This is a genomic window from Rahnella sp. Larv3_ips, assembly GCF_003697865.1.
GTDB classification, from domain to species: domain Bacteria; phylum Pseudomonadota; class Gammaproteobacteria; order Enterobacterales; family Enterobacteriaceae; genus Rahnella; species Rahnella rivi.
The window spans coordinates 651,453-709,123 of the sequence record NZ_MJIB01000004.1 but is presented as its reverse complement, the minus strand read 5'-3'; the positions used below and the strand labels follow the sequence as shown (position 1 = coordinate 709,123).

44 protein-coding genes (2 of these 44 cut by a window edge) are annotated in these 57,671 nt (G+C 54.1%); 16 read left to right on the top strand and 28 right to left on the bottom strand.

Annotation, left to right across the window (positions count from 1 at the left end):
• From rstA to ED901_RS05625, 6 genes are all read left to right on the top strand, one after another.
• Window positions 1-95: the 3' portion of a two-component system response regulator RstA gene (rstA, locus tag ED901_RS05645; RefSeq protein WP_056770445.1), read on the top strand. The gene continues 637 nt to the left of window position 1, outside the view; only the last 95 of its 732 coding nucleotides appear in the window; its start codon lies off the left edge, out of view; the stop codon is at window positions 93-95.
• Window positions 92-1,417 carry a two-component system sensor histidine kinase RstB gene (gene rstB, locus ED901_RS05640; RefSeq protein WP_056770441.1) on the top strand — a complete coding sequence of 442 codons (1,326 nt, stop codon included), beginning with the start codon at window positions 92-94 and terminating at the stop codon, window positions 1,415-1,417. Before rstA ends, rstB begins: the two co-directional genes overlap by 4 nt.
• Before the next feature lie 2 nt (window positions 1,418-1,419).
• The gene (locus ED901_RS05635) at window positions 1,420-2,901 is read left to right on the top strand and encodes a carboxypeptidase M32 (protein WP_122095256.1); all 1,482 of its coding nucleotides are present in this window, start codon (window positions 1,420-1,422) and stop codon (window positions 2,899-2,901) included.
• Between the two features lie 284 nt (window positions 2,902-3,185).
• Window positions 3,186-3,539, top strand: a complete 354-nt coding sequence (locus ED901_RS25045) for a hypothetical protein (RefSeq protein WP_162997816.1) — start codon at window positions 3,186-3,188, stop codon at window positions 3,537-3,539.
• 305 nt (window positions 3,540-3,844) lie between these two features.
• The gene (asr, locus tag ED901_RS05630) at window positions 3,845-4,273 is read left to right on the top strand and encodes an acid resistance repetitive basic protein Asr (protein WP_056770436.1); all 429 of its coding nucleotides are present in this window, start codon (window positions 3,845-3,847) and stop codon (window positions 4,271-4,273) included.
• 345 nt (window positions 4,274-4,618) lie between these two features.
• Window positions 4,619-5,491, top strand: coding sequence for a serine protease (locus tag ED901_RS05625; RefSeq protein WP_122095255.1), 873 nt, complete (start codon window positions 4,619-4,621; stop codon window positions 5,489-5,491).
• An 80-nt stretch (window positions 5,492-5,571) separates the two neighbouring features.
• On the opposite strand, the gene hrpA is transcribed toward ED901_RS05625, so the two are convergent.
• Complete coding sequence (hrpA, locus tag ED901_RS05620; RefSeq protein ID WP_122095254.1) at window positions 5,572-9,447, bottom strand: ATP-dependent RNA helicase HrpA; 3,876 nt, start codon at window positions 9,445-9,447, stop codon at window positions 5,572-5,574.
• Between the two features lie 303 nt (window positions 9,448-9,750).
• Between hrpA and ED901_RS05615 the strand changes: the two genes are divergently transcribed.
• Window positions 9,751-10,368, top strand: a complete 618-nt coding sequence (locus tag ED901_RS05615; protein WP_122095253.1) for an FMN-dependent NADH-azoreductase — start codon at window positions 9,751-9,753, stop codon at window positions 10,366-10,368.
• Window positions 10,369-10,506: 138 nt separating this feature from the next.
• Here ED901_RS05615 and ED901_RS05610 read toward each other — a convergent pair whose 3' ends face one another.
• The 3 genes from ED901_RS05610 to ED901_RS05600 are packed head-to-tail and all read right to left on the bottom strand — an operon-like array spanning window position 10,507 to window position 13,771.
• A complete protein-coding gene (locus ED901_RS05610; RefSeq protein ID WP_240993871.1) occupies window positions 10,507-10,845 on the bottom strand; it encodes a YdbL family protein in 339 nt (112 codons plus the stop codon).
• A gap of 8 nt (window positions 10,846-10,853) precedes the next feature.
• A complete protein-coding gene (locus ED901_RS05605) occupies window positions 10,854-11,048 on the bottom strand; it encodes a YnbE family lipoprotein (protein ID WP_122095252.1) in 195 nt (64 codons plus the stop codon).
• Window positions 11,045-13,771, bottom strand: coding sequence for a YdbH family protein (locus tag ED901_RS05600; protein WP_122095251.1), 2,727 nt, complete (start codon window positions 13,769-13,771; stop codon window positions 11,045-11,047). Before ED901_RS05600 ends, ED901_RS05605 begins: the two co-directional genes overlap by 4 nt.
• A gap of 236 nt (window positions 13,772-14,007) precedes the next feature.
• Between ED901_RS05600 and ED901_RS05595 the strand changes: the two genes are divergently transcribed.
• Complete coding sequence (locus ED901_RS05595) at window positions 14,008-15,000, top strand: 2-hydroxyacid dehydrogenase (protein ID WP_056770420.1); 993 nt, start codon at window positions 14,008-14,010, stop codon at window positions 14,998-15,000.
• Between the two features lie 79 nt (window positions 15,001-15,079).
• On the opposite strand, the gene ED901_RS05590 is transcribed toward ED901_RS05595, so the two are convergent.
• The 5 genes from ED901_RS05590 to ED901_RS05570 form a co-directional block, all read right to left on the bottom strand.
• Window positions 15,080-16,009, bottom strand: coding sequence for a metallophosphoesterase (locus ED901_RS05590; protein WP_056770417.1), 930 nt, complete (start codon window positions 16,007-16,009; stop codon window positions 15,080-15,082).
• Between the two features lie 21 nt (window positions 16,010-16,030).
• The gene (locus tag ED901_RS05585; protein WP_122095627.1) at window positions 16,031-16,846 is read right to left on the bottom strand and encodes a carbohydrate ABC transporter permease; all 816 of its coding nucleotides are present in this window, start codon (window positions 16,844-16,846) and stop codon (window positions 16,031-16,033) included.
• Window positions 16,847-16,857: 11 nt separating this feature from the next.
• Window positions 16,858-17,769, bottom strand: coding sequence for a carbohydrate ABC transporter permease (locus tag ED901_RS05580; protein WP_056770412.1), 912 nt, complete (start codon window positions 17,767-17,769; stop codon window positions 16,858-16,860).
• Window positions 17,770-17,777: 8 nt separating this feature from the next.
• On the bottom strand, window positions 17,778-19,058 hold the full coding sequence (locus ED901_RS05575) for an ABC transporter substrate-binding protein (RefSeq protein ID WP_122095250.1): 1,281 nt from the start codon (window positions 19,056-19,058) through the stop codon (window positions 17,778-17,780).
• A 65-nt stretch (window positions 19,059-19,123) separates the two neighbouring features.
• A complete protein-coding gene (locus ED901_RS05570) occupies window positions 19,124-20,224 on the bottom strand; it encodes an ABC transporter ATP-binding protein (RefSeq protein WP_122095249.1) in 1,101 nt (366 codons plus the stop codon).
• A gap of 237 nt (window positions 20,225-20,461) precedes the next feature.
• Between ED901_RS05570 and hslJ the strand changes: the two genes are divergently transcribed.
• The gene (gene hslJ, locus ED901_RS05565; RefSeq protein WP_056770403.1) at window positions 20,462-20,884 is read left to right on the top strand and encodes a heat shock protein HslJ; all 423 of its coding nucleotides are present in this window, start codon (window positions 20,462-20,464) and stop codon (window positions 20,882-20,884) included.
• Between the two features lie 95 nt (window positions 20,885-20,979).
• On the opposite strand, the gene ED901_RS05560 is transcribed toward hslJ, so the two are convergent.
• Window positions 20,980-21,264, bottom strand: coding sequence for a DUF333 domain-containing protein (locus ED901_RS05560; protein WP_056770399.1), 285 nt, complete (start codon window positions 21,262-21,264; stop codon window positions 20,980-20,982).
• Between the two features lie 304 nt (window positions 21,265-21,568).
• Between ED901_RS05560 and nifJ the strand changes: the two genes are divergently transcribed.
• Entirely contained in the window at window positions 21,569-25,093 is a 3,525-nt protein-coding gene (gene nifJ / locus ED901_RS05555) for a pyruvate:ferredoxin (flavodoxin) oxidoreductase (protein WP_122095248.1), read from the top strand.
• Window positions 25,094-25,160: 67 nt separating this feature from the next.
• Here the strand turns inward: nifJ and ED901_RS05550 are convergent, their stop codons facing one another.
• From ED901_RS05550 to ED901_RS05520, 7 genes are all read right to left on the bottom strand, one after another.
• Entirely contained in the window at window positions 25,161-27,818 is a 2,658-nt protein-coding gene (locus ED901_RS05550) for a glycoside hydrolase family 78 protein (protein ID WP_240993870.1), read from the bottom strand.
• Window positions 27,819-27,860: 42 nt separating this feature from the next.
• Window positions 27,861-29,159 carry an MFS transporter gene (locus ED901_RS05545; protein ID WP_122095247.1) on the bottom strand — a complete coding sequence of 433 codons (1,299 nt, stop codon included), beginning with the start codon at window positions 29,157-29,159 and terminating at the stop codon, window positions 27,861-27,863.
• Window positions 29,160-29,244: 85 nt separating this feature from the next.
• Window positions 29,245-30,024: a helix-turn-helix domain-containing protein gene (locus ED901_RS05540; protein ID WP_240993869.1), complete on the bottom strand. Its 780-nt coding sequence runs from the start codon at window positions 30,022-30,024 to the stop codon at window positions 29,245-29,247.
• 925 nt (window positions 30,025-30,949) lie between these two features.
• Window positions 30,950-31,672 carry a FadR/GntR family transcriptional regulator gene (locus ED901_RS05535; RefSeq protein WP_122095243.1) on the bottom strand — a complete coding sequence of 241 codons (723 nt, stop codon included), beginning with the start codon at window positions 31,670-31,672 and terminating at the stop codon, window positions 30,950-30,952.
• Between the two features lie 93 nt (window positions 31,673-31,765).
• Window positions 31,766-32,542, bottom strand: a complete 777-nt coding sequence (locus tag ED901_RS05530) for an SDR family NAD(P)-dependent oxidoreductase (protein ID WP_122095241.1) — start codon at window positions 32,540-32,542, stop codon at window positions 31,766-31,768.
• A gap of 13 nt (window positions 32,543-32,555) precedes the next feature.
• Window positions 32,556-34,685, bottom strand: a complete 2,130-nt coding sequence (locus ED901_RS05525) for a heparinase II/III family protein (protein WP_122095239.1) — start codon at window positions 34,683-34,685, stop codon at window positions 32,556-32,558.
• A complete protein-coding gene (locus tag ED901_RS05520) occupies window positions 34,682-35,974 on the bottom strand; it encodes an alginate lyase family protein (RefSeq protein WP_240993895.1) in 1,293 nt (430 codons plus the stop codon). The genes ED901_RS05525 and ED901_RS05520 overlap by 4 nt, the downstream gene beginning before the upstream one ends.
• Before the next feature lie 291 nt (window positions 35,975-36,265).
• On the opposite strand from ED901_RS05520, the gene ED901_RS05515 reads away from it, so the two are divergent.
• Window positions 36,266-38,074, top strand: coding sequence for a transporter (locus ED901_RS05515; RefSeq protein WP_056770378.1), 1,809 nt, complete (start codon window positions 36,266-36,268; stop codon window positions 38,072-38,074).
• An 80-nt stretch (window positions 38,075-38,154) separates the two neighbouring features.
• Here ED901_RS05515 and ED901_RS05510 read toward each other — a convergent pair whose 3' ends face one another.
• Both ED901_RS05510 and ED901_RS05505 read right to left on the bottom strand, forming a co-directional pair.
• The gene (locus tag ED901_RS05510) at window positions 38,155-38,382 is read right to left on the bottom strand and encodes a YgdI/YgdR family lipoprotein (RefSeq protein ID WP_056770375.1); all 228 of its coding nucleotides are present in this window, start codon (window positions 38,380-38,382) and stop codon (window positions 38,155-38,157) included.
• Between the two features lie 33 nt (window positions 38,383-38,415).
• Window positions 38,416-38,649 carry a YgdI/YgdR family lipoprotein gene (locus ED901_RS05505; protein ID WP_056770372.1) on the bottom strand — a complete coding sequence of 78 codons (234 nt, stop codon included), beginning with the start codon at window positions 38,647-38,649 and terminating at the stop codon, window positions 38,416-38,418.
• A 229-nt stretch (window positions 38,650-38,878) separates the two neighbouring features.
• Between ED901_RS05505 and ttcA the strand changes: the two genes are divergently transcribed.
• Window positions 38,879-39,805 carry a tRNA 2-thiocytidine(32) synthetase TtcA gene (gene ttcA, locus ED901_RS05500; protein WP_122095625.1) on the top strand — a complete coding sequence of 309 codons (927 nt, stop codon included), beginning with the start codon at window positions 38,879-38,881 and terminating at the stop codon, window positions 39,803-39,805.
• 59 nt (window positions 39,806-39,864) lie between these two features.
• Here the strand turns inward: ttcA and ED901_RS05495 are convergent, their stop codons facing one another.
• The 3 genes from ED901_RS05495 to ED901_RS05485 form a co-directional block, all read right to left on the bottom strand.
• Window positions 39,865-40,542 (bottom strand): hypothetical protein, encoded by a 678-nt coding sequence (locus ED901_RS05495; protein WP_122095235.1) that lies wholly within the window; start codon window positions 40,540-40,542, stop codon window positions 39,865-39,867.
• A gap of 281 nt (window positions 40,543-40,823) precedes the next feature.
• Window positions 40,824-41,807, bottom strand: a complete 984-nt coding sequence (gene zntB, locus ED901_RS05490; RefSeq protein WP_056771922.1) for a zinc transporter ZntB — start codon at window positions 41,805-41,807, stop codon at window positions 40,824-40,826.
• A 95-nt stretch (window positions 41,808-41,902) separates the two neighbouring features.
• Window positions 41,903-42,835, bottom strand: a complete 933-nt coding sequence (locus tag ED901_RS05485; RefSeq protein WP_122095624.1) for a LysR family transcriptional regulator — start codon at window positions 42,833-42,835, stop codon at window positions 41,903-41,905.
• A gap of 101 nt (window positions 42,836-42,936) precedes the next feature.
• Between ED901_RS05485 and ED901_RS05480 the strand changes: the two genes are divergently transcribed.
• Window positions 42,937-44,142: an MFS transporter gene (locus tag ED901_RS05480; protein ID WP_122095233.1), complete on the top strand. Its 1,206-nt coding sequence runs from the start codon at window positions 42,937-42,939 to the stop codon at window positions 44,140-44,142.
• Between the two features lie 70 nt (window positions 44,143-44,212).
• Here ED901_RS05480 and ED901_RS05475 read toward each other — a convergent pair whose 3' ends face one another.
• The gene (locus ED901_RS05475; RefSeq protein ID WP_122095231.1) at window positions 44,213-45,847 is read right to left on the bottom strand and encodes an ABC transporter substrate-binding protein; all 1,635 of its coding nucleotides are present in this window, start codon (window positions 45,845-45,847) and stop codon (window positions 44,213-44,215) included.
• Between the two features lie 127 nt (window positions 45,848-45,974).
• Entirely contained in the window at window positions 45,975-46,952 is a 978-nt protein-coding gene (ycjG, locus tag ED901_RS05470) for an L-Ala-D/L-Glu epimerase (protein ID WP_122095229.1), read from the bottom strand.
• 137 nt (window positions 46,953-47,089) lie between these two features.
• Between ycjG and tpx the strand changes: the two genes are divergently transcribed.
• The gene (gene tpx / locus ED901_RS05465; RefSeq protein WP_122095227.1) at window positions 47,090-47,593 is read left to right on the top strand and encodes a thiol peroxidase; all 504 of its coding nucleotides are present in this window, start codon (window positions 47,090-47,092) and stop codon (window positions 47,591-47,593) included.
• Between the two features lie 117 nt (window positions 47,594-47,710).
• Here tpx and ED901_RS05460 read toward each other — a convergent pair whose 3' ends face one another.
• Both ED901_RS05460 and tyrR read right to left on the bottom strand, forming a co-directional pair.
• Entirely contained in the window at window positions 47,711-52,951 is a 5,241-nt protein-coding gene (locus tag ED901_RS05460) for an RHS repeat domain-containing protein (protein WP_122095225.1), read from the bottom strand.
• 248 nt (window positions 52,952-53,199) lie between these two features.
• Window positions 53,200-54,768, bottom strand: coding sequence for a transcriptional regulator TyrR (gene tyrR / locus ED901_RS05455; RefSeq protein ID WP_122095623.1), 1,569 nt, complete (start codon window positions 54,766-54,768; stop codon window positions 53,200-53,202).
• A 257-nt stretch (window positions 54,769-55,025) separates the two neighbouring features.
• On the opposite strand from tyrR, the gene xthA reads away from it, so the two are divergent.
• Window positions 55,026-55,835: an exodeoxyribonuclease III gene (gene xthA / locus ED901_RS05450; RefSeq protein WP_056771915.1), complete on the top strand. Its 810-nt coding sequence runs from the start codon at window positions 55,026-55,028 to the stop codon at window positions 55,833-55,835.
• The gene (locus ED901_RS05445) at window positions 55,835-56,230 is read left to right on the top strand and encodes a pyrimidine (deoxy)nucleoside triphosphate diphosphatase (protein WP_122095223.1); all 396 of its coding nucleotides are present in this window, start codon (window positions 55,835-55,837) and stop codon (window positions 56,228-56,230) included. The genes xthA and ED901_RS05445 overlap by 1 nt, the downstream gene beginning before the upstream one ends.
• 93 nt (window positions 56,231-56,323) lie before the next feature.
• On the opposite strand, the gene ED901_RS05440 is transcribed toward ED901_RS05445, so the two are convergent.
• Both ED901_RS05440 and ED901_RS05435 read right to left on the bottom strand, forming a co-directional pair.
• The gene (locus tag ED901_RS05440) at window positions 56,324-56,626 is read right to left on the bottom strand and encodes a DUF1496 domain-containing protein (RefSeq protein WP_200930274.1); all 303 of its coding nucleotides are present in this window, start codon (window positions 56,624-56,626) and stop codon (window positions 56,324-56,326) included.
• A 1-nt stretch (window position 56,627) separates the two neighbouring features.
• A protein-coding gene (locus ED901_RS05435; RefSeq protein ID WP_162997815.1) for a DNA topoisomerase III crosses the window boundary here: on the bottom strand, window positions 56,628-57,671 show its 3' portion. 906 nt of this gene lie beyond the right edge of the window; only the last 1,044 of its 1,950 coding nucleotides appear in the window; its start codon lies beyond the right edge, outside the window; its stop codon occupies window positions 56,628-56,630.

Genomic DNA, 57,671 nt, shown 5'->3' with positions numbered 1-57,671 from the left:
TGTACGACAACACGCTTGAACCTTTTCGCATTAAAACGGTGCGCAATAAAGGCTATCTGTTTGCCCCGAACGCCTGGGAGTCTCTTCAGGAATGAGAAAGCTTTTCGTCCAGTTCTTTCTGTTACTGCTGGTCTGCTTTATGGTCATGGCGATGCTGGTCGGCCTGGTGTACAAAGTCACCGCCGAACGCACAGGCCGTCAGTCCATGAATGACCTGATGAAAAGCTCGCTGTACCTGATGCGCAGCGAACTCAGGGAAATCCCCATTAAAGACTGGAACAAGACCATCAATACGCTGGATCTTAACCTGTCTTTCAAATTACATATCGAGCCGCTCGGTAAACGTAAACTCAGCCCCGAACTGGACAAACGGTTAAAAGAAGGCGAAATCATCGCACTCGACGATGAATATACCTTCATCCAGCGCGTTCCCCGCAGCCATTACGTTCTGGTGGTCGGCCCGATCCCCTATCTGTTTTACATGCACGAAATGCGACTGCTTGATCTCGCGCTGCTGATGATCATTGGTCTGTCGCTGGCGTTGCCGGTTTTCCTGTGGATGCGCCCGCACTGGCAGGATTTACTGCGTCTGGAGAACTCGGCGCTGCGCCTCGGTAACGGCCACCTGGATGAACGGGTGAATTTTGATTCAGCCTCCAGCCTGACCCGCGTTGGCGTGGCGTTCAACCAGATGGCGGATAACATCAGCACGTTGATCGCCAGTAAAAAACAGCTGATCGACGGCATCGCCCACGAACTGCGTACCCCGCTGGTGCGCCTGCGCTACCGTCTGGCGATCAGCGAAAACCTGCCAGAGTCGGAACAAAACGCCATCAATCGGGACATCGGCCAGCTCGAAGCGCTGATTGATGAACTGCTGACTTACGCCCGCCTCGACCGCCCGCAGGTCGCGCTGCATCTGGAAAAAGTGAATCTGGCCGACTGGCTGGAAGACAAAGTGGATGATTTCCGCCTGATCAACGCGCAGAGAACAGTGGCTTTTGAGGCGCCGCAAAACATCGATTTCGGCGGCGTGGATTTACGTCTGATGGAGCGCGTGCTGGATAACCTGGTTAACAACGGTTTGCGCTACTCGCAGAAAATGATCCGCATCAGCCTGTGGCTCGATGGCGAAACGGCCTGTCTGCAAGTTGAAGATGACGGCCCCGGCATACCGCCGGAAGAACGCCTGCGCGTATTCGAACCCTTTGTCCGCCTGGATCCGAGCCGCGATCGCGCCACCGGCGGCTGCGGGCTGGGGCTGGCAATTGTGCACTCCATTGCCGTCGCGTATCAGGGGCGCGTCGCCGTCGACAGCAGCACGCTCGGCGGTGCCAGTATGCGTTTCAGCTGGCCGGTAAAACCCACTTTCAATCTGGTTGTCGAACAACCAGACCAATACCATGAAGGGAGCTAATAATGACCATCGCGTATAAAAAATTGCACGACACCTTCGCCCGTTTATCCCGTTTCGGCCATTTATCTGCGATTGCCGGTTGGGATGCCGCGGCCATGATGCCGCCCCAGGGCGGGCAGGCACGTTCAGAAGCGCTGGCGGAACTGAGCGTTCTGACGCATCAGATCCTGACCGCAAAGCAGGTCGGTGAATGGCTGGAACAGGCGGGTGGCGAGCAACTCAATGACGTTGAGCAGGCTAACCTGCGCGAAATGCGTCGCCAGTATCAGCAGGCGGCCCTGCTGCCGGAAAGCCTGGTGCAGGCAAAATCACTGGCCGGTGCCCGCTGCGAGCAGGCATGGCGCATTCAGCGTAAATCCAACGACTGGGAAGGTTTCTCTGAGAACCTGAAAGAAGTGGTGAAACTGAGCCGTCAGGAAGCGCAGTTCCGTGCCGAAGCCGCCGGGATCAGCCGCTATGACGCCCTGCTCGATTTATACGAACCGGGCATGACATCGCAAAAGCTCGATACCCTGTTTGGTGATCTGAAAACATGGTTGCCGGATCTGTTGCAGACCGTGGTGGAAAAACAGAAATCAGAAAGCCGTATCACACCGCAGGGGCCGTTTGATATCGAGAAGCAGCGCCAGCTCGGCCTGAAAGTGATGGATCGTCTCGGTTTTAATTTCGACGCCGGTCGTCTTGACGTCAGCGCCCACCCGTTCTGCGGCGGCGTGCCTCAGGATGTGCGCATCACCACGCGCTATAACCAGGACGAATTCCTCAGTGCCATGATGGGCGTTATCCATGAAACCGGTCATGCGCGTTATGAGCAAAACTTGCCAAAAGAGTGGCTCGGCCAGCCGGTATCCAATGCGCGTTCGATGGGCGTTCACGAATCCCAAAGCCTGTTGTTTGAAATGCAACTCGGTTGCAGCGAACCATTCCTGAAATCCGTGTATCCGCTGGTTATCGAGCAGTTCGGCGAGCGTCCGGGTCTGGATGAACGCAACTTCATGACGCTGAACCAGCGCGTACAGCCAGGCTTTATCCGCGTGGATGCTGACGAACTGAGTTATCCGGCACACGTGATCCTGCGCTACGAGATCGAAAAAGCGCTGATGGAAGGCGACATTGAAGTCGATGATATTCCAGCCTTGTGGAACAGCAAGATGAAGGAGTATCTGGGCATCGATACCGTCGGCAATTACCGCGACGGCTGTATGCAGGACATCCACTGGACCGACGGCGGTTTCGGCTACTTCCCGACGTACACGCTGGGCGCAATGTACGCCGCGCAACTGTTCCAGACCGCCAACACCGCCATTCCGACCTTGCAGGCTGACATCGCACGCGGCGACCTGACGGCGCTGTTCCAGTGGTTGCAGCAAAATATCTGGCAGCACGGCAGCCGTTTTACCACTGACCAGCTGATGACCAATGCCACCGGCGAAACCCTGAATCCGGCATTCTTCCGGGCGCATCTGGAGAGCAGATACCTGTAAGTATTGGGTGGGGGTCCACTTTAACTTCAACTTCAACTTCAAGGTCGTGGGCGTCGGCCCACACCGACTTGGGGGGCGGCATATCGCCGCCGCCCCCCAAGACCCCCCGGGCTCTTTAACTGCGCTCTCGCAGGCAGGCTATGTTTCAGAAACTCCTCAACTTTAACCTCAACTTCAACTTCAAGGTCAAGGTCGTGGGCCCCGGCCCACACCGGGTTAAGGGGCGTAAACGCGCCCCTTAACAATCCTGCGTTTTTTTAACTGCGCGCTGTCGCTCGCGGGCTATGTTTCAGACACTCCGGCTATTGCCGCAAACGCCGCCGCTTCGCGGTACTCTCATTTCAGGTTCGAACCCGCTCGGAAAAAACCTCGCGGTTTCTCACCGTTCATTCGACGTCGTTTTGAGTGCGGCCAATGGCTTTTTTAAAGTCAAAACGATGTGTTTGATTCTGCTTTCCTCCTTCCACATCGCAGGAGCAGAAAAATATTTGTTTTACATAGCCTTTGGCCGCGCTCAAAAATCACGCTGGAGGGAGTGGTGGAAAACCGCGCGTCTGTTTGCGCGGGTTGTAACCCGAGCGGAGGGCACCGCGCAGCGGCGGGATTTTGCGGCAATAGCCGGAGCCGCTGGAATATAGCCAGCGAGCGGCAGCGCGCAGTGAAAGAGCCCGGGGGGTCTTGGGGGGCGGCGGCGATATGCCGCCCCCCAAGTCGGTGTGGGCCGACGCCCACGACCTTGAACTTGAACTTGAACTTAACCTAAAAACCCCACCCCACCGCCCTCACCACCCTAACTCCTTGATTTTATTAATCAGCCCCGTTGTACATTCCGTTACACGCCGATACCAATCACTCACGGACAACATGATCCCTTACGCCTATTATTCTTTCACCGGCCCCGCAGTGGGGTGGACACTTAAACAAAAATTCTGAGGAATTAAAGATGAAAAAAGTATTAGCTCTGGTTGTTGCCGCTGCAATGGGTCTGTCTTCTGTCGCTTTTGCTGCTGAAACTACAGCAACACCTGCACCTGCTGCTTCAACTACAACAGCAGCTCCGGCACCTGCTACCAAGCACGTTGCTAAACACAAAACTCACAAGAAAGTAGCCCAGAAAGCGCAGGCTGCTAAAAAACACAAAAAACACGCTAAGAAAGCAGCGCCAGTTGCTCAGAAAGCGCAGGCCGCTAAAAAACACGTGAAACACGCTAAGAAAGCAGCGCCAGTTGCTCAGAAAGCGCAGGCTGCTAAAAAACACGTGAAACACGCTAAAAAAGCAGCGCCGGTTGCTCAGAAAGCGCAGGCTGCTAAAAAACACGTAAAACATGCTAAGAAAGCCGCTCCTGCTGCAAAAGCAACACCAGCTGCATAAGATGTACTAAGAAGTCTTTGTGAGCGTATCCACTCACCATTATCAAGACTGAAGAGTTAACACCCGGTTCGCCGGGTGTTTTTTTCTCCGGTTTCTATCTTGAGGTACTGATGGAAGATGCTGCGCCGCTACCTGTTCGAAATCACCCTGTGCTCTCTGATCCTCTGCGGTCTGATCACCTTGTTCTTCTACTTCTGAAGTGTTTATACCCGCGAAGATGACGCTCGTTATCTGCTCAAAAGATTGAATTATCATACAAAAATAGCCACCATCAATGATAACCGTCTATAATCGTTCAATAATAACGGGTTCTTGGGTTCTCCCTGTTTTCAAGGTCAGAATGTTATGCGCATCGCGTTACCGCTGTTTTTGTGCTTTTTCTGTTTTACCGCCAGTTCCCTTGTCCATGCAGACTCCCCGGATGATGCAGACGATGACGCACCTGCTATCTCTGTTAAAGAAAAAACTGCCCTGTTCTTTGGTCATGACCAGCGCCAGCCTGTGGCTGCCTCGTCGCACTGGCCCTGGCAGGCTATCGGACAGATAGAAACCGCCAGCGGTAATTTATGTACCGCGACCCTGATTTCAAAACACCTTGTGCTGACCGCCGGCCATTGCGTTCTCGCGCCTCCGGGCAACATCGATAAAGTCGTCGCCCTGCGTTTTATTTCCCATAATCAGAAATGGCGTTATCAGATCACCGCGTTGCAAACGCTGGTGGATCCTAAACTGGGTAAGAAACTCAAAGCCGATGGCGAAGGCTGGATTGTGCCACCGAAAGCGGCACCTTTTGATTTTGCGTTGATCCGCCTGACTGACGAGAAGCTGGCGCTGCCGATCAAACCCCTGCCGTTGTGGAGTGGATCGCGCGACGATCTGACCGCCCTGCTTAAACAGGAAGGCCGGAAAGTGACGCAGGCAGGGTATCCGGAAGATCATCTGGATGATTTGTACGTCCATCAGGATTGTCAGGTCACCGGATGGGCGCAGCCAGGCGTGTTGTCGCACCGCTGTGACACGCTTCCGGGTGACAGCGGTTCGCCGTTATTGATAAAAAATGCCGACGGCTGGTCACTGGTGGCGATCCAAAGCTCGGCGCCCGCCGCGCAGGACCGCTATCTGGCCGATAACCGCGCACTGGCCGTTCCGGCCATCCGCGATGCCCTGAGCACGCTCTCTTCCGGGGTGATCAGCGCGAGCACAACGCCAGCGCAATAAGCCATACGCTCTGCAGAAATAAAAAAGCCGCCGGTTGTTCAACGGACAACCGGCGGCTTTTTATTGCGCACGAAAATGAATTACACCAGCTGCTCCATGGTCTGCAAAATCCGTTTATCTGAGATCGGATACGGTGTGCCGAGTTGCTGCGCAAAATAGCTGACGCGCAGTTCCTCTATCATCCAGCGCACTTCCTTCACGTCTTCACTCTGCTGGCGCACCGGCGGCAATTTATTCAGCCACTGCTGCCACTTTTTCTCAATACTCTCGACTTTCAGCATCTGCGCCCGGTCACGATGCGGATCCATCGCCAGTTTGTCCATCCGGCGCTCGATAGCATTGAGATAACGCAGGGTATCCGGCAGACGTTTCCAGCCGTTTTGCGTCACGAAACCACGGTAAATCAGGCCGGACATCTGCGCTTTGATATCTGAAAGCGCCAGCGCCAGGCTGATATCAATACGACCTTTCAGCCGTTTATTGATGTTGAAAACAGTCGTCAGGATCTGCTCGACCTGAATGGCAATCTGCACCACGGCTTCATTCAGGTTAGCGCGAACGTGCTCATGTAATTTGGCGAAATCCTCTTCGCGCCACACCAGCCCGCCGGACTCAGCGATCAGTTTGTCGATGCCGCAGGAAATGCAGTCGTCGATCAGATCCAGCACTTTGCCGTACGGGTTGAAATACAGCCCCAGCTTGGCTTTATTCGGCAACTTATCGTGCAGATATTTGATGGGTGAAGGAATATTCAGCAGCAGCAGGCGGCGCATGCCGCCCCACATTGCCTGTTGCTGTTCCAGTTCGCTGTCAAATAATCGGATGGCGATACTGTCTTTTTCATCAACAATCGCCGGATAGGCTTTCACCTCATACCCGCCGCGCTTCTGTTCGTAACGCTCGGGCAGCGTGCCAAAACTCCAGACATGCAAGTCACGCTGTTCGATACCGTCGTCGGCGACGGCGGAAAGTGTCTGCTGCACCTGCTCTTTCAGGCCGGCTTTCAGCGCCGTCAGGTCTTTGCTTTCACGCAGTGTTTTGTTTTTGTCATCAACAATGCGGAACGTCATTTTGAGATGATCGGGCACCTGATCCAGTTGCCAGTCTTCACGTGACAACGTCACGCCACTCATCTTACGCAGCTCTTTTTCCATCGCATCCAGCAACGGCATCTCAAAAGGTTTGATGCGCCCCATCAGGGCATCCGCGTAGTTTGGCGCGGGAACAAAGTTACGGCGTAACGGCTTCGGCAATGACTTGATCAGTGCCATGATAAGCTCCCGGCGAATGCCGGGGATCTGCCAGTCAAAGCCCTGTTCGCTGACCTGATTAAGCAGCGGCAGCGGGATATGCACCGTGACCCCGTCGGCATCGGTGCCCGGCTCAAACTGATAAGTGACGCGCAGTTTGATGTTGCCCTGATGCCAGAAGTTCGGGTAATCATGGGCGCTGATATTGCCTGCGCCCTCTTTGATCAGCATGCTTTTTTCGAAGTTGAGGCTGTCCTGCGGCTGTGTTTTCCACCAGGTATCAAAATGCCGGCCTGAAACCACTTCCATGCCAATACGCTGCTCGTAGAACAGGAACAACGTCTCTTCATCCACCAGAATATCGCGGCGGCGGGATTTGTGTTCCAGCTCTTCGACCTCAGAACGCAGACGCAGGTTGGCGCGGAAGAACGCGTGACGCGTCTGCCAGTCGCCTTCCACCAGGGCATGGCGGATAAAGAGTTCGCGCGACACCACGGGATCGATGGTGCCGTAATTGACGCTGCGCGCCGCCACAATCGGCAGGCCGTACAGCGTCACTTTCTCCGTCGCCATCACCGCGCCCTGGGCTTTCTCCCAGTGCGGTTCGCTGTAACTGCTCTTCGCCAGATGCTTCGCCAGCGGTTCGATCCATTCCGGTTCGATACGTGCAGCAATGCGCCCCCACAGGCGGCTGGTTTCCACCAGCTCGGCGACCATCACCCATTTTGGCGGCTTCTTGAACAAACCGGAGCCAGGGAACACCGCAAACCGGGCGTTGCGCGCACCGGTATACTCTTGTTTATCCACATCTTTCTGGCCGATATGCGACAGCAAACCGGTCAGCAGCGAACAGTGAATTTCGCGATACTCTGCCGGTTCGCTGTTCACCGGCAGCCCGAGCTCTTTCACCACCTGACGCAGCTGGGTGTAGATGTCCTGCCACTCGCGTACCCGCAAATAGTTCAGAAAATCGCTGCGGCACAGCTTACGGAACTGCGCCGAGGTCAGCTCTTTTTGCTGCACTTTCAGGTGATCCCACAAATTGACGAACGCCTGGAAATCAGAGTCTTTATCGGCAAAGCGGCGATGTTTCTCATCAGACGCCTGCTGTTTGTCCATCGGGCGCTCACGCGGATCCTGAATCGACAGCGCCGAGGTGATGATCATCACTTCGCGCACGCAGCCGTTTTTCTGCGCTTCAAGCACCATGCGCGCCAGACGCGGATCCACCGGCAACTGCGCCAGCTGACGACCGAGCGGGGTCAGGGTGTAACGGCCATCGACGGCATTATTGATGGCGTTCAGCTCTTCCAGCAGACGCACGCCGTCCTGAATATTGCGCTTATCCGGCGCTTCGACGAACGGGAATGCGGCGATATCGCCCAGCCCGAGCGAGGTCATTTGTAAAATAACGGACGCCAGATTGGTGCGCAGAATTTCGGGGTCGGTAAATTCAGGGCGCGACAGGAAATCCATCTCAGAATAGAGACGGATACAAATCCCTTCCGAGACACGGCCACAGCGGCCTTTACGCTGGTTGGCGGAGGCCTGTGAGACGGGTTCAATCGGCAGGCGCTGCACTTTGGTGCGGAAACTGTAGCGGCTGATACGCGCAGTGCCGGGGTCAATCACATACTTGATGCCGGGCACGGTCAGCGAGGTTTCGGCGACGTTAGTTGCCAGCACGATGCGCCGGCCCGTGTGCGACTGGAAAACGCGGTTCTGCTCGCTGTTCGACAGCCGCGCATACAGCGGCAAAATCTCGGTGTGCGGTAAATCCAGCCGGTTCAGCGCATCGGCGGTATCACGGATTTCACGCTCACCGCTCATGAAAATCAGGATGTCGCCCATGCTTTCGCGGCCAAGCTCATCGACGGCATCAAAAATCGCCTGCAGCTGATCGCGGTCCACATCGTCAGCGTCATCGACAATCGGCCGGTAACGCACGTCAACCGGATAGGTACGGCCTGACACTTCAATGATCGGCGCGTTGTTAAAATGACGTGAGAAGCGCTGCGGATCGATGGTGGCCGAGGTAATGATGACTTTCAGATCCGGGCGTTTGGGCAACAACTGACGCAGATAACCGAGAATGAAATCGATGTTCAGGCTGCGCTCATGCGCTTCATCGATGATCAGCGTGTCGTATTGCATCAGCATGCGATCCTGCTGGATTTCGGCCAGCAGAATACCGTCAGTCATCAGTTTGACCAGCGTGTTGTCACCGACCTGATCGGTAAAGCGGACTTTATAGCCGACCGTGTTGCCAAGCGTGGTGTCCAGCTCATCGGCAATACGGTTCGCCACCGTACGCGCCGCCAGACGTCGCGGCTGGGTGTGGCCGATCACGCCTTTTATCCCGCGCCCGAGCTCCATGCAGATTTTTGGGATCTGCGTGGTTTTACCGGAACCGGTTTCCCCGGCAACGATCACCACCTGATGGTCGCGAATGGCGTTAAAGATATCGTCTTTCTTCTGACTGACCGGCAGATTTTGCGGATAGCTGATTTTTGGTCGTGATGCTTCGCGGGAGCTGACTTTTTTCAGGCTCTCAGTGATCGCGTTTTGGATTTCAGCACTTAATGCCTCGAGGGCTTCAGGCTTGTTGATCTTGTTGGCACCCTGCAAACGACGTTGCAGGCGTTGCCGGTCACGTAGCATCAGCCCGTCTAACTGCGCTGATAGTGCCGCGAGCGGTGATTTCACGTTCGGAATTCCTTGTTACATGTCTGCTGACGGGGATCAGAGATGCCGTCAACTGAATCTGAATGGGTGATGAGGAAGGGCCACGCCTTACCTGCCTGGCGCTATGTTAGCACAAGGTGTTGAACATGCTGAAAATCGGGCGAGGAATGTTCGGTTTCTGATTTATTCAAAAAAACTGATGATAGATCTCTAAATATTGCGCTATCACTGCATAAGCTTTCTGAATAAAGTAAGTTCCATTCCGGGTACGTTCTGGTTATAAAAACCTGCACCCTATGTATCACACAGTTAAGGAACTCTCTAATGAGCAAAGTACTCGTCCTGAAATCAAGCATTCTGGCTAACTTCTCTCAGTCAAACCAACTGGCTGATTATCTTGTTGCACAATATCAGGCTGCGAACAGCGGTTCTACCGTGACAGTACGTGACCTGGCTGCGGACCCGATCCCGGTACTCGACGGTGAACTGGTTGGCGCGCTGCGTCCTTCCGATGCTCCGTTGTCACCACGTCAGGAAGAAGCACTGGCGCTGTCCAACACCCTGATCGACGAACTGCAGGCGCACGACGTGATCGTTATCGCTGCACCTATGTACAACTTCAACATTCCTACACAGCTGAAAACCTATTTCGACCTGGTAGCGCGTGCGGGCGTGACGTTCAAATACACCGAGAAAGGCCCTGAAGGCCTGGTGAAAGGCAAACGCGTTATCGTTCTGACCAGCCGTGGTGGCATCCATAAAGATACCCCGAGCGACCTGGTTGCCCCTTACCTGTCTCTGTTCCTGGGCTTCCTGGGCATGACCGACGTAGAATTCGTTTACGCGGAAGGCATCGCATACGGTCCTGAAGTGGCGACCAAAGCGCAGACTGATGCGAAAGCCGCCATCGACGCCGCTATTAAAGAACTGGCTGCTGCTTAATTTTCACAATCAGGGCGCGGGCTACTCTCTTTAAAATCTGTGTCTGAAAACCCGCTCTGATGTTGTTGTGAAAACCCTCTTGCGCGCTTAATAGCGCGCTTTTTTATTTCCCTGCTCCATGAATAAATACGTCTGTTTTTACTTCTGCAACCACTTCCCGTTAATGCCGCGCACCCATTCGCCCTTTCCGGCTCTGGCGACCAGTTTTTGCCCGGCCAGTTTGGCGACATCGTCGGTGGTGACCTGATTATCCTGCGCGACTTGCTGATACTGCTGTTTGCGGGCGTCGTTGATGCGCGTCGCGAAGGCGATACTTTCCTGATCTTCTCTGACCGGCGCCAGATAGCCGGAAAGCGTTTCCCCCACCAGACCTTGCTGTTTCGCTTCGCTGAGCGTTAACGCGAACGCCTGACTGCACAGCAGTAATCCGCTGGTCAGCAGCATAAGGCTGAATCTTTTGATAAATGCCCTGGGCATATCGGCTCCTAAAACAGATCGTTCTGGTTTTTAAGCAGATTTTCGACGTCTTTATCCACTTTGATGTGGATCTCATGCTCAATCTTGACGTTCATATTGATGGTGATCGGCTCTTTTGGCGCAGCCAGTTCGATGCGGGGAACGCAGCCGCTGAGCATCATAACGCCCAGCACCACGCACGGGCCGACAAGTCGCTGTTTCATTGTACCTTCCTCACTGATTGATCCTTTTTCTGCCCGCCGTCTGCGGGGCTTTTCGACAGCGCATTCGCGGGTAAGGAAACCTGCTGTTGCAGCCATTCCTGAAGATTGTCGCCAAAGCGCAAACTGCGCCACAGCTGATAGATATTTTCCTGATGGGTGTAATTGAGCACGACTTCCCGTTTCTCTTTTTCACCGCCGTGCGTCGTGTCGGTATAATTCACGCCGTCGATTTTTGCGGCCATCGTCATTTCACCGAGATTATCGAGGCTGACCTGCGCCTCTGACCGGCTGATTTCCATATATCGCAGCAGGCCAATCACCATACCATTGGCGAAGTTGCCGCTGGCCATCGCATCGGCAAATTGCTGATCGAGACGCAGGGTCAGGCCGCCGTCATTTTTTATCCAGCCGTTATGAATAATCCATTTTGGATTGTCCACATACAGCGGTAACTCTCCGTAAATCATTCCTGACATCGCCAGCTGTTTGGGTTTCAGGGCGGTGAATAACTCACTGAGACTGATTTTTTCCAGTTTGAGCACGGCCGCGTCGTGTTGCGGCATACGCAGCGCCGACAAACTCAGGTGCCCGCGCAGCGCGTCCACACCGAGATTGGAAAGCGTCAGCGGTTTGTCTTCACTCCACGGATAATGGCCCTGCAAATCCGCCGTAATATTATTCATCGTGATCAGGTTGTTGATTTCGCCGATGCGCAGCATCACCGGCTGTCTGACGCCCAGCTGCCAGACCGCATCCTGCAGGCGATACGGCAGGCTGAAATCCAGCCCGCTCAGGTCGCCGTCTTTTAGCCACATGCCGCCGTTTTTCACCACCCAGTGACCGCCCGCAATGAAACCCTGACCGCGCGCGGCGGAAAATGCCGACTGCGCGTAGAAAGATCCTTCACGTAATTTGATGTCGAGATCCGGAGTCAGCAGCGTCTGAAACGCCGTGAGCTGTTGTTTCGGCCACCAGCCTTCTCCGCGCAGACGCTCACCGTCCCAGCGCCCGGACAGGCGGATCGGGCCGATCGGTTTGGCGTCAAGCGATCCGCGCAGGGTAAAGTGCGAGGGAGTATCGCCGCTGAGTTGCAGCGTCAGGGTTGCAGGCGGCAGATAACCGCCGTTGGTAAAGGCGATTTTCTTCGCCACCAGCCTGATGTCGCCTTTAAACACCGTAGGCTGATCCGGATACTGTTTCCTGAAACGTTCAGGCACCGGACGTTGCCAGACAAACGGCTGTTCCAGCGTCAGGCGTGGTGCATCCACATCCACAATGCCGTAATGCAGCCGGGCAAAACCGGTCGACAGGCTGTTTATGCGGATCACGTTGTCATGCCACTGGCCTTTTCCAGACATATCCCAGCGGCCGCTGAGCGGCGGCAGATGCCCGTTGCCCCAGTAATTGAAATCCCACTGCCCGGCATCCGGCCAGAACGCCTGCGATTTTCCGTTCAGATGCAAATCAAACTTGCCCCAGTAGCTGTGCTGCGCTTTGAGGATCGCCTGTAAGGGTCCGCTGACGCCTTGCGCAGAGACTTTCACACCGGCCAGCGGCCAGCGGGCATCGGTAATGGTCAGTTCAGGCACAGGTTTACCCCAGGCCCGTAACAGGGAACCGCTGCGCAATAACAGCGTCGGGTTGAGCACCGAGCCGCTGAGCACGCCAGGCAGTGACGCGCTCAGCGAGGTCGCCTGCAAATTCGCCTGACCGGTCAGCCGGAAATCAAGATTGCTGTCGAGCAGCCCGATACGGCCCGGCCCCATCGTCAGCACCACGTTGGCTTTGCCATTGTGACCCTGAGTCAGCACGTTCAGGCGCGCGGTGATGTTGGTTTGATCAAAGGTCTGCGTCCAGTCGCTGAGCGTCAGGTTGATGCCGCCCGCCAGCGGTTGCAGGGCGTACGGCCAGCGCCATTGTCCCTGAGTGATGTTCAGCTCTTTGTCATTGAGCTTCCAGGGTAATCTCGCCAGTGGCGACTCGCTGCCTTTTTCGGTCAGCGTCAGTACGCCTTCGGTGGCCTGCCAGCTCAGCTGAATATCCAGCGGGTTGGGCACCTGCGCGGTGCGCATTTCAGCATGCAGTTCACCGGATTCAGGCAGCCTGTCGAAGGTGGCGGGAAGCAGCAGTTTTCCGCTCAGGGTGATGGGCTGATCGCTGCCCGGCGGTGTCAGGCTGAAGGTGTGGATCGCCAGTGTACGGTTGCCGTCGATGATTGCATCCAGCGTCAGCGATTCGCCGTTAAAGGAAAGGTGCTGCACGCCGCCGGTATTATCGAGCTGTAATTTCCCGGCATAGCGCTGCCACGGGGTGACAGAGAAATGTGCAATATTGACCCGCCCTGCGGGAATCAAACTCTGGATGTCGGCCAGCGATAAGGTGGACTGGCCGTCACTGGCGGGCAGTTTCGTCAGGCAGGCGGTGTCAACGGTGAGGGTGTCCAGATCCAGCGCCCAGCGCCCGGTCTTTTTGCTCAGGCGCGCATCTTTTGCGCTGGCAAGTACGCAATCACCGGCGGCATAGCGCAGCCCCGGCAGTTGCAGGCTGCCGCCCGACCAGTGCGGGGAACCGTTCAGCGACAGCTGTGTTCCCGCGGGCAACCAGTGGCTGGCGAGAGGCGGCAGCCAGCGCGGCACGGTTTTCCATAACACCCAAATAAGCAGGACAAGAATCACCACTATACTCAGGATCACCTGTACGCTTTTCTTAAGTCCGTTCCGCATGACTTGCCTTGTTCTTCGCTAAATGTGTAACTGCCCGCAAGATAACATAATTAGCGTAACAACTGATGGTTGAAAAACCAGTACCCTGAGCCTGAATAGCACAGGATAAATTGTCTGCCATCCCGCGCTCTGTTACTTTGGTCGTATTGCGCGAATTGTTTCCAAAACGTTTTATTCCTTAGAAAACATAAGGAAACAACATCGCCACAGATTCAAACTCACTGCGGAGAAACACCATGAAAGTGGCTGTCTACAGTACTAAAAATTATGACCGGAAATATCTGGAACTGGTGAATCAGCATTATGGCTATGAACTTGAGTTCTTCGATTTTCTGCTGACCCCGCAAACGGCGAAAACCGCTATCGGCGCAGATGCCGTGTGCATTTTCGTCAATGATGACGGATCGCGTGATGTGTTACAGGAGCTGGCGACCCTCGGGGTGAAAACGCTGGCGCTTCGCTGTGCGGGCTTTAACAATGTCGATCTGGACGCCGCCCGGGAGCTGGGCATTGACGTCGTGCGCGTTCCGGCCTACTCCCCGGAAGCCGTCGCCGAGCACGCGGTGGGCATGATGCTGTGTCTCAACCGTCACATTCACCGCGCCTATCAGCGCACCCGTGAAGCCAACTTCTCACTGGAAGGGCTGATCGGTTTTAACATGTATCAGCGTACCGCCGGGATCATCGGCACCGGTAAAATCGGCGTGGCGACCATGCGCATCCTGAAAGGGTTCGGTATGCGCATTCTGGCCTACGATCCGTTCCCAAGCCCGCTGGCACTGGAACTTGGCGCAGAATATGTCGATCTGGACACCCTGTACGCCGAGTCTGACGTAATTTCCCTGCACTGCCCGCTGACGCCGGAAAACCACCATCTGCTGAATGCGCAATCTTTCGCCAAAATGAAAGATGGCGTGATGATCGTCAATACCAGCCGAGGCGCACTGCTTGATGCCACCGCCGCCATTGATGCGCTGAAAAAGCAGAAAATCGGCGCACTGGGGATGGACGTGTACGAAAACGAACGCGATCTGTTCTTCGAGGACAACTCCAACGAAGTCATTCTGGACGACGTCTTCCGCCGCCTCTCTTCCTGCCACAACGTGCTGTTCACCGGACATCAGGCATTCCTGACCAGTGACGCGCTGACCAGCATTTCAGAAACCACGCTGATGAATATTGATCAGCTGGGGAAAGGCGTGGCCTGTCCAAATCTGCTGACGGCGTAACTGCTGCGCGAAACGGTTTGTGTTAAATCAGGCTCACTGCGGTGAGCCTTTTTTTTGGGTCATCCGGCAGAACCAGCCCTTAAAAACTCAGCACCCGGCTGACTTCAGGCCCGTAGCCGGTGATCGTCAGGACATCACCGTCCAGCGTGACACTGGCAAACGGCAAACGGTTTTCGCCATCCACCATGCCTTTCAGGGTAATGAAGTCGGTGTTTTCGATCCGGTCGTAACCCCCGCGATGATCGTGCCCGGCAAAGAAGGCGCGCACCTGATAGCGGCACAACAGTTCCACCAGCGTTTCACAATTCCACAGATTATGGCTGTTCACCGGCGTCAGCGGGTAATGCCCGAACACCAGCACCGTTTCGCCCTGCGCTTTCGCCTGTTTCAGGTGTTCTTCGATCCACGCCAGCTGTTTGCGCCCTACCGCACCGTTCCACGGCTGCGCCTGCGATTGCTGGCATTCGGTCAGTTCATCAAGCATGAATTCTGCCAGCTGATGATCGTCGCCGTTGGCGTGATTGCAGTACAGACTGACGTCGTTGCCATCGGTCACCAGAAAGCGGTAACCAGGCAACGTGAACGCGTAGTAGCTTTTCGGCAAGCCGAGCGCCGGTGTCTGCGCGCCCAGGTGTTGTGAAATCACCTGCGCATCATGGTTGCCGATCAGCGCCGCATGAGGATGGCGCAGCGCGGCGTAGGTGTTCAGCACAGGTTCGAAACTGCACCAGTCGCGATCGACCAGATCGCCCAGCGTGACCACGAAATCCAGCTTCAGATCATTAAGCTCGGTGATCGCGGTGGCCAGTTTATTCAGGCTGTTGCGGTAATAACGATCCTTTTCTGTCACGGCGTCGGCATATTGCGGGTCGGCAATCAGCCCGAAACGCAGGCGCTGACCGGAGACGCTGGCATCATGCATCTTCGGTGTCTGATAGAGCGCGCTGACCTTACCCAGCGCCTGTTCCTGCTCCGGGGACAACGACGGAGAAGTGAGAATATCGGTCATAAGAAACTCCTGTCGGGCGAATTAACGGATGCCCGCCCGCATAAAGGATTGAACAAACTGACGTTGAAACACCAGGAACAACACCAGCAGCGGCAGCACGGTCATCAGCGTCGCGGCGCTGATCAGCGCCCACTGCACGCCCTGTTCCGGCGCGGAGAAAAGCTGCAAGCCCACGGTGATTGGCCGGACCTTCACCGAATCAGTGATGACCAGCGGCCAGAGGAAGTCGTTCCAGTGAAAGCTTATCGACACCAGCGCAAACGCCACATAAATCGGCTTCGCCAGCGGAATGTAGATTTTGCGCAGAATGTAAAACCGGCTGGCGCCTTCCACAATCGCCGCCTCTTCCAGCACCAGCGGAATGCTTTTGAAGGTCTGACGCAGCATGAAAATGGCAAACGCCGAGGCGAAATACGGTAAGGCAATCCCCAGCAGGCTGTCGCGCAATCCCAGCGCGCTGATGGTTTTATAGTTATTCAGGATCAGAACGTCGGGGCTTATCATCAGCTGCAATAAAATCAGCGCAAAAATAAGTCCGCCGCCTTTCATTTTGAACCGCACCAGCGCATAGGCCGCCAGCGTGGCCAGCACCATCTGGCAGACCACGATCATCAGTACCAGTAACGTGGTATTAAGAAAGTAGCGGGCAAAGGGCGCGGCATGCCAGGCGTTGATAAAATTCTGCAACGTCAGCGGCGCAAACAGCGAGAAACTGCCCTGCTCGGACGCGGGATGAAGCGCGACCCAGATAGCCACCAGAATCGGCAAAAACCACAGTAAGGCCGCCAGCCAGGTGATCAGATTCAGGCCGTACTGGCCGAACGCGGTGTGACGCAATGCATCAGGTTTCACTGATAATGTGCCCTTTTGTCCATCAGGTTAAATTTGATCAGCGCAATGCTCGCCAGGATCACCAGCAGCACAACGGTCATCGCCGAGGCATACGGCAAATCCCAGTAACTGAAAGCGGTGCGGTAGATGTAAAACAGCAGCAAACTGGTGCTGTTGTTTGGCCCGCCGTTGGTCATGGCGATCACCTGATCGACAATACGGAACGCGTTCATCGAGGCGTTGATCAAAATAAACAGCGTGGTGGGCATCAGCAGCGGCCACTGCACGCGACGAAAATAATACCCCCGCGACGCCCCTTCGATTTCTGCCGCCTCGGCAAGACGCGGATCGATTTGCTGCAACGCAGCGAGATAAAAAATCATGAAGAATCCTGCTTCCCGCCATACCGAGACGGCCATCAGGCTGTACAGCGCGGTATCCGGCTGCCCGAGCCAGTTGACGGCGGGCAGAGAAAACAGCGCCAGCAGTTTGTTGAGCAACCCGAGCTGCGGCGTGTAGAAAAACAGCCACAAATTGGCGATCGCCACCATCGGCAGTAAAGAAGGAATGAAGAAGGCTGCGCGGGTGACGGCGTTGCCGCGCAGGCGGCGGTTAACCGCCAGCGCCATCAGCAGCGCCAGTACGACAGACAGTGGAATGGTGATCGCCGCGTACAACAGGTTGTTACGCAGCGACAACAGGAAAGTATCGTCGTCAAGCAAGGCGCGGTAGTTATCCAGCCCGACAAACTGCGCCGGATGCCCGTTACGCGCGGCGCTGAACACGCTTTCCCACAGCGTTGCCAGCATCGGGTAATGGGTAAACATCAGCAAAAAGCCCAGTGCCGGTAACAGCAGCAGGTAGCCATAAACCTGTAAAGACAACCCGCGTGTGCGGGGTGCCGGTGCGACAGCGTGCAGAGTGCTCATGCCGTTCCTTACTGGTACGGTTTCAACAGACGGTCAGCCTGTTTTTGCGCAGAGCTGAGCGCATCTGCCGGGGTTTTCGCCTGCGTCACGGCGGCTTCGATCGCATGGTTCATCAGTTCCTGGATCTGCACGCTGTTGTAGGTGGAAAGCTCAGGCTGGGAATATTTCAGCTGTTCACGGGCAACCAGCGCCTGTGGCACTTTTTTAACGTACTCCTGCATCACCGGTGTTTCCCACGCGGCAGGAGACGTCGCGACATAACCGGTCGCGATACTCCAGCGGGCAGCCTGTTCAGGCGCGGAGACCCAGCGGATAAACGCCATCGCCGCTTTCTGCTGTTCCGGCGTGGTATTTTTGAAGACGTACAGGTTACCGCCGCCGGTCGGGCTGCCGCGCCGGGTTTTCTCAGGCAGCATCGCCACGCCGAACGGGAATTTCGCGTTATCGCGCACGGTCGTCAGGTTACCGGTGGTGGTGACCATCATCGCGGTTTTACCGTCGATAAAGTCCTGCGGCGTGGTGCCCCAGGCAATCGCGCCTTTAGGCGATACCGCGTCTTTCTGTGCCAGATCGGTCAGCCACTGTAAGGCTTCGACGTTTGCCGGCGTGTCGAAGGTGACCGCCGTGCCTTTGCCGTTATCAAGATGGCTGCCGTTAGTGGCGGCGATCCCCTGGAAGTTCCAGTAGCCGTTTGGCGTGGAAGGGATCTCGATGCCCCACTGTTTGACGTCGTTACCGTCGCGGATCACCAGTTTCTTGCCGAAATCCACCACCTGCTGCCAGTTGGCCGGTGGCGTGTTGCCGTTCAGACCGGCTTTCTCAAACGCCTGCTTGTTCCAGTACAACACCACGGTCGAACGCTGGAACGGAATGCTCCACACTTTGTCCTGAATGTGGCGGATAAACGCCGGATAGAAGCCGTCGATCCACTTTTTGCCCTCAGCGTCATTGGCCAGATCGCTGACCGGCAGGATCGCGCCCGCGTCAATCAGGGAATAGGCTTCGATATCACCGATCACCGCGATTTGCGGCGCATTGCCACCGCGAAACGCGGTCAGCGCTTTGGTGACGGTGGTGGCGTAATCGCCGGTATACACCGGCTGAATGCTGATGTCCGGATGGGTTTTCTGGAAGTCTTCCACCAGGGTATCTACCGTATGGCTGATTTTGCCGCCAACGGCGATCGGGTAATACATTTGCAATTTAACCGGATCAGCCGCAAATGCGGAGGTGCCGGTGATCAACAACAATGCAGTGGCAAGGCGTGAGAAACGATGAGCAGGTGACATGATTTTCCCTTTGGCATTTAACCGTGTTGTGAAGTCAAAAAATGAATAAAAACAAAAGGTACAAATTACACAGCGACTTTATTTTCTGAGGGTAAACAGGCACGTTCAGCGAGGTAACAGCGCTTGCCGCCCGCAGTGAAGAAAAAATACTGTGCGCCGGTTGCCCATTGCAGCCCGACCGCCTGGCCTTCGGCGAAGCGGCGCATACCGGCGACTTTTACGGTCAGCGGCTCCGGGTATCCGGCCAGCGCGCACACCACCAGGGTGTCGGCACCCATGTATTCATGGCTGATGACCTGCGCGGTAAGACCGGCGTGCGCTGCGTCGGTCAGCTGAATATCTTCAGCCCGCAGCCCGAGACTGAGCGCCTCGTCCGGATGTTCCACCACCGGTACCGGCATGCTGGCGAGATAATGATGCGTACCGCGATGCACCAGCGGCAGGATATTCATCGGTGGCGCACCGATGAACTGCGCAGCGAAAATGCTGGTCGGGTTGTTATAGAGGTTGTCCGGCGTGTCGTGCTGTTCGATGCAGCCGTCATTAAGCAGAATGATTTTATCGGCCATGCTCATCGCTTCCGTCTGGTCATGGGTGACATAAACCATCGTCAGACCGAGCTTTTTCTGAATCGCGCGGATTTCGCGGCGCATGCTCTGGCGCAGTTTGGCGTCAAGATTGGACAGCGGTTCATCCATCAGGCAGAGCTTATTATTGGCGATGACCGCCCGCCCGAGCGCCACGCGCTGCTGCTGTCCGCCGGAAAGCTGCGACGGCAACCGGTCAAGCAGTTGATCCAACTCCATCAGTTTACCGACCTCAGCCAGACGGGCGGCGAAATGGCGCTTATCTTCCCCCCGTGCCCGCAGGCCAAACAGCAGATTTTCGCGCACGCTCATGTGCGGGAAAAGCGCATAGGACTGAAAGACCATCGACAGTTTGCGCTGCGACGGCGAGAGTGCGGTGACATCCTCCTGACGGAAATAAATCGTCCCGCTGTCAGCAGACTCCAGCCCGGCGATAGTGCGCAGCATGGTGGATTTACCGCAGCCAGACGGCCCCAGTAACGCAATGAAATCGCCCTCTTCCACATCAAAACTGATGTCGTTAAGTGCGACCTTGTTTCCCCATGATTTCTGGATGTGATGGAGTGATAAATAGCTCATGCCCGTAATGCATCTCTGTGACCGAGGATGGGCATAACCTAGCGGGGTAAAATGACGGTTTTATGATGTGCAGATGACAGGAGGAATACGGGCAGAACGGGCGCAGTGGCACTCACAGGCCAATCTGGCCTTTAACATCCTTATTTATTCACGCTACAATGGAGTTGAAAATTACGCATTATCCAGATGAATCTATTACATCGGAGAATGTGAATGGAATATTTCTCAGGAGAGAAGATGAAAAAGGCACTGTTTATTCTGGCGACAGCCATCACACTGAGCGCATGCAGCATGGGTCAGGACACCACCGTGAAACAACACGATTTACAGCATCACCGGTTTGAACTGCTGAGCGTTGACGGGCAGACCGTTCCGGCGGCGCAGGGGCGTATTCCGGAGATCGAGTTTGGGGAGAAAATGCACGTTTCCGGCAAAATGTGTAATAACTTCTTCGGCCAGGGCGAGTTGCAAAACAACGTGCTGACCGTGAAAGGGCTGGCCTCCACCCGTATGCTGTGCAGCGACGAGAATCTGAACAAATGGGATCAGGTGATAGGTGATGTGCTCAGTCATGGCGCAGCAGTGACCTTGCAGGATCACAAAATGATCCTGACACAGGGCAAACATACGCTGATTTATCGCCTCAAAGACCGCATGTAATCCCGTTTGGGATCAGGTCTGAGCAACAACTAACATCATGCCCCGGAAGCTCACCAAGGTCAGTGACTGGGGTAAAAAGCTTAGCCTGCGGTACATTAGCCTGCAGTACAACGGCCCTGCATCAACGCGCTTTCAGAGCACTGACGGCCATTCGCCATTGAACACATCCCGACGCGGCTGCCGTCAAGCTGAGGAGCCAGTCGCAATTGTCCGCCTGCCATAGAACAGGCAGCAAACGCAGGGCTGTCCATATTCACGGTGCGCTGGCCAACATTCACGCTGTTGCCTTTTTGTGGAACGTCAGCCGACTCTTCGTGGCTGCTGCATGCGGATAACACCAGCACGCCGGTGGCCAGTAACACGCGAAACGCAGTGATCATCTGTCCTGCTCCTGAATAGTGCGATATAGCGGGGAATTATAGAACGGTCATCATATCCGACGTTTTTCGTCTGCGTCGAGCCTTCCGGCGAAAGAACATCAACTTTTTCCTAAAAATCGGGGTTTTGTTCATAAACAGAAACACTTTCGCTTCCCGCACGGCCCATTCATTCACCTGACTAATAAAAAACCTTGCACACAATCAGGATAAATTGATTATTCCGCCCTCTGCTAAGCTTTTATCATTCTTGCCGGTAAAACCGCATGTTGACCGGCCTGTTTTGTGAGCAAGCAAAGGGTATTCCATGATCACCACTGACGGTAATAACGCAGTCGCTTCCGTGGCTTATCGCACTAACGAAGTCATTGCCATCTATCCGATCACGCCGAGTTCTACCATGGCCGAAATTGCCGGTGCCTGGTCAGGCGAAGGAAAGAAAAATTTGTGGGGCGATGTCCCGACGGTAATGGAAATGCAGTCCGAGGCCGGCGCGATTTCCACCGTCCACGGCGCGTTGCAGACCGGCGCATTATCGACCTCTTTCACCTCGTCGCAGGGTCTGTTGCTGATGATCCCGGTCCTGTACAAACTGGCCGGTCAGCTGACGCCGTTTGTATTGCACGTCGCCGCCCGTACCGTGGCGACGCACGCGCTGTCGATATTTGGCGATCACTCCGACGTTATGGCGGTACGCCAGACCGGCTGCGCCCTGCTCTCTGCCGCCAGTGTGCAGGAAGCCCAGGATTTCGCGCTGATTTCGCAGGTCGCCAGCCTCAACAGCCGCGTGCCGTTTATCCATTTCTTCGACGGTTTCCGCACCTCGCATGAAATCAATAAAATTGCCCCGCTGAGTGACGATACCCTTCAGCAGATGCTGCCGCAGGCGCAGATTGATGCCCACCGCGCCCGCGCACTTTCACCTGATCATCCGGTGATCCGTGGCACCTCCGCTAACCCGGACACTTATTTCCAGTCGCGCGAAGCCACCAATCCTTACTACAACGCCACCTGCCAGCATGTTATTGACGCAATGAATGCATTTGCCGCCCTCACCGGCCGCGAATATAAGCCGTTCGACTATGTCGGCGATCCGCAGGCCGAACGGGTGATCGTCCTGATGGGCTCCGGCATTGGCACCGCAGAAGAAGTGATCGAAACCCTGAATGCGCGTGGCGAGAAAGTCGGCGTGCTGAAAGTGCGTTTGTACCGCCCGTTCAGTGCCGGACATCTGTTGTCCGTGCTGCCGCAAACGGTGAAAAGCATTGCGGTGCTCGATCGCACCAAAGAGCCTGGCTCGCTGGCCGAGCCGTTGTACCTCGACGTGATGACCGCGCTGGCCGAAGCCTATTCGCGTGGCGAACGTGATTCGCTGCCAAAAGTGATAGGCGGTCGTTACGGATTATCCTCGAAGGAGTTCGGCCCGGACTGCGTGATGTCAGTATTTCGCGAACTGTCGCTGAGCCAGCCGCGCCCGCGCTTTACTGTCGGCATTTATGACGACGTCACCGGGTTGTCCCTGCCGGTAACAGAAGAAGAGTTGCCGGAGCGCGCCTCTCTGGAAGCGTTGTTCTACGGGCTGGGCAGCGACGGCTCGGTGTCGGCGACCAAAAACAACATCAAAATCATCGGTAACAGCACGCCGATGTACGCGCAGGGTTATTTCGTTTACGACTCCAAAAAGGCCGGTGGCCTGACGGTGTCGCACTTGCGCGTCAGCCAATCTCCGATCAAGTCTGCCTATCTGGTGACGCAGGCGCATTTCGTGGCGTGTCATCAGTGGCAGTTTATCGATCTTTACCAGATGGCAGAGCGCCTGCGTCATGGCGGTATTTTCCTGTTGAATACGCCGTTCAGCGCCGATGAAGTCTGGGCGCGGCTGCCGCTGGAAGTGCAGGCAACCCTGCATCAGCGTGAAGCCCGTTTCTACGTGATCAACGCCGCCAAAATTGCCCGCGAATGTAAACTCGGCGCACGCATTAATACCGTCATGCAGATGGCGTTCTTCCACCTGACGCAGATCCTGCCGGGTGACGAAGCGCTGAAAGAATTACAGGGGGCAATCGCCCGCAGCTACAGCAGCAAAGGCGAAGACGTGGTGACCCGCAACTGGATGGCGCTCGGGGCAACGCTGGAAGAACTGGTTGCCGTGCCGTTACAGCCCATTCCTGAAAACCCGCGCAAACGCCCGCCGATCGTCTCCGATGCCGCACCGGACTTTGTGAAAACGGTGACCGCCGCGATGCTGGCAGGTCTTGGCGATGCGCTACCGGTTTCGGCGTTCCCGCCGGACGGCACCTGGCCGACCGGCACCACGCAGTGGGAAAAACGCAACATTGCCGAAGAAGTGCCGATCTGGAAACCGGATTTGTGTACCCAGTGCAACCACTGCGTCGCCGCCTGCCCGCATTCGGCGATCCGCGCCAAAGTGGTTCAGCCTGAATATCTGGACGCTGCGCCGTCTGCCCTGCAATCGCTGGATGTGAAATCCCGCGATATGCGCGGCCAGAAATACGTGTTGCAGGTCGCACCGGAAGACTGCACCGGCTGTAATCTGTGCGTCGAAGTCTGCCCGGCGAAAGACCGTCAGGATCCGTCGATCAAAGCCATTAACATGGCGGATCGCATTGAGCACCTCGAGGAAGAACGCGAAAACTACGACTTCTTCCTCAAACTGCCGGAGATTGATCAAAGCACGCTGGAACGCATCGACATCCGCACGTCGCAGCTGATCACGCCGCTGTTTGAGTATTCCGGTGCCTGCTCCGGCTGTGGCGAAACGCCGTACATCAAACTGATTACCCAGCTGTATGGCGACCGCTTGCTAATCGCCAACGCCACCGGTTGTTCCTCGATTTACGGCGGTAACCTGCCGTCCACGCCTTACACCACCAACGCCGAAGGCCGTGGCCCGGCCTGGGCGAACTCGCTGTTTGAAGATAACGCCGAGTTCGGTCTGGGCTTCCGGCTGACGGTTGATCAACACCGCCGCCGCGTGCTGCGCTTAGTTGCCTCGCTGGAAGAACATATTCCGGCGGAGGTCTTAGGCGGCCTGCGCGATGACACTTCCACGCCGGAAGTGAAACGCGAACATGTCATGGCGCTGCGTAAAATTCTGGCAGACATCGACACGCCGGACGCACGGCAGCTGGCAACGGACGCCGATTATCTGGTGGATAAATCCATCTGGCTGATTGGCGGCGACGGCTGGGCGTATGACATCGGTTTCGGCGGGCTGGATCACGTGTTAAGCCTGACGGAAAACGTCAACGTGCTGGTGCTCGATACCCAATGTTATTCCAACACCGGCGGACAGCAGTCGAAAGCCACCCCGCTCGGCGCGGTGACGAAATTCGCCGAACAGGGCAAACGCAAATCGCGCAAAGATCTGGGTGTCAGCATGATGATGTACGGCCATGTTTATGTCGCGCAGATTTCCCTCGGTGCGCAGCTCAACCAGACCGTCAAAGCCATTCAGGAAGCCGAAGCCTATCCGGGGCCGTCGCTGATTATCGCGTACAGCCCGTGCGAGGAACACGGCTATGATCTGGCACTCAGCCACGATCAGATGAAACAGCTGACCACCACCGGTTTCTGGCCGCTGTACCGCTTCGACCCGCGTCGTGTGGAAGAAGGGAAACCGGCGCTGGCGCTCGACTCAAGGCCACCATCCAGCGGGCTGACTGACACGCTCAATAACGAGCAGCGTTTCAGAAGGCTGAATGCACAGCAGCCGGAAGTCGCGGAAATGTTGTATGCCGCAGCGGAGAAAGAGTTGCAGCAGAAATATGATTTTCTGGCGATGCTGGCAGGGAAGAAAACGGAGTCTTAAGTCTCGCGGTAATAACCGGAGCCGCTGGTGGAATATAGCCCGCCAGCGGCAGCGCACGACCTGAAACTCAGACTAACGCATATTTCACCCGATATTCCCCCGACCCCACTTCCGCCGTATACCCTTGCACGCAGGGCACAAAATCAATGCCATCGGTTTCATGCAATGTTTTGCCGTCCGTCAGGAGGAGCGTCGCGCAGGTGTTGGCCGGAATGCTGACCCGAAGATCCACTGTCTGACCATTCACTTCCCAGCGCACGCCTATCGCGCCGTAAATCGACTGATAACGGGCATCGAGCCAGTCAAGGCCGCCGCCGGGCCGCGGCTGAATGATCACATGTTTGAATCCGGGCTGATCTTCGTCAGCTTCAATGCCAGCCGCTACGCGGTATAACCATTCACCCACCGCGCCGTAGGCATAATGATTGAATGAATTCATGTCCGCGCTCCACATTGAGCCGTCGGGTTTGATGCCATCCCAGTGCTCCCAGATTGTCGTCGCACCGGCTTTGACCTGATACAGCCATGACGGAAAATCGTCTTTCAGCAATAACTGCCAGGCCTCCTTCAGCCGGCCATTCTGGCTGAGGGCATGACAGAAATAAGGTGTGCCGACGAAGCCGGTCACCAGATGGCCGTCGTGTTCGTTTAACAGTTCGACCAGCGTCTCTGTTGTTCTCTGGCGGAAGGCCTCCGGAACCAGATTAAAATAGAGCGCCAGAATATGTGCCGTCTGGGTTCTGGCCGCCAGCCTGCCGGCGGGAGTGAAGAACTCCTGCTGGAAACGGTGGACGATTTTTTCATGCAGATCGGCGTATTTCCGGTGATCCTCGGTACGGTTTAATACGCTGGCGGCCTTAGAAAACAGCAGCGTGGAATAAGCAAAGTAGGCCGTGCAGGTCAGATCGTTGGGCGTTGCCCCGAAATAGCTGCCCTCTTTTGCGTCCAGCGCCACCCAGTCGCCAAACTGGAGTTTATAGCGCCAGAGGTGATGCTCTGAATGCGCCTCCATGAAATCAATCCAGCCTTTCATGCTGTCGTACTGATCTTCAAGCACCCGCGTATCGCCGTACATCAGATACATCGTCCAGGGGTTGATCACCGCCGCATCGGCCCAGGCAGAAGCCGAATGGGTGCCGCCATCGGCCAGCAACCGATCTTTGCCGCAATGGTTGGTCAGAATGTCCGGGACAACATGCGGCACGCCGCCTTCAGGCGTCTGGTCATAACGCAGGTCGGTCAGCCATTTGGCGAAGAAATTTCGCGTCTGCATCAGATAACTGGCGGTGCGGCAGAAAATCTGTGCATCCCCCGTCCAGCCGAGCCGCTCATCGCGCTGCGGGCAGTCCGTTGGCACATCGATAAAGTTGCCTTTCAGTCCCCACAGAATATTGTGATGCAACTGATTGAGTTCCGCACTGGAACAGGAGAATTCGCCGGTTTGTTCCATCGCAGAGTGCAGGACAATGGCGGTGAAATTATTCAGATCCACGTCACCCGGATACTCCTCGACTTTTACGTAACGGAACCCCTGCCAGGTAAAGTGCGGATGCCAGCACTCTTCCCCTTCCCCCCTGAGCACATATTCGGTGCGCTGCTTCGCGGAGCGCAGATTATCGAGATAGACATTTCCCGCGGCGTCCAGCACTTCGAAATGGCGCAATATCACTTTCTGCCCCGCGCGACCTTTAACGCAAAATTCCACCCAGCCGCTGAGGTTTTGACCGAAGTCGATCACGCGGTCGCCCTGCGGCGTGGTAATCATCGCGACCGGTTTCAGCCTTTGTGTCTGCTTAACCGTGCCGCTTGCCTGCGCTTTAAGCACCGTTTTATCGCCTGCCATCACCCTGACCGGCCGCCAGACACGCGGGGTGAATTTCTGCGAGCTCCAGCCGGTTTGTTCCTGCCGGGCGTCGTAAATTTCGCCGTCATAAATTTCCGCAAACAGAATGGGAGAATCGTCCCCTTCCCAGCTTTCGTCAGTGTTAATGATGTCTTGTGAGCCGTCGGTATAGGTAATGACAACCTGACAAATAAGCGCGGTATTTTCGCCATAATAATTACGGTCGCGGGTGAACCCCATATCGCCCTTATACCAGCCGGCACCTAACATCGCGCCGATAACATTTAGCCCGCCGCAAAGGATATCCGTGAGATCATACGTCTGATAAAGCAGATGATGAGCGTAACTGGTCCATCCCGGCGTCAGCTCATCCGTGCCGACTTTATTCCCGTTCACATACAACTGATAAATACCCCACGCACTGACATGCGCGAACGCGGAAGAAATGGATTTATGACCGTCGGCTTCGAAGATTTTTCTTACCAGCGTGGCTTTTGAATTATCTTTGTCTTCTGGTTTCTCCGCCGAAATAAACTCTGCGCGCCAACCGCTATCAAGCAGACCGGTAATAAACCCGGCGGGTTCGCTCCAGGCGCTGGTTTCAGCATAATTATCCTGTACACGTACGCGGACAAAATAGCGGGCAGAAGGTATTAATGCGACATTCGCTAAAACAATATTGTTCGACTGTTCACTGTGCTGGACGCCGCTGTCGAAAACGATCTGGTTAAAACATATATCCTGACTGATTTGCAGCTGATACGAGGTTTGTCTGACATTGCGATGACGGCTTTCGATTTTCCATCCCATCACGGGTAACCGTTCCACGCCCGATAAAGCCGGTTCGTGATCTAACGTCAGTTTGCTCACTGATAACATCATTTCGCATTCCTTATATAAGGGGATCCTTTCACGGTGAAAGAATTAAATTTTTGCTGCGGGCGTATCAATATGAAATACCGGTGAATCCTCAAAGAAAGGTTCAGCCTCACTTTTAAATTCATTACGGGGTTTACCGTGGAAACACAGCCAACCAATCAATAATCCGAGTGCCACGACCGTGGATAAAATCGAGTACAGCGCAATCGGCCCGGCATCGAGTAATAACGGGGTGACAAAGGCCAGCAAACCGCAGGATAAACGGGAGATGGCCACAATAATGCCCTGCGCCGTTGAGCGGAGCATGGTCGGGAATGATTCCTGCGACCAGACTTTCATAATGCCTTCAAACGCCAGCCCGCTGCCCAGTGCGGTAAAGAATAAACAGCTGAACCAGGAGATGGGAGAGAAATTAAATATTACCGGCAGGAAAAATCCCCCGGCAAAACAGAAGGCGCCGAGAATAAAGGTCGGCATCCGTTTTTTCGTATCGACAAACCGCATAAACATAATTCCCGCCACCACGCCTACCGGCATGGTCATCAGGTTCCACAGAGAATTTTTCTCCACGCTGATGCCTACCACATTCACCGCAATATAAGTCCCAAACTGCCCGCCTGTATTCGCAGCAAGATTGGTGAAGCTGTAAAAAATACACAGCGCGACGAAGGGCCAGAGATATTTTCCCCGGATCAGATCCTTAAATGCTGTTTTTTGGGCACGAACGCTGGATATGCCTTTTTCACGATCTTGTTTAGCACTCAGCCATAATCCCGATTCCGGTATTGTGCAGCGTAATAACAGTAATATTGCCGCGACCACGCAAACATGAAGGTACATAATTTGCGCCCCAGCCTGGCCCCAGCCGCCCACCATGGCGGAAATCGCCATCGTCATCACGATGCCCAGGAACCATAGAAGATTTGAAAGCCCGATAATTTTGCCCCGGTTTTTATCGGTAGCCGCTTCGGCAATGGTGGCTAATGAAACCGGCAGATCGGCCCCCGTTCCCAGCCCGACAAAAAGAGTGCCGATAAGCAGCATCTGGAAATTAATGCCAAACGCCAGTAACAGGGTGCCGGTAATAATCATCGCCATGGTGGTGATAAAGACTTTACGTCTGCCATAACAATCTCCCAGCCTGCCGCCAAGAAGTGCGCCGAGCGCAATACATAACGTTAATACACCGGAAAGGATCCCGATTTCCACTGACGTTGTTCCAATGGCTTTCTGATAAATAACCAGCGCCGTTCCGTTTGATACAATTGCCGAAGAATCAATATAAGAGGCCATGCCAGAGACTCCCCCCACATACCAGGGATTTGTCCGTTTGATGATTGACATAATAATTACCTTTATGAGTTATCGTTAATTTTATCTCTCACTGTTTTTGTTTTGCAGAGGAATGACTTATTTTTACCCGTGACGTTCAAATAACACTATTACTCACCCGAGCACGTTCCTGAGAAGGTGTGCGTTGAAACTGTTTTTTATACGCTTCGGTTAAGCGCGGGGCGTTATTAAATCCGCACAGCGTGGCAATTTTTCCAATCGGATAATCTGATGTGCGTAATAACTCCTGCGTTTTTAACAGGCGATACCGGCTCTGAAACTGTTCAGGCGTATAACCGGTTATTTCTTTAATAAAGCGGCACATGGTTCTTTTCGCGACGCCGCTTTCTTCGCATAAATAGTCCCAGTTAATGCTGCTGGCGTAATTCTCGCGTAAGTAATTGAGCAGGTGTCGCTTGCCGCTATCAGTGTTGTGGATGCGGTCCCCTTTTCTGCTGGCGCACTGAAAGAGCGTCACGATGATCGACAGCAAGCCGGACTCCGCGCAGGCAAAGTAATGGCTGTCAAACTCTGCGTCGCACTGTGAATTAATCATGTCGGCCACGCTGCCTATTTTATTCAGTTCCTCATCGGTAAGGCTTACGCGATGCTTTTTCATCGTACAGGGAGGCTCGGCGATTGGATGAATTAGCGCGTCAATGTTTTGAATGAATTTAAATTCCCTTTCTTTATGCAACAATACATTTATCACGGACAATTTATTGGTTGACTGATAGCAGTGAATATCATTAGCCGCCACCAGAAAGAAGTCGCCTTTATAGATAAACTCCACCTGATCGTTAATAATATGAAACCCGCTGCCGTGACGAACAATAACCAACTCATCAAATTCATGCCGGTGGACATCTTCCATCATTTGGTGATTCATATCGAATAAACTGAAAGCGTGCTGTTCTGAAAGAAAGAAATCCCTGACCTGTAATGTCCTCATAAAATCACCGAGTTAATTCCTTATAAGGGATTTAATTATTCATCCTGGTCCCTGAATGATTATTCCGCTCCGATGGCATGATTAAAGCGTAATAGTGATGACAAGTCTATAAGGCGGGTTGGCACTGGGGCGTAAGTAATAGTGATATTTGTGTCATAAATGACAATAGAGGGGGAATGGGGATATTTCATATCTGGCTTCAGGTCAAGGGCAAGACCGTGGGTTGCCACCCACACTGGCCTTAGCGGCTGCGAATGCGTTTTAACGTCAAGACCTTGGGCTCGCCGCCCAAACGGGCCCAAAGGGTTTTAAACGAAACCCTTTGGAATCCTGCGTTTTTTTAACTGCGCGCTGTCGCTCGCGGGCTATGTTTCAGAAACTCCTCCTATTGCCGCAAAATCCCGCCGCTACGCGGTGCCCTCCGCTCGGGTTACAACCCGCGCAAAAACACGCGCGGTTTTCCACCACTCCCTCCGGCGTGATTTTTGAGCGCGGCCAATGGCTATGTAATTCAAATGATTATTGAGACTTAATTTTCTGATTTATTTCTGATTTATAAAGTCGAAAACGGTGAGGTTGTGCTTTAAGAAGCCTCTGGCCGCGCTCAAAACGACGTCGAATGAACGGTGAGAAACCGCGAGGGGGTTTTTCCGAGCGGGTTCGAACCTGAAATGAGAGGACCGCGCAGCGGCGGCGTTTGCGGCAATAGCGGTAGCCGCTGGAATATAGCTGGCGAGCGGCAGCGCGCAGTGAAAGAGCCTGGGATTCTTAAGGGGGGCGGCGATAAGCCCCCCTTAAGGCCCGTTTGGGCGGCGAGCCCAAGGTTTTGACTTTGACCTTAAAGTCACCACTACCCCCCTTTATCCCCTCGACTCAACCTATGTTTATGCCCTTTCATCAGCCCCAGCGATGCCGAATACGCCGCGCCTTCGTCTCCTGCCATGATCGCTTCATAAATTCTTTTATGCTCGTTGAGGCACATGCCGCCTTCTTTGGAGGAGTATTCAAAGAACCATTTGAAAATGGTGGTCAGCACATTGCCGAACGGGACATAGAAACAGTTGCCGGAGGAGATGAAAATCATCCGGTGGAACTGGGTGTCGATCTCCACCCAGGCCTGCGCGTCGAAGTTCTCCGAGACGTGGCACATCTGGCGATAAATGCACGACAGTTCAATGCGCTGCTCTTTGCTGGCATTCACGGCCGCCAGCGCGGTGGCGTGCGGTTCGATGGCTTTGCGAAACTCCAGAAACTGGTGATAAATCTCTTCCGTCGCTTCCATGCCCTGCATCCATTCCAGCAGTTGCGGGTCGAGCATGTTCCATTGCGGACGCTCTTTTACCCTGGTGCCGATTTTTGGACGTGATTCCAGCAGCCCTTTAGACGTGAGCAATTTCAGCGCTTCACGCAGGGCCGTGCGGCTGACACCGAACTGTTCGCCGAGCTCGATTTCACTCGGCAAAATGGCACCCGAGGCCAGTTCGCCGGAGAGAATTTTACGGGCGATATCGCGGGCAATGTGGGTGTTCAGCCCACGCGTCATGCCTGCGGCGGTTTCAAACTGCATCGTCATACTCTTCCCTTTTTCAGTGCAGATTGCCGACAGCATAGTTCAGGCGGAGGCACGCTGCATGCGCCCTCCGCTCTGAAACTGAAGAACTGTGCGCTACGGCGCCATCTGCCCGCCGTTAATGTCTAAGATCTGGCCGGTGATGTAGCCGCTGCAGGCGTGAGATGCGAAAAACAGGAAGCTGGGTGCCAGCTCCTCGCTGGTTCCAAAGCGCCCCATGGCGATCGAACCGGCGATTTTCTCCCGCACTTCGGCGCTTTTATCCGCGTGGAAAACGGTGTCGATGGTGCCCGGCGAAATCACGTTGAAACGGATGTTATCTTTGGTGAACTCTTTCACCCAGTTACGGTGAACGTTGTGCAGCCAGGCTTTGGACGCCGCGTACAAACTGGCACCGGGGCCGCCGCCTTCGCGCCCGGCGATGGAACCGGTGCTGATCACCGAGGTGGTTTTACCGCTTTCTTTCGCCGAATGACGCAGATGCGGAATGGCGTATTTCGTGACCATCAGCGCCGAGCGGGCATTGAGATCCATGACATGGTCGTAAAAATCGTCGTCAATGCTTTCCAGCCCCTGACGTCCGCCCAGACCGCCCGCGTTATTGATGAGCACGTCAAGGCCACCAAAATGTTCAACGAAGCGCGATACCAGCGCCTCGCACTCGGCGGACCGGGTGACGTCTGCGCCAAAATAGACCACTTCGCCGCCGTGACGTTCAATTTCCGACGCCAGCTGGTTGAGGCTGGCATCGTGGCGATGGCCGTTAATACCGACCTTAGCCCCCGCCGCCGCAAAGGCTTTGGCCGCCGCCAGACCGATACCTTTGGTTGAACCGGTAATCAAAACTCGCTGACCTTTTAAATCGTTAAACATGATGACTCCTTCATTATTCAGGGATGTTCAGAGGTGTGTCAGGTTGCCACGCCACGCTGAACGCGTTGGCAGACGTCGGCGCGGCGCGGTTGTTGATGCGAACGCTCAGCGTCCGCTGTGAGGTAAAGCCGATAGTCAGTGCCGTGTGCTCATCGTCATGGCTGACCACGCTGACGCGCTCAACCTTTCCGCGCGCGTCCACCGAGGTTTCGCTGGCCTCGTCGAAATAGCCGTGCGTTTCAAATACGCTGGCGAAAATCGCCCGGCTGCCGTGGGTTCGCAACAACAGTGCCGATTCATTACGCAGGTTAAAATGAGGATCCTGCGCTCCCGTGCGGGCGACAATCAGCTCGCCACCGTCCGGGAAGGCGCTGATCATCGTGCGGTAGGCATCGCCGTCGAGCCAGCTGAATAAAGCCGACTCTCCCGCCGCTACCTGGCCGCGGGCGCAATCCCACAGATGCTGATAACCGTGGTTTTCACCCAGCGGTTTCAGGTGCTCTGCCACCGCCAGCGTCACGTCGCTGCGCACAAACTGGCCGAGATGATGCAGGCAGTAATCATAGCGATGCGCCTGCGCACTGATCAGACGGAAAACGTCGACGATAAGCGGCGCACTGCACTCCGGCAGTTGCAGCATCAGCACGGTGCGCTGCTGATCCACGCCGGGGTAATAGTCATGCAGCCGCGCGCTCATGCCCTGTCCTGCCGGGTTATCCGTCACGAAGAAATGCTGCTCGCCCCAGCGGGTTTCGGCCTCCAGGCTGTGCCCGCCGTTCTGGCTCTGCTCATCCACCACCACGGTGTTGTGCGCGACGGTTTGTTTGCAGTAGCTGTTGTTCTCAGGAATGTAGCGACCGCCGAATTTTGGCTCGACGTTTACCCAGCGGCCAAAGCCGTAGTCACGTAAATATTCGCGCCCGCGGCTGTACAGGCTGAGATGCAGGCCGTCGAAATGGCCGTGGTTGAGCGCCGAATGCAGACGCGGAATGCTGCCATGCTGGCCGTACCACATCAGCGCCATCTCCTGACCGGGAGTGCGCAAAATCCCCAGACCGCCCTGCGTACCTTGCGGCCCGTCGCGCAGGGCAACACTTCCCCAGCTCACCGGTGCGGCTGGCGTATTTTTCAACGCCGCCGATAAATCGAGCGCCGCCGGGCTGACCCAGACGGTGTTTTGCTGCCGGGCGACGGCCAGCCACTGCGGGTTGTGCGCATAACGGTGATAACAGACGCTGGCGGCGATCACCGCGCCCTCGTCGCCAATACCCATGGTTTTGGAGGCGTCATTGAGCGCAGGCCAGATGCCATCGGGAAACGCGGTCTGCATCAGCGCTTCGCAGGTTTTACGGATGATCTGATCGCGGAAGGCGTAAATCTGTAATTCCGGCTGACGGCGTTCGATCACTTCCGCCAGCATCAGCAGCGGGCGCAGCGCAAAGCGGTGATAATACGGCCCTTCGATGTAATAGCCGTCCGGTGAAAAAAGCTGGCCGAGCTGGGCGAAAAATCCGCCGCTGTCGCTGTCGCCTTTCAGCCCGTAAAGGGCTTTTTCGACCAATGAAGGAGAGTCAAGGGCATAGCCGCTGAAAGCGGCAGCGGCCACCGACCAGATGCCGTGGTTGTGCACGATATCGAAATCTTTGCTGTGCCGGTTGAGCGCATCGTCGGCCATCACGCGGAACAGGCCCGCTTCGATGTGTTCACGCTGACCGGCGTCAAGCGTGGGGATCAGGCAGTGGTAGCCTTCGACGGTGTACAACCAGAACATGTTTTCGTTCAGTGTCTGGTGGAACAACCGCCCCGGCGCATTGCTGTCTTTGCTGGTGGCGCTGCCGAGAGAGGGATAGATATCGGCATAGCCGGTGAGCAGCGCCAGCGCGAAATCACGGTAACGCGGCTCGCCGGTGATCAGAAACAGGCGACCGGCGAGATGGATATAGAGATAATTTTGCTTGTGCTGCGCGTGCTCCGGGCCGCCCGCCTCGCCCTGGCCGGGGATCTGCGGTGCGTTCAGCATGTAATGCTCCAGCGCGGAAATCTGCCCGCGCAGTGCCTCGCCCGCCAGAGAATCCGCGTTAATTTCCGCACGCAATTTTTCCGCCTCATCAGCGGAGATCAGCAAAGGCAGCCAGGGTTTCATTTTCCGCTCTCCTGTGGCTGAGGCGCGACATACCCGGTGGCAAACGACGGCAGCGAAAGCAGCCAGGTTTCGCGTTCAGCCTCACGCACCGCGCCGCGGGTGACATCTTCGTGATATCCGCCCGCCATTTTTTTAGTGTTATCCGCTGGCGGTAAAGTGAAGGTCGCGCTGCGGATTTTTTGCTGATAACGCTGCTGGCCGGTGGCGTTATCTGCCCAGGAAAGTAACGGCAGCGGGCGCACACGGATCTGATCGATGGATTTGTACGGCCAGGGCACAGCGGGATCGCTAAAGCGCGCCATGAAATCCAGCGAGGTCAGCAGGCTGCCGCCCTGCGGGGTTTTGTAATGCCAGAGATCGATGCCGTTTTTCTGCGCCAGCACCGCCATCATGCTGATCGCCTGCAGGTTGAAATAGCTGTAATGGAAGGAGCGGGTACGCGCCAGTTCGGCGGGCTGCGTGCCGTCGGGGCGAAGTTGTACGTCGAGTTTGCTTTTCATCAGCGTCGCCATCTCGCCAATCACCGCTTTATCACCGAGATACCAGGCGATGCCGGAAACCTGCGTAACGTACCAGTTGCCGTGATTGTTCTCAGTCCGCCCCTCTTTTTTGGCGATTTTGCTGCCCTGAAGCCAGTGCAGATACTCCGTCATCCACGCGCGTAACTGCTGATCATCGTTGTCGCTCCACGCCGGATTACCGCGCAGCAGCACCAGCGAATCGACGATGCGGGTGGAGAAATAACGCCCGTCCAGCACGCCCGCATTGCGACCCGGCGAGATCCCCGGCACGCCCTGCGCGAAATTCAGGTTCGGGTTCATGCGGGTTTGCGGGGTGATAAACCAGGTGCGCAGCAGGCTGGCGGCTTTGTCAGCGTATTTTTGTTCGCCGGAGAAATACCAGGCCAGCGTCAGGTTCTGCACCCGGGCGGTAAAATCCGCCAGCCGCACACCGTCGCTCTGATCATTTTTGCTGGCCGGATTGACGTGACCGTCTTTGCGGATCCACGGCAATCCGTCGGATTTACTCTCGTCGGGCCACCAGTAGGCACTCAGGCTGAGATAGTCATGTTTCGAACCGCCGGGCGGCGTCATGCCTTTATCAGTGACGCTGAGGTTGGGTTTTTTCAGCGCCGAATCCGCTGCCGCCAGCAACTGCCGATAGGCGTCTGAGGTCTGCGGGGCAGCGGTGTTGTCATGCAGTTGCTGACGCACAACGTCCATCTGTGCGGTATTCAGAAAGGCCGGTTCTGCCGCCAGTGCGCCTGCGCTGCAAAATGTCATCGCCATCGCGGCGGCGAGCTTTTTTACCCCAAGGGTACGGCACTGAAATAACATCATGCGTTCTCCGGATTACAATGAATGTTCGCTTTAGTACTACAAATAAAGCAATGAATGCTGAGAAGCGCCAGTCAGAATTGGCTTAAAAAGCCACAATACGCCCAACAAGTGACCCGCTTCACAAATCGATAACAAACTAAGCATTTCTTATTTGTCGGACTTTTAATTTCATCACCCTCTTCTACGCTTGCTCAATACATAACCAAAAACACCTCACCTGCAAACGAGAGAGTAACGACAATGGATATCAATGTTCTGGTCATGATCGGTTACTTCGTCTTAATGATTGCCATCAGTTATGCCTTCAAAAAAATGGCATCCGGCTCCTCGAGCCATTACTTTCGCGGTGGCGGACGCATGCTCTGGTGGATGGTCGGTGCCACCGCGTTCATGATCCAGTTCAGCGCCTGGACTTTTACCGGTGCCGCCGGACAGGCTTACCGTTACGGCTTCAACGTGGTCAGCGTGTTCGCCGGTAACGTGTTCGGTTACCTGATTGCCTGGTGGTGGTTCGCCACCCGCTTTCGTCAGTTACGGGTCGATACTGCCACAGAGGCGATCAACCATCGCTTTGGCAAAGGTAACGAACAGTTTTTCACCTGGATGATCATTCCGCTGAGCATTCTCAGTGCCGGTGTGTGGCTGAACAGTCTGGCGGTGTTTGCCAGCGCAGTGTTCAAGCACGACATTACGCTGACGCTGTGGGTGACCGGCGTGGTGGTGCTGGTGATTTCCTTGCTGAGCGGCGCATGGGGCGTGGTGGCGAGCGATTTCGTGCAGACGCTGGTGGTGGCGATCATTTCCATCGCCTGCGCGGTGGTGGCGCTGTTTAAAGTCGGCGGACCGGTCAAACTGGTGACCGAATTCCCTTCCGGCTTCTTCACCGGGCCGGACGTCGGGCCGCACTACATCTCGATTCTGGTGGCCTGCTTCCTGTTCTTTTTCATCAAAAATGTGCAGAGCATCAATAACCTCCAGGATTCCTATCGCTTTCTGAATGCCAAAGACAGTTTCAATGCGAAAAAGGCCGCGCTGTTTGCGCTGCTGCTGATGCTGGTCGGCACGATTATCTGGTTTATTCCGCCGTGGGCGGTGGCCATCCTTTATCCGGACGCCGCCACCGCACACCCTGAACTGGGGAAAAACGCCACGGATGCGGTGTATCTGATTTTCGCCGAACGCGCGATGCCGCTCGGCACCGTCGGCCTGCTGATGGCCGGGCTGTTTGCCGCCACCATGTCGTCGATGGACTGTGCGCTGAACCGTAACTCGGGGATCTTTGTGCGCAGCTTCTGGACGCCTATCGTCAACCGCAACGGCGAGCGCAGCGACAAATATCAGCTGCGCGTCGGCCAGATCGCCTGCGTGGTCAACGGCGTGCTGGTGATTCTGGTGGCGCAATATATGCACACGATGCAGACCGTCAGCCTGTTCGACCTGATGATGAAAGTCGGTACGCTGATGCAGGCGCCGATCGTGGTGCCGCTGTTCCTCGGGGTGTTTATCCGTAAAACGCCGGACTGGGCGGGTTGGGTCACCGTATTGTTCGGGCTGTGCGTGTCTTACATCGTCGCCAATGTGTTCACCGCGCCGGACGTCGCCCGGCTCGCCGGCATTACGCTGACCGCACGTGAGCTGCTGGACGTGGCGATCATGTGGAACATCTTCTCGCATCTGGTGTTCACCGGCGGCTTCTTCTGCCTGACCACCCTGTTCTATCGCGAAGCCAACACGGCGCGAGAAACCCAGCGCAAACAGTTCTTCATCGACATGGAAACCCCGGTGTATGCCGACAACGAACAGGATGAATTCGACCGCCTGCAACGGGATAAAATCGGGCGGATCTCCATGTACATGGGTGCCGGATTACTGCTGATGGTCCTGGTGCCAAACCCGCTGTGGGGACGGATTCTGTTCCTGCTCTGCGCCCTGTCGATTCTTGTTTTCGGCTGGATTTTGCACCGCAGCGCAGAAAAAGGCATGAATGCCGCTAAAGCAGAGAAAGCGGCGGCGGCAGACAAGGTAAAAATCGTGGCGTCGCAACGGTAAGATGTGGCGTGCTTAACCCATAAAAAAACCCGCCTGGTGAGGCGGGTTGAGATTTCGGAAAAAACAGACATAAAGCGATATTACTTTGGCAGTTCCGTCACTTGTTTGACTTCAGTTTTACTGATTTGCTGTTTCACACCATTTGCATCGGTATATTCCAGTAAGCCAGTTTCAGCTTCTTTTGGTTTTCCGTCACTGATGATGGTACGGGCATCATTCGTCTGAATGGCATAACTCGTGCGGGTGCAGCCTGACAACGCTGCGACACTGATTAATGCGGCAAGTGGCAAAATCAATTTCCTGTTCATCGTTCTCTCCTTTGTCATTGTTGACCTGAAAAATTAGTTATCCAGTTCGCTCATGTTTTTAACCTGATCACGGTTAATCTGCTCTGTCTTACCTGTCTCTGCATTTTTGTACGACACCAGACCGGTATCGTCATCGACCTGTGGTTTTCCGTCCGTTACGATGGTTTTTCCGTCCGTCGTTTTTATTGCCTGATTCGAGGCGCAGCCTGCAACAAACAGTATTGAGACGGCGGCCAGCGATGCGGCAATAAGGTTTTTCCTTTTCATATCTTCCCTCCTGAATTGGGGTTTTGACTTAACAATTAGTCTATTAACTATAGTCACGAATTTCACATTCAGCCCAAAATCAGACAAACGGAAGTTTTTTGGCTGTTTTTTGGACGCAAAAAAAGCGGGTTTTCACAAAAATCCACCTGACAGCAGGCACCAAAATCCGTACCCTACTGCGCATAGACACTGGCGGCCTGTGCGCCGCGATTTTGCGAAAGAGAAATTTGTGACAAGTCCAATTCAGAAAGAAAAATACAACATTGATAAACTGCAAAAGCGCCTGCGTCGTGACGTCGGTAAAGCGATTGCGGATTTCGGAATGATCGAAGAAGGCGACCGCATTATGGTCTGCCTGTCAGGCGGTAAAGACAGTTACACCATGCTGGAAATTTTGCGCAATCTGCAAAAAAGCGCACCGGTGAATTTCTCCCTGATTGCCGTCAATCTTGACCAGAAACAACCGGGTTTCCCGGCGCATATTCTTCCGGAATATTTGCAGGAACTGGGCGTGGAATATCAGATTGTCACTGAAGACACGTATGCGATCGTCAAAGATAAGATCCCGGAAGGCAAAACCACCTGTTCCCTCTGCTCACGTCTGCGCCGCGGCATTTTGTACCGCACCGCCACAGAGCTGGGGTGTACCAAAATCGCGCTCGGCCATCACCGCGACGATATTCTGCAAACGTTGTTCCTCAACATGTTCTACGGCGGCAAGCTGAAAGGTATGCCACCGAAACTGATGAGCGATGACGGTAAACATATCGTGATCCGCCCGCTGGCATATTGCCGCGAGAAAGACATCGAACGTTTCGCGATTGCCCGTGAATACCCGATCATTCCTTGTAATCTGTGCGGTTCGCAGCCAAACCTGCAACGCCAGGTGATCGGCGACATGCTGAAAGACTGGGACAAAAAGTATCCGGGGCGCATCGAAACCATGTTCAGCGCGATGCAAAATGTGGTGCCTTCACATCTTAATGATATGAATCTTTTTGATTTTAAAGGGATTCAGCACGGCAGTGACGTGGTAGACGGCGGTGATCTGGCGTTCGACCGGGAAGAGATCCCGATGCAGCCGGTCGGCTGGCAGCCGGAAGACGATGAAACCGTCGCGGTGGTTGAGCGTCTGAACGTGCTGGAAATTAAATAATCTTCAGGCGTTAACCGTTTAGAGTTGAAAGCCCGCCGCCTGTGCGGGCTTTTGCATTTTCAGCACAGATCGACGGTGTCGGTCCAGTTGTAATTGGTCATCACCAGTTTCACCGGCAGGCTGATTTCGCCGAACCGCTGATGCTGATTTTCGTGGAAAAAATCACGCAGGGTGGAAGGCAAATATTGAGCGCTGTAGCGCAGCAAAGTGCTGTGCCAGAATATTTGCGGGATGGCCGCGCCCGGATAGCGCTCTTTAATTTTTCCCGCCCACGACGTCCCCAGTAAATGTTCCACCAGCGACTGCCTGACCCGCAAACTTTCCTCATCGGGAATGCCCGCCAGCAAAAGCTGATCCGCCAGCGGCACCAGCCGCAGATCGCTTATGCGCATCACATGCCCCGCACAATGCTGCCTGAAAATGTCAGTCAGTTCCGCCAGACCTTCTGCCTCTTCCGGCCGGTCATACAACGCCTGTGTGATGGCAAAAAAGGTAAAGTGCATACCCTCGGGCGGCGCGATATCGGCCAGCGGATCGCCTTGCGCTGCGCGTTCTGCGCGGGCTAATAACCCCGCCATCGGTGCGCCGGCCCGGTTGCCGCTGGTAATCGCCAGCCGGGTGGGATGATAGAAAGGCGCGGATCTGACCTCCCCCGTCTGCGGATGTGCCTGCCATAAACCCAGCGTCCGCCGGGTCGTCTCTTCGTATGCCTGATGGATCATTTTTCCGGTATGCAAGACAAACTCCTGACCGCAAGTGTTGAGAGCCCTGTGGCAAAAATGCCCTCTGAAAAAGCTAACCGCACATAAACCTCAAAAAGATTGAGCCAAATCAACATTGGAACTGCTGAATCGGTGCACTATCCATTCCGCAGGTGAATGCAACGTCAAGCGATGGGCGTTGTGCTCCATATTGTCTTATTTCCAAATTTTTAGAATTAATGCATAGCACTTTTTGATTCGAACGACGCCGGTCTTATGACCGGCTTTTTTTTGGTTTTTTTTCAGCAAAACACGCACTACAGCCAGCGGCTTTTCTTCAGCCACCAGGCCACACCGCCCACCAGCACGACCAGCGACACGCAGAAAATCGTAAAGCCTAAATGGGATTCATTGCCGGGGATCCCGCCAAGGTTGACGCCAAACAACCCGGTCAGGAAGGTGGTCGGCAGGAAAACCATTGCCAGCATCGACATCGTGTAAGTGCGGCGGTTAAGGGAATCGGCCATCAGGGAACTGATTTCGTCAGAAAGCACGGCCGTGCGGGCGATGCTGCCGTCGAGATCGTCGAGCCCGCGCCCTAAACGGTCAGAGATTTCCTGCATCAGACGGCGTTCGTCGTCATTCATCCAGGGTAAACGCTCGCTGGAAAGACGGGAAAACACATCGCGCTGGGGAGCCATGTACCGGCGCAGAACAATCAGTTGTTTACGCAACAACGCCATCTGGCCGCGCTCCGGCACCTGTTGTTCCATCAGGTCATCTTCGATATCAATGATTTTGTCGTGCAAATCTTCGATAAAATCGCTGGTGTGGTCGGTCAGCGCATCACACATTTCCACCAGCCAGCTGCCGGTATTCTTCGGCCCGCTGCCCTGCTGCATGTCATTGATCATCTCTTCCATGGAGAACACTTTGCGGTGACGCGTGGAGACGATCATTTTATCGGTAAGATACACGCGAATGGTGACGAGCTGATCAGGCCGCGAATCCGCGTTGAGATTGATACTGCGCAGAGTGATAAGCGTCCCCTCGCCCATACGGATGACTTTTGGACGCACGCTGTCACCGGCCAGTGCCTCGCGGACGGCGTCCGGCAAGACCGGCGTGGTGTTGATCCAGTTTTCACTCTGCGGGCGGGTATAATCCAGATGCAGCCAGCACGGTTTTTCCTCCGTGGCAACGCACTGCGCGCTGATATCATTCACACCGCCCTGACCGTCGAGCTGGAAGGAATACACAGCATCGGGTACCTGTAGTTCTTTTCCCTTGATGACTTCCACGATGTTCCTCGCCTTCATTCTCAAATTCTGTTCAGTGTAACGTTAAGTGCCTGAAGTTCAAAAACTCAACCCTGCGGTGATTTATCCACTTTACGTTACAGGGCCACCCGCATTTCTGCCAGTTCGGGCATCACACTGCGCATGACGTCGAAGAACTTGCGCAACCGCGCCGGATAATACGTGGCGTAGGGATAAACCAGATAGACCGGCAGCGGCAAGGCATTCCAGCCCGGCAAAACCCGCTGCAACCGCCCTTCGGCAATGTCATCATTTACCACCCACGCGGAGACGATTGCCGCTCCCAGCCCGGTGAGCGCGGCTTTGCGAACGGCATAAAGGCTGTCTGTCGCCATTCGCGGCGAAATGACACAACTTTCGGTGATGTCATCGTTGTCGTGACGCAGCGTCACCTCATTGCGGTAAAAAGTGCTGAACGCGATCCACGGCAGTCGCCCCAGTTCGCTCACCTGCGTCACCGGATGCTGCTGCAATAATTCCGGCGTAGCCACCACAATCCGCGGAACCTCTGCCAGCAGGATCGCCACCATCGATGGATCCGCTACGTTACCCACCTGGATCGCGCAGTCGATATCTTCTGACAGGAAATCCGGCGTGCGGTCGTTGAGCATCCAGTCAATCGTCACGTTGGGATAGCGCTGCAAATAGCGCGTCAGCGGTTCAATCATCTGATCCTGACCAAAGGCATGGGGCGCACGAACGCGCAGCGTGCCCACGGGTTCATCACCCGCGCCGCTCAGCTGATCTTCCAGCGCCACCCAGTGTTCGAGTAATAATTTTGCCTGCTGATAACAGCGTTCGCCGTCGTCGGTGAGTTTCATCGCATGGGTGGTACGCAGGATGAGTTTTGCGCCCAGCAGGCGTTCCAGCGACTGCAACCTGCGGCTGACGGTCGGCTGGCTGGTGCTCAGTTGAATGGCCGCCGCCGAGAGGCTGCCGCTTTCGACAATCCGGATAAATGTTTGCATCAGATCGATGCGGTCAATGCCGCTGGTGAGAGGTGTATTCATACGTCCCGCGTATAACAGTTTTACCTTACCCCAGCCTACCACTCATAACCATTCAGGTGAAGAATGCATTCCTGGTTACCTCATTCACTCAGGAATACATAATGTCCGATATTATTGCTGCAAAACCGGCAGAACCCGAATCTGCGCTGTCAGGCAAAATCATTTTTACTCTGGCGGCGGGAGCCGGTCTGAGTGTGGCCTCGATTTATTACAGCCAGCCGATGCTGGGGATTATGGGCAGCCATCTGCATGCCAGCACAACGTCAGTGGGCCTGATCCCCACGCTGACGCAGGCAGGGTACGCGCTGGGCATTTTGTTTCTGATCCCGCTGGGTGACCGCCATGACCGCCGCACGATCATTTTGCTGAAAAGCATTTTGCTGGCCGCCGCGCTGCTGCTGTGTGGGTTTGTGCCCGGTATTCACGGGCTGCTGGCGGCAAGCCTCATCACCGGCATTGGCGCCACCATGGCACAGGATATTGTGCCCGCCTCAGCACACCTCGCGCCGGCGGCACAGCGGGGTAAAACGGTGGGCACGGTGATGACCGGATTGCTGGTCGGGATCCTGCTATCCCGCGTGGTCAGCGGCTTTGTGGCTGAATATTTTGGCTGGCGGGTGATGTATCAGCTCGCGGCAATCAGCGTGGCGCTGATAGGTTTTGCGCTGTGGCGCGTGCTGCCCCGCTTTACCCCTGCGACGCGCATCAGCTATGCCGCGCTGATGCACTCGATGTTTGGTCTGTGGAAACACTATAAAACGCTGCGCCGTGCCGCGCTGGCTCAGGGTTTGCTCTCCGTGGCGTTCAGTGCGTTCTGGTCCACACTCGCCATCATGCTTAATGACACGTATCACCTGGGCAGCGCCGTTGCCGGAGCTTTTGGTCTTGCCGGTGCCGCCGGTGCGCTGGCAGCGCCGCTGGCCGGGGCATTAGCGGACAAAAAAGGCCCGGCCAGGGTGACGCAAATCGGCTCGGCCCTGGTGATGGTTTCCTTTGCCGCGATGTTTCTGCTGCCCTTGTTGTCGCCCCCTGCGCAACTGGCGTTAATTGTGCTCAGCGCGGTCGGCTTTGATTTAGGGATCCAGGCCACTCTGGTGGCCCATCAGACCCTGGTTTACGGCCTTGAACCTGCCGCGCGTGGCCGTCTTAATGCCCTGCTGTTCACCGTGGTGTTTATCGGCATGTCGGCGGGTGCGGCGCTCGGCAGTAAAGCCCTTGAGGCGGGCGGCTGGGCGGGCGTCGTGCTGCTGGCAACGGTGGCCGCCGCCGCGGCGCTTATCGTGCGTTTGATCAGCCGCAACGGGTAAAGTGTTTGCTTGCACATAAAAAAAGCGCCCTGATGTCGGGGCGCTTTTGGCATTTCTGAAGGCTCAGTCATCAGTGTTTGATGATGTACATTTCCTGGCTGTAAGCCACGTCTTCAGGGTTTTCAATCGGATAACCTTTCACCCAGGGTTTGATCAGGCGACCGTTGGTGTACTGATAAATCGGCGCGATCGGTGCCTGTTCGGCGATGATTTGTTCGGCTTTGTTGTAATCGTCATTACGGCGCGCGTCGTTAGTTTCACGGCTGGCGTCGGCGATGGCTTTGTCGTAGTCGGCGTTGCTGAATTTGCTGATGTTGCTGTTGTGCGTTGAGGTTAACAGCGACAGGAACGTCGAGGCTTCATTGTAATCCCCCACCCACGAGGCGCGGATCACGTCGAAATTGCCGGTGTTTCGGCTGTCGATGTAGGTTTTCCATTCCTGATTCACCAGTTTAACATCCACACCCAGCGTCTTTTTCCACATTGAGGCGACGGCAATCGCAATCTTCTGATGACTTTCTGAGGTGTTGTACAGCAGCGTCAGATGCAGCGGTTTAGCCGGGCCGTAACCCGCCGCCGCCAGCAGCGCTTTGGCCTGCGCATTCAGTTCTTCCTGCGAATATTGCTGCATTTCGCTTTTCACCGGTGTAAACCCGTTCGTCACATCAGGCGTAAAATGCCACGCCGGTTTTTCACCGGTGCCCAGCACCTTATCGGCAATCACGCTGCGATCAATGCTCATCGACAGCGCCAGGCGCACACGGGCGTCATCGGTCGGTGCGCGGCGGGTGTTAAAAGCGTAGTAGTAAGTGCCGAGCTGATACGGCGTGTACACCTGCCCCGGAATATCATGCATCAGTTTTTTATACTGATCTTTCGGGAAGGACTCGGTGATGTCGATATCATTGGCCAGATAACGTTTGGTGGCGTTGGACTCTTTGTTGATGGGAACAAAGGTCACTTTGGTCAGCACCGTGCGGGCGTGATCCCAGTAATGCGGATTGGGTTCCAGCTCCAGCTTTTCATTCACCACGCGCGCTTTCAGCACGTAAGCGCCGTTCCCCACCAGATTGCCGGGCTTGGTCCAGTCTTCGCCATATTTCTCCACCGTGGCTTTGTGCACCGGGAACAGGCTGAAGTTCGCCAGCAGGCTGACAAAATAAGGCACCGGTTTATCCAGCGTGACGCGCAGCTGCGTCGGGCTGATGGCGGTCACGCCGAGCTTATCCGTCGGCATTTTACCGGCGATGATCGCATCCGCATTCTGTATTCCGGCAAGCCCGGCGAACCACGCGCCACTCGACAGGCCTTTGGGATCGACCAGACGCTGCCAGCTGTAAACGAAATCCTGTGCGGTCACCGGATCGCCATTGGACCATTTTGCGTCTTTGCGCAGGTTGAAGATAAACACCTGATTATTTTGGTTCTGCCAGCTTTCAGCGACGCCCGGAATGTTTTTACCGTGAGCGTCCTGGCTGACCAGCCCTTCGAACAGATCACGCACCACCTGCGCTTCCGGCAGGCCGATCACTTTGGTCGGATCCAGTGAGGCAGGCTCGTCTTTGATATGCCGGACGATTTCTTGTCTGGCGGCCAGTTGTGTTCCGGCGGGAACGTCTGCGGCGTTAGCCGGGCCGAAGCTTAGTGCGACTAACGCTGCACAGACGGAATATGAGAGACGCGGAAGCGATTTTCCCTGCGGCATGAATTTCTCCTGACATTCATAAAAACTATGAGCAATGAAGGAGTTGTATCATTTCTTCAATTCATCCCCTATAAGAATTCGCTCCAGTTTTGCCCCCGCGCACAAAAGTGCGACATCCGCCGTAAAATCAGGCAGACCCCGCGACGTCAATCCCGCCACAATGGAACTTCATGGGCGGCTCAACGTCCTGCGCCAGCCAGGTCGGACCGTCGAGGTCGATAAACTTCGCGCCAGCCGTCAGCGGTAAAGCGGCGCGAACCGCGCGGGACGTGCACAACATGCAGCCAAGCATGATCTCAAAGCCCAGCGCGCGTGCCTCCTGCGCCAGACGCAGTGCGCCGGTCAGCCCGCCGGTTTTATCCAGCTTGATGTTCACCATTTCGTAGCGCCCTTTTAGCGCCGGTAACCCTTCAACGGTATGGCAGCTTTCATCGGCGCAAATCGGCAGCGGATGGATGAAATTTTCCAGCGCCGAATCTTCCCCCGCAGGCAGCGGCTGTTCGAGCATCAGAATATCGAGATCGGCCAGCAGCTGGCAGCGCTCGGCCAGCCCGTCACTTTGCCAGGCTTCGTTGGCATCAACAATCAGCGACGCATTGGGCACGGCGGTACGGATAGCCACCAGACGCTCGGCAATCAGCCGGTCATCAAGTTTGATTTTCAGCAGCGTCGCGCCCTTTTTCTGCAATGCCAGCGCGGCTTCGGCCATCTCTTCCGGCGTACCGATGCTGACGGTTTGCGCCATACTCACCGAGGCGAGAGGCTCCGTACCGGTGAGCTGCCACAAATTCAGGCCGCTGGTTTGTGTTTCCAGATTCCACAACGCCGAATCGAGCGCATTTCGCGCGGCACCGGCGGGCAGTAAATGTTGCAACTGTTCGCGACTCGCACCCTGTTCGATGGCGGTCACGACGCTGGCGATTTGCGCCATCACCGACGCCTCACTTTCGTCATAACGCGCATACGGCGTGCATTCACCCACGCCGCGAATGCCGTTTTCTTCAATTTCAACCGCCACCACCCGCGCTTCGGTGCGGCTGCCACGAGAGATAACAAAGGCGGTATGTAACGGCCAGGCTTCCGGATAAAAGCGAACACTTCTCATAGAGGCTCCCTAAATGGATCAATGCCCGACGGCATACATTCAATGTATACAACTATTTAGCAAATAATCTATATCCAACCTACAATTGTTACCCTAAACTGAAAGCCGTTTGACTCCAATGGACATAGGAATACATCATGACCCAGACAGTACACTTTCAGAGCAACCCGGTTACCGTAGCAGGTAAAATCCCGCAAAAAGGCGACGTCGCCAAGCCTTTCACTCTGGTCGCTAAAGACCTTTCTGATGTCAGCCTGAGCAGCTTCGTGGGCAAGCGTAAAGTCCTGAACATTTTCCCGAGCATTGATACCGGCGTATGCGCCGCGTCCGTGCGTAAATTCAATCAACTGGCAGGCGAAATCGACAACACCGTTGTGCTGTGCATTTCTGCCGATCTGCCGTTTGCACAATCCCGCTTCTGCGGTGCGGAAGGCCTGACCCACGTGGTCACACTTTCCACCCTGCGCGGCGGCGACTTCAAATCCGAATACGGCGTGGCTATCGCTGAAGGCCCGCTGTCTGGCCTGACTGCCCGTGCGGTTGTGGTTCTGGATGGTCAGGACAACGTGCTGTACAGCGAACTGGTTAACGAAATCACCACCGAGCCAGACTATGAGTCTGCGCTGGCAGTATTAAAGTAATAAGCCTGATTTAAAAAAAACGCACCGACATTATATTGTACGGTGCGTTTTTATTCAGACTCCCTGCCGTTACCTCATCTTAATATCGGGAAATAGCGGGCTGGTTTTTTTAGATATTCACGCCAGCGGTAACATAGGTATGGCATTCCCCCCCGCAGTGACCGGGCTGAACAATTTAGGTTTTGCAAACCACGGCACGCCATAATAGGTCACATTCGCGTCAGCCATAGATCCCTGAATATGGGAGGAAACCACACCTGATGGAAATGCATAAACACGTCGGTTCATACAATTAGCCAAACTTTGTGCGTTACTGTTCGCACCGGCTTGTGAGCCACCACAGGCGGTTATAAAGAGTGCGCTATCGTTGTCCCTCAGTTCATTGACCAAAATGTTTTTGGTGAATTGTGCAAACTGATCGACAGAAACCGGTTTGTCGACCCATCGACCCGGATGAGACGTATTTTCGACGGCATGAGATAACAACCCTCTATCCCCATTCCCATGGGCATTCACGAGCCTGACTGACTGATTGTTATATTTAAACGGCATAGATACACGATAACTGGCACCAGGATAAAATCTGACATTCTGCAACCTTGCCTGAAAGACCCGGCCCTTTGAGAAGGCTTGCATTAATTTCCACGATAATTTATGACCGCCAAATAATAATGCCGGGAATAAACCTAATGCCAAAGATGCCCCTGTGAAGACCCCGCTGGCGATGGATAATTTTTGCGAGAGTTCCTCATCTTCGACCGCGGCAGCAGCCACGCCCAGCGCACTGCCTGTCGTGCCAAAAACTCCGGCAGCCACCGCAATTCCCCCCAGCAAGAGTGCCGCCCCACCCAGTAGTGCCAACACGCCCAGCCCCAGGAACAGCAACGAAAATACCAATCCCATTGCGGCGAACATAATCGCCACATCACGACCATGCCCGGAAGGGTCAGAGAACGTAACAGGGTCACCGCCACAATAGCTATAAGGGTTTATGCCCCCCTCGCCAAAGGGACTCATCGAATCGTACTGCATGAAACGCATGAGGAGAGGATCATAAGAACGGGTTCCGTTTCCTAAATGATATAACTCGGTAAGATCATCATATTTTTCTCCGGCAAAACGTACGGGATCATAAGCAGGTATTGCTGCACCGTTTAATAAATGGCCGTAAGGCGTATAGGTTAAGGGCGTAATATTGTCCGTACCGGAATCCTTCAGTTCAGCATAGACAGAGCCAAGACGATCGCTTAAAAATAAATTTTGTTCTTTTTTATAGGCGCCATAACTGCCACTGAGAATATTGATAGCCTCAGTACCCACAGGACTTTTAATATAGGTCGCAATATCCTGACTACGTGCATCAGGTGATTGTTTTCTCTCTGATACATCAAAAACGCCATTACTGTAATGATAGTGACTTTTGCGGGACTGAGCCTCGCTGCTGCCTATGCTCAGCCCAAGGCTTTGCATATTACCGCTGCCATCATAACGTAAGGACGTGGTATTACTGGCGGCGGTGGATTTCATTAATTTATTAAACGCATCGTATTGATATTCCACTGCCTCCATATTACCGGCTTTTTTCTTAATCACATTTCCGGCAGCATCATAGGTGAGTAGCAAAGGGCTACGGGGACTCTTTCCGTTCATTAACGCAGAAGTCAGCTCAAAGGGATTTTTCCCCGCGTAGGAATAGCGGGTTTCATTGATGTATCCCGAGTATCTTTCGGTGGCTTTGCTGGACGTCATATTGTCAAAGTTATCGTACTGATAATCGAACTGACTGACCTCTTCCGCATTCAGATCCAGAGGATATTGAGTGGATGAATCTTCTATTGCCGCATGGATTAAACGTCCAAGGTAATCAAACTTAAAGTTCGTCATGCTTTTTTTATCAGGCTTAACAAAAACTTCTTTGCTTGTGACTTTTCCTGCGCCATTGAATTTTTCAGCGTTTTTAGAGATAAGATTTCCGGCACTGTCATAGTAACGTTTTTCACTTATTCTAAACTTATGGTCATAATTCAATTGCATACTGTATTTTACAATTTTTCTGTCAGACTGAATCAACTGATACCTGATGAGTGAAGGATAATTTCCTGCAAGGTATAACACTTCTATTTCAAGATCGGCTTCATTGTCATGCCCTGCTGAAAGCGCGGCCAGACGTCCATTATCATCATAACGGTAGCGGGTTGTCTGGGTCGGCTGCCCCGTTAATAATTTAGTGACAGAAGTTAAGCGGCCACCAAAGGTATACGTGTAAACATTCTGACCACTGATCTTCCCTGGATTATCTGAAAACACTTCGCTAATAAGTCTTTGCTGGTTGTCATACTCAAGCGTGCGAATGGATTCACCAGAGGCTGTCTTATGCATTTCCTCCACCAGTTTGACCGTGTCTTTGTCATAGACATAACTAAAACTTTCTTTATTTCCCGGCATAGTTATTTCAGCAGGAAGAAGGTCCAGTTCAGGGATGTAAACATAGTTAATCACGTCGCCGTCAGGGGTGATTTTTTCATAAGCTGACGTGCAGTTGTCTTTATATTTGTAGCGAGTGGTGAATGCGTTTTTCTTCGCCGGGTTACGATCCTGCTCTATCAGGCGACCTAAGGTATCAAACGTCTGATAACCAACAGGGACATTATCGACAGAAATTTGCGTCAGCTTACTTTCCTGACCATAATTCCAATACTGCATTGCCGTTGTCCGGCATGCGCCCTCTTCCCCGCTTTCTATTCGTGTTATTGGCCGGTCGAAAAAATCATACTCATAATTTTCAACGAACGTGGAGCCATTGACGGCATCTTTGGAAGAGATTTTGTTTACCCGATGGAAAGCATCATAATAATAGTTCTTCTGCAATGCCCTGGTTTTTCCATCTTTATTGTAATCTGTAGAACTGAGAGGGAGCCCGCATCTGCGATCATATTCATTTTCTTCATAACAGTAATACCCATTCCTGTCAGGCGCTTTTATGTATTCCGTCAGGACTGCATCTCCGATGTTAAATCGACTAAAGTGAACGGTGGCGTCATTTTTTTTTACTTCACGCACATTACCCAATGCATCATAGAGATAATTTTCAGTAATCCTCAGCTCACCGTATTTATTATTTAACAGGGGGACATCATAGTCATAATTTACTTCTGATAATAACTGCGACCGGGTATTAAAATCAGCAATATAGACGACGTTGTTGTCTATGACCTGTTTAACCACATTACCGAGCGCATCATAGGTTTCAGTCACCCTGCCCGACATAGGGGCCTGCGTGGTCTTCGAGAAAAAGTTTTTTATGGGATCATAAGCATAATTGTAATTCGTTGTGCTTTCATAAGGGGTTCCTTCGGCTCTGGTCGCAGAGATGATGCGCCCGACATTATCGTAAGTCAGGGTCGTCTTCACTCCCAATGCATCAGTCATGCAAACCGGCCACCCGGTCCGGGTCATCGCCGTCTCTGAATACACGAACTGTTTACCGTCAGCCCCTTTTTGCGTCGTACTGATGATGAATTCATTCCCAGTCTTACTCAGCGAATAATCATGGCTTATGGTCATGCATTCCTGACCATTTATAATTAACGTTGTATTTTTTAACTTACCCCGGTTGAACACATTCTTTTCATCCATGCCATAGTAAGTTTTAACCACTTTTTTAGAGTTATCGCTCCAGTGCATGGAAATTATTTTTCTTTCCGTTTCACTGTTCTCCACTACATAGTCATACCCCTCTTTTACCTGCAAAGAGAGATAGGTGTAGGTGTTTTCCACCGAATCCACTGACAAATCATTCCGATATTTATTACTGTAATACAGATGGCGGACAAACCCATTTTTATCCTTTGGGCATTTACCTGTCATACCTGCGGCAGGATAATAGATGTAATCTATTGACACCCCGCCACTGTCGCTATGGGTTTCTATATTACCGTATTGGTCATAGGTGAACGAAGAGGTTTCCGATCTCATATGGCTGTCCTGGTCATCTTTCTCGACATAGTCTTTTCTGATCGAAACAGGAAGTTTATAGGTGGCGGGCAGTGAAGAATAGGTTTCTGAAACGTTACCTGAGTAAGTGTATTGAGTGGTAATAGTTTGCGCCACGACAGGGGCGACAACACGTGAAACGGTAATATCCTCTCTTATAACGCGGTGGAATTTATCATAGGTAAATTTGCTTTTACACTCTTCTACATTATCGAGAAATAATGTTTGCTGCGTAAAATATGTATAATCTGCCCGGCAGGAATAAATATTATCGATAGCATTCTTATCCCATGCCGCCACACCATTATTGCCTAAAAAATTATTAGACCAAATATTTTCACCATAACTGTATTTATACTCCTCTGTACTGGTTTTTCCTGTTGCCGGGGAAACCATAGTGAACTGGTATGCACTCACCGCGGGTAATGTTGCGAACGTTGAGCCTTTCGGCGCAGCAAGCTGAATATCATAACTGATGATTTCTGTCGCGGGGCCAAAGAAATTACTCTCAACCTTTTTTATCAGCCTGAAATACGCCCCCTGCTGATAAGTAAATGTCAATATATTGGTGGTTTTATCAGAGATGGCGAGACAGGACTCAATCGAATTACTGGTTGTTTCTTTTATTGTCAGGTTAAGTTTACTGGCCAGATTACTGATGCTTTTGAAAATTTCAATGATAACGTTATATCTTATGTTGGTGCCGTTACGGGAGACAGAGATTAACTCTTCTCCTGACTCATCATAAATTCGCCTGACAAAGGGTTCCAGAGAAACAGATTCTTTGAAATCATAGTCAATAGTTAATTTATAGCCATCCTCCTGTATTATTTCCGTCACATAAACAAATTTATTATCTGATGTAACGGGTTTTAATATCTCTGTTGAACCGTCTTTATACGCTATTTTGTAACCGCTGTCTGAACCGGTAAGCTTAGTCAATATGAAGTTCTTCAGATCAACCGTTTCGACAAGGTAAGTCCCATTCTTTTCTTTAAGATCGATAATTCTTCCGTCTTTTAACAGCAGTTTCATCCGGTCATTATCTTTGAAAAACTTACTCAACCCCAGCGACCAGCCGGCACCAAAACCTTCGTTTCTGCTGGAGAAATGATTATGTTTCAATGAAAGTTGCAGCGACGGCCCTCTCCGGCTGTTTCCGGTGATCCTGGCGACAGGTATTGTATAATTAAAACTTCCGGTGCGAGGGTCAACGCTCCCCCGGCGGAAGCTGGCAAATGACAGAGCATCCGACTGACTAAATTCCTGTCCGTCGTTTGTGCTCTGTAATACGTGTTTATCTGATGCAGGAACATGACTGATTTCTTTTTCTGCAGATATCACTGATGTTGATGAAGTATCCATTATAAATTCCTTTTATTTAATAAATGATTGAGGCTATGAACTGTCATTTATTACTTTAAGGAGAAATGTCATCATCACGATATTTTTTATATCGTCTGTCAACCACACAACATACTGTGAATATTCTGATGAAGAACGCTGGAGATTCCGCGGGTTAATGAATAAAAAAACCTAAGTAAGATGCTTACTTAGGTTTAATTTGCGGTGAATAAGAATGTGATCTTATCAGTGATAAAGAGACAACCGGGTCACTCCTCGCTGCTGTCAGACCTTTTGCTGCTTAAACCGTATTCCCGCAGTTTATTAGCAATCGCCGTATGCGAGACGCCCAGACGTTTCGCCAGTTTTCGCGTACTTGGATAAGTACGATAAAGACGGGTCAGCACCGAACGCTCGAAACGCTTGCTGATGTCGTCAAGTGAACCGTTCAGCGCTTCCTCGCCTATCGTCACCTCGGCATCGAAGTCCGGCAGGACGATATCCTGCGGGCGAAGTTCTCCGCCTTCCAGCTGCGTCAGCGCGCGGTAAATGGCGTTTTTCAGCTGACGGACGTTGCCCGGCCAGCCGTAGTGCGTCAGATAATTCGCCAGCTGTGAAGAGAGTTTCGGGCGCGGCATACCCTGTTCATCTGAGAAACGCGCGACAAACAGTTCGGTGAGCGGCATCACGTCTGCCGGACGATCGCGCAGCGGCGGGAGCGTCAGGCTCAGCACATTCAGGCGATAATACAGATCTTCACGGAATTCTCCGCGCTGCACCAGTTCCACCAGATTCTTCTGCGTGGCGCACATCACGCGCACATCCACCTTCACTTCATGCTCTTCACCCACGCGGCGGAAAGTCCCGTCGTTGAGGAAGCGCAGCAGTTTGATCTGCATTCTCGGCGACATTTCACCGATTTCATCAAGCAGCACGGAACCGCCGTTAGCCTGCTCGAAGAAGCCTTTTTTGCCTTCCAGCGCATTCGGGTAGGCACCGGCGGCATAGCCGAACAGTTCACTTTCCACCACGTCATCCGGCAGCGAGGCACAGTTGAGGCCAAGGAACGGTTTTTTGCCGCGGGCGCTGCGCAGATGGCAGGCGTGTGCCAGCAAATCTTTACCCGTGCCGGTATCGCCGACAATCAGCAGCGGCGCATCGAGCATCGCCAGTTTGCGTGCCTGATCCAGCACCTGACGCATTTTGCCGCTTACCGCGACAATATGGTCGAATTCACTGTCGTCATTGACGGTGAGATCCTGTAACTGCCGGCCCATGCGCGCGGCGGATTTCAGCATGATCACAGCGCCCGCCATCACGCCGGTCTGCTCTTCGTCATCCATATGAATAGGGGTGAGATCCATCAGGAAATCCTGACTGCGGATCACCACACGCTCGCTGTGGGGCTGGGTGCTTTCGCTCTCCAGCCAGCGCGTGACGTTGTAACCGGTAATCAAATTCACGGCGTTGTAAGTGCGGATTTTATCTTCATCCAGTTCGAACAGCGCGATTGCAGCGGGGTTGGCCTGCTCAATTTTGCCTTTCATATCAATGGAAAATACCGGTTCCGGCATGGACACCAGTAAAGCACGCAGTGCGCGGTGCTCACGCTCGGAAGGCATGAACGGCACGGTGCGGACGTCGGTCACGCCATCAATACGACGGATTTCAGCCATCAGGGCGCGAAAAGTATCAAAATCCAGTTGGGAAAAATTCAGGTAAATGCGGCCAATCGAGGCAATCTCGATACCGCGCAAATCAATACTGCGTAAAACCAGTAAATCAAGGAGTTCACGGGTAAGACCCAGGCGGTCTTCGCAAAAAACTTCCAGACGCATCAGTGTTGACCTTTTTCTGCCGGTGCGGAAATCGCTGAGTGGCATAATACTCTTTCATGTACAGTGGCAGAAGAGACTGTCACGAAAAGTTGACAAATTAATTGTACAACTCAATCCGGATTGTCACAAAGTTTGGGCAGACTGTTTGGCCCGCAATGCACCTTTGCTGGCTTTTTCATCAGCGCAGCGGTTTCGCCATCGGCCCCTTTATCTGCTACTATCGCCCTTCTGATTTCATCGCCAAATGGTTCCCGACTATGAAGTTTGTCTCCTTTAATATCAACGGATTGCGCGCCCGTCCGCATCAGCTTGCGGCAATTATCGAACAGCATCAGCCTGACGTCATTGGTTTGCAGGAAACCAAGGTCCATGACGATATGTTTCCGCTCGAAGATGTCAGCCAGTATGGCTATCACGTTTTCTATCACGGGCAAAAAGGCCATTACGGCGTTGCCATGCTGACCAAACAGGCACCGCTGGCTGTACGCCGTGGTTTCCCTGGTGATGACGAAGAGTCTCAGCGCCGCATTATCATGGCCGACATCGAAACGCCGCAGGGCGTGCTGACGGTCATCAACGGGTACTTCCCGCAGGGCGAAAGCCGCGACCATCCGACCAAATTCCCGGCAAAAGAGAAGTTTTACCGCGATTTGCAGGATTACCTGAACACCAGTCTGTCGGTGAATAATCCGGTGGTGGTGATGGGTGACGTGAATATCAGCCCGACCGATCTCGACATTGGTATCGGCGAAGACAGCCGTAAACGCTGGCTGCGCACCGGTAAATGCTCTTTCCTGCCGGAAGAGCGTGAGTGGATGGAACGCCTGAAAGGCTGGGGGCTGATTGATACTTTCCGCGCCGCCAACCCGGAAACCGCCGACAGATATTCGTGGTTTGACTACCGTTCACGCGGCTTCGATGAAAACCGTGGCCTGCGTATCGATCTGATCATGGCCAGTACGCCGCTTGCCTCACGCTGCATCGAAACCGGTATCGATTACGATATCCGTGGAATGGAAAAACCTTCAGATCACGCGCCAATCTGGGCGACGTTCGACCTGAAATAATGAAGATTGTCGATGTGGTGGCCGCACTGATTGAGCGCGAGGGGAAATTGCTGCTCGCCCGTCGTGATGCCACCGGCGATCAGGCCGGTTTGTGGGAGTTTCCTGGCGGGAAAGTCGAGGCCGGTGAGAGCCAGCAGGCCGCGCTGATCCGCGAATTGCAGGAAGAGCTGGGGATCGACGCGACGGTTGCAGAATTTGTCGCGACCAGCGAACTGCAACAGCCCGCGCGGTTGATTCGCCTGCACGGCTGGCGGATCAGTGATTTCACGGGGATGATAACGTTACAGTGTCACTCAGAAATCCGCTGGGTAGAGCCTGCCGACGTGCACTCTTTTGATCTGGCACCGGCAGACGTTCCGTTGATCGACGCCTATCTGCGCGCGTATTGCAGCTGACGGTAACGCATTAAAAAAGGCGCGGACTGAATACAGTTCCGCGCCTTTTTACTGTCTGAAATGAGTGTCTGAACATTCACGTCAGGCTGAACACTACTTCTTCAGCACCTGCCACTTCAGCTCATTGGTGCCCACCACCAGCGGATCGCGCACGCATTGTAATACCACGCTGTCTGCGGTCACCACCGCGCCCTCGCTGTAGCTCTGATTATTGTAAATACAGCAGTTGTGACAGGTCGGTGCGCTGTTGTTATTACTGTTGCCGCTGTTCTCCCAGATTTGCGGCGGCAGCGGCACCACGACGTCAGCGCCATTGTTATAACCGGTGCGGTTCGCCAGCGCCGGGGCAGACAGCAACGCCGAACCCGCCAGTAAAACCATCAGCACGTTTTTCATATTATTCATCACTGCTTGCTTCCTTACCTTTGGTGCTCGCTTTACGTCGTTTAGGGGCGCTTTTGCCTTTCGCCGCTGCGCCCGCCGGTTTGGAAGGCAGACTGCGGAATGCCGAAGACACCCGGTTCGTTTTCGCCTGCATGATGAGATCCTGCAACGTCGCGACCAGCGGCTGCATGAAATCCTGATAACGGCAGTTCTTTTCACTGATGCGCGTCAGGGTCGATTCCCAGTCGGCGGTCATGTCCGGCCTCCCGGCGATGTCCGGCAGCGAGTGGATTAACGCACGGCCCGTATCACTGGAATGAATATAGCGCCCTTTCTTGTACAAAAATTCACGGCGGAACAGCAGTTCGATGATCCCGGCGCGCGTGGCTTCCGTACCCAGCCCGTCGGTCGCACGCAAAATTTTCTTCAGCGCTTTGTCCTGCACAAATCGCGCAATACCGGTCATGGCGGAAAGCAGCGTGGCATCGGTGAAAGGCCGTGGCGGCTGGGTCTGACGCTCCACCACTTCACCCCGTTCACAGAGTAATTCGTCGCCTTTCGCCACCACCGGCAGCGGTGTGCCCTCATTCTCTTCGTCACGCTCTTTACTGCCCAGCAAGGTGCGCCAGCCCGCCTCGGCCAGAAAACGCGCCTTGGCGATAAACTTGCCACCGGCGATATCCAGATCAATCACGCATTTGCGGTAAACCGCATCCGGGCAGAACTGCATCAGATACTGACGCGCCACCAGGCCGTAAATCTTTTGTTCGTTGTCTGTCAGGTGCACTTTGCTGCTGCGGGCGGTCGGGATGATCGCGTGGTGGGCATCGACTTTTTTGTCATCCCAGCAGCGGTTACGAATATCCGTGTCCATGACCGGTTGCGGCATCAGGTCCGGCTGATGCACGCCGATGGCGTTTAGCACCGCATGACGTCCGGCAAAATGCTCCTCAGGGAGATATCGGCTGTCTGAACGCGGATACGTAATCAATTTGTGCGTTTCGTATAATTTCTGACAGATATCTAAAATCTGCTGCGCACTCAGTCCGAAAGCTTT

Excerpts from the sequence above, each read along its gene's own strand:
- ED901_RS05575 (WP_122095250.1), bottom strand. The coding sequence starts at position 19,058 with ATGTCACCTGCTCATCGTTTCTCACGCCTTGCCACTGCATTGTTGTTG.
- ED901_RS05535 (WP_122095243.1), bottom strand. The coding sequence starts at position 31,672 with ATGACGATGCAGTTTGAAACCGCCGCAGGCATGACGCGTGGGCTGAAC.
- ED901_RS05560 (WP_056770399.1), bottom strand. The coding sequence starts at position 21,264 with ATGATCACTGCGTTTCGCGTGTTACTGGCCACCGGCGTGCTGGTGTTA.
- ED901_RS05480 (WP_122095233.1), top strand. The coding sequence starts at position 42,937 with ATGTCCGATATTATTGCTGCAAAACCGGCAGAACCCGAATCTGCGCTG.
- ED901_RS05600 (WP_122095251.1), bottom strand. The coding sequence starts at position 13,771 with ATGCGGAACGGACTTAAGAAAAGCGTACAGGTGATCCTGAGTATAGTG.
- ED901_RS05550 (WP_240993870.1), bottom strand. The coding sequence starts at position 27,818 with ATGATGTTATCAGTGAGCAAACTGACGTTAGATCACGAACCGGCTTTA.
- ED901_RS05525 (WP_122095239.1), bottom strand. The coding sequence starts at position 34,685 with ATGAAACCCTGGCTGCCTTTGCTGATCTCCGCTGATGAGGCGGAAAAA.
- hslJ (WP_056770403.1), top strand. The coding sequence starts at position 20,462 with ATGAAAAAGGCACTGTTTATTCTGGCGACAGCCATCACACTGAGCGCA.
- ED901_RS05530 (WP_122095241.1), bottom strand. The coding sequence starts at position 32,542 with ATGTTTAACGATTTAAAAGGTCAGCGAGTTTTGATTACCGGTTCAACC.
- rstB (WP_056770441.1), top strand. The coding sequence starts at position 92 with ATGAGAAAGCTTTTCGTCCAGTTCTTTCTGTTACTGCTGGTCTGCTTT.
- ED901_RS05505 (WP_056770372.1), bottom strand. The coding sequence starts at position 38,649 with ATGAAAAGGAAAAACCTTATTGCCGCATCGCTGGCCGCCGTCTCAATA.
- ED901_RS05520 (WP_240993895.1), bottom strand. The coding sequence starts at position 35,974 with ATGGCGATGACATTTTGCAGCGCAGGCGCACTGGCGGCAGAACCGGCC.
- ED901_RS05610 (WP_240993871.1), bottom strand. The coding sequence starts at position 10,845 with ATGCCCAGGGCATTTATCAAAAGATTCAGCCTTATGCTGCTGACCAGC.
- ED901_RS05545 (WP_122095247.1), bottom strand. The coding sequence starts at position 29,159 with ATGTCAATCATCAAACGGACAAATCCCTGGTATGTGGGGGGAGTCTCT.
- tyrR (WP_122095623.1), bottom strand. The coding sequence starts at position 54,768 with ATGCGTCTGGAAGTTTTTTGCGAAGACCGCCTGGGTCTTACCCGTGAA.
- ED901_RS05440 (WP_200930274.1), bottom strand. The coding sequence starts at position 56,626 with ATGAAAAACGTGCTGATGGTTTTACTGGCGGGTTCGGCGTTGCTGTCT.
- ED901_RS05475 (WP_122095231.1), bottom strand. The coding sequence starts at position 45,847 with ATGCCGCAGGGAAAATCGCTTCCGCGTCTCTCATATTCCGTCTGTGCA.
- nifJ (WP_122095248.1), top strand. The coding sequence starts at position 21,569 with ATGATCACCACTGACGGTAATAACGCAGTCGCTTCCGTGGCTTATCGC.
- ED901_RS05605 (WP_122095252.1), bottom strand. The coding sequence starts at position 11,048 with ATGAAACAGCGACTTGTCGGCCCGTGCGTGGTGCTGGGCGTTATGATG.
- ED901_RS05445 (WP_122095223.1), top strand. The coding sequence starts at position 55,835 with ATGAAGATTGTCGATGTGGTGGCCGCACTGATTGAGCGCGAGGGGAAA.
- ycjG (WP_122095229.1), bottom strand. The coding sequence starts at position 46,952 with ATGAGAAGTGTTCGCTTTTATCCGGAAGCCTGGCCGTTACATACCGCC.
- tpx (WP_122095227.1), top strand. The coding sequence starts at position 47,090 with ATGACCCAGACAGTACACTTTCAGAGCAACCCGGTTACCGTAGCAGGT.
- ED901_RS05625 (WP_122095255.1), top strand. The coding sequence starts at position 4,619 with ATGCGCATCGCGTTACCGCTGTTTTTGTGCTTTTTCTGTTTTACCGCC.
- ED901_RS25045 (WP_162997816.1), top strand. The coding sequence starts at position 3,186 with ATGTTTCAGACACTCCGGCTATTGCCGCAAACGCCGCCGCTTCGCGGT.
- ED901_RS05485 (WP_122095624.1), bottom strand. The coding sequence starts at position 42,835 with ATGAATACACCTCTCACCAGCGGCATTGACCGCATCGATCTGATGCAA.
- ED901_RS05460 (WP_122095225.1), bottom strand. The coding sequence starts at position 52,951 with ATGGATACTTCATCAACATCAGTGATATCTGCAGAAAAAGAAATCAGT.
- ED901_RS05590 (WP_056770417.1), bottom strand. The coding sequence starts at position 16,009 with ATGACCGATATTCTCACTTCTCCGTCGTTGTCCCCGGAGCAGGAACAG.
- ED901_RS05580 (WP_056770412.1), bottom strand. The coding sequence starts at position 17,769 with ATGAGCACTCTGCACGCTGTCGCACCGGCACCCCGCACACGCGGGTTG.
- ED901_RS05510 (WP_056770375.1), bottom strand. The coding sequence starts at position 38,382 with ATGAACAGGAAATTGATTTTGCCACTTGCCGCATTAATCAGTGTCGCA.
- ED901_RS05595 (WP_056770420.1), top strand. The coding sequence starts at position 14,008 with ATGAAAGTGGCTGTCTACAGTACTAAAAATTATGACCGGAAATATCTG.
- ED901_RS05540 (WP_240993869.1), bottom strand. The coding sequence starts at position 30,024 with ATGATGGAAGATGTCCACCGGCATGAATTTGATGAGTTGGTTATTGTT.
- ED901_RS05635 (WP_122095256.1), top strand. The coding sequence starts at position 1,420 with ATGACCATCGCGTATAAAAAATTGCACGACACCTTCGCCCGTTTATCC.
- asr (WP_056770436.1), top strand. The coding sequence starts at position 3,845 with ATGAAAAAAGTATTAGCTCTGGTTGTTGCCGCTGCAATGGGTCTGTCT.
- ED901_RS05615 (WP_122095253.1), top strand. The coding sequence starts at position 9,751 with ATGAGCAAAGTACTCGTCCTGAAATCAAGCATTCTGGCTAACTTCTCT.
- ED901_RS05515 (WP_056770378.1), top strand. The coding sequence starts at position 36,266 with ATGGATATCAATGTTCTGGTCATGATCGGTTACTTCGTCTTAATGATT.
- xthA (WP_056771915.1), top strand. The coding sequence starts at position 55,026 with ATGAAGTTTGTCTCCTTTAATATCAACGGATTGCGCGCCCGTCCGCAT.
- ED901_RS05570 (WP_122095249.1), bottom strand. The coding sequence starts at position 20,224 with ATGAGCTATTTATCACTCCATCACATCCAGAAATCATGGGGAAACAAG.